The sequence below is a fragment of the uncultured Bacteroides sp. genome, from assembly GCF_910585845.1.
Classification (GTDB): domain Bacteria; phylum Bacteroidota; class Bacteroidia; order Bacteroidales; family Bacteroidaceae; genus Bacteroides.
The window spans coordinates 1-57,671 of sequence record NZ_CAJUHF010000007.1; the positions used below are offsets into that span (position 1 = coordinate 1).

The following is a 57,671-nucleotide window of genomic DNA, read 5'->3' on the forward strand; positions in this document are numbered from 1 at the left end:
ATAAGATACTTCTTTAATTTGGAAGTCTCGATCATAGCATTGTAATTAATAGTTGGCGCTACAAAATTACAATGCTATTTTTTTCTAATCATGGCGATTTAACTTTTCCGATTTTTGACGAGACAAAGTTACCGATTACAATATAGAGTGAATAATAAAAAAGTAAACATGATCCGCGACTACCCACAAGAAAATGTTCGCTGTGAGTGGAAGCTATTTAAGAATCTGAAGAACTCGTTCTAATCAATATGTAATGATAAGTGCATGAAACAACTTGATATACGCCAACTGATAGGTGAAACAACAGAATACGATAAGAAGCAGGCTCTGGAAGTGAAGAAACCGAAGAGTTGGTGTAAAAATGTAAGTGCCTTTGCTAACGCATTGGCGGAAAACTCATGTGGGGTATCGCTGATGATGATACGTTGATTGGACTTGTTGATGCAAAAGGAGATGCGGAGAAGATTAGCGAAGCCATCAAGACACATATTTCTTCTATCTATAGACCTAATGTGTCATAACAATATATCTAATACGTCATAACAATATATCTAATGTGCCATAACAATATATCTAATGTGTCGTAATCATATATCCGCCACCTTGAAAGTGCGGTTTTTTCGTAGTGGATAACCGCTCTTCTGCATAAGTATTACGAAAAGTTGCATTCTATGCCATTACTTCTGCATGAATATCTCAAGGGAATGTGCGGGCAGATTCTATTTGGGGAGTTTTGGAATAACGTGTTGTTAGAAAATTCTCCCGTATAGATAGCAAAGTGTTATCTATACGGGAGAATTGATGATTTTCTGTGTTGGCCCGATGTTTATCCTACAGGCTTGGTCTGTGTGTACCCCTCTTTTTTCAGCAGATCCACGACTTTTTGTTTGAAATCTCCTTGCACGATGATTTCCCCATCCTTGGCGCTTCCGCCTACGCCGCATTTGAACTTCAGTAGTTTGCCCAGTTCCTTCAGGTCATCTTCCGTTCCGATGAATCCCGTGACCAGTGTGACGACCTTTCCGCCGCGGTTTTTACGGTCCAACTGGACACGCAATTTCTGCTGCGAGGGCATCAGCGTGGACTCTTCTTCCTCATTTTCCGTCTCGTAGTGATAATCCGGGTTGGTGGAATACACGACATTTAGCCGCTCTTTCCAATCATTTTTCTTCATATTCGTTCTGTTTTGGGAAACAAAAGTAATATTTTGTTTGATGTTTTGCAATATTTTGCGACTTTTGTAAGCCGATAGAAAATATGAACTAACTCTAATTTTACGAAACATGAAACGACTTGTCGGGCTGTTTTTGTTGCTTTGGGTCACAGTGTTCTCCTTTGCACAATCTTTCAAAGGTACCGTTACGGACAGCAACGGAAATCCGGTTCCGTATGCCGCTCTCTATCTGAGGGAGAGGCAGTCCGGACTGACCACTGACGAACACGGACACTTCCAGACGAGACTGCCCGACGGGCAATATACCTGCGAAGTATCTTCGTTGGGGTTTGTCTCCCAAAGCTTCTCCTTCCAAATGCTCGGCAAGGACTACGAGAAGGACATCGTGCTTACCGAACGCACCTACAGCCTGCCGGAAGTAAACATCACCAAAGGGAAGGAAGACCCTGCCTACGCCGTGATGCGTCGGGCGATAGCGCGTGCTCCGTACCATCGCACCCAAGTCAAAAGCTATACGGCCGGAACCTATCTGAAAGGGACGGGCAAAGGCACATCCATTCCCGCCGTGCTGAAACTCTCTAAAGAGGTGCGCGACGAATCGAAGGAGTGGCTCGGGAAGTTGTTCGTCTTGGAGCAACAACAGCTTGTGAACTTCACCGCGCCCAACACATGGAACAATAAAATATTAGCTATGCGGAATTCATTTCCCGAAGAAATGCAGGTGGAGATGGGCATAACCACGATCAACCTCTATGCCCCCGAACTCTTCGGCAAGGTCTCCCCACTGAGCAAACATGCCTTTTCCTACTACCGTTTCCGGCTTGACGCCTGCTTTGTGGAGGAGGGGCAGATGATCAACAAGATACGCGTGATTCCCAAGAAAGATGATAACCGCCTGATGGAAGGAGACCTGTTTGTGGTGGAAGATTTGTGGTGTATATCCGCTGCCGATTTTCAGGTACGTTCCACCGGGATGAAGGCAAAGATTAAAGTCACCTGCAAGGAGGTCAAAGCCTCTGTCTTTATGCCCGTCTCCATCAATTTGTCTTCCGACATCAATATCATGGGCTTCAAGGCGGAAGCCTCCTATCTGGCGGCAATCCATTATAAAGAGGTGAGGACAGACCTTGATCAAGAGGTGAAAACGGCCCTCCCGACCGAAACAAATGCGGTCAAGCCGGCGAAGAGCGCAACCGCAAGCAACGGAGCGCAACCCAAGAAGCGCAAATATGAGCGCGTGGCAAGTGCCGGACGCAAAGATACCCAGGTCGATTCGCTTGCCAACAAGCGCGACTCACTCTATTGGACCACCGTCCGCAGTGTGCCGCTGAGGCTCGAAGAGGTGCAAAGCTATCAATATAAGGAAGAGAAACTTGCCCTGCAGGATACTCCCTCCCCCAAGAAAGTCGAGAAGGAGACAGGCGGCGGGCAGGTGATGAATGCGATTGTGTGGGGGCGGACCTTCAGGACTGCCAATAAGAAGGCTTGGCTGAACTTGCCCGGACTCTCTTCTTACATTCCCGAATACAACTTTGTAGACGGTTTCTGGCTGGGAGTCAAGCTGAAGACCGGAGTGAAACTCTCCCCGTCGTCCACGCTCCGCTTTGTTCCCTCCTTCTATTATACTACCGCGCGGAAGGAGTGGGCGGGAGAGGGACAGCTTTCCTTGAGCTATGCTCCCCGCAACAGGGGCTTTCTCTCCCTCTCCGGAGGAATCCTCTCCGCCGATTACAACTCGGAAAGCGGTGAGTCCCGCCGGATAAACGCGATATCCAGTTCTTTCTTCGGGCACAACCATCTGAAGTTCTACGAGAATACGTTCCTCACTGTGGACCATGCGATAGAACCTTTCAATGGATTGCTCTTCTCCTCCTCCCTCACTTGGCAGCGCAGGAAGATGCTGGACAATCATATCCGGCACAGCTGGTTTAAGCGTGATGCCGAACCGAACATCCCCGCAAACCGCGACTACCGTCCGATGCCGGAGAACGACATACTGAAAGCTTCTTTCGCTTTGGAATATACTCCGGCGCACTACTACCGCATGTCCCAGGGCAGGAAGATATACGAGCCTTCCCGCTATCCGACGTTTACCTTGCAGTACGACCGTGCCTTTCCGATGGAGGGAGACCGTTATCAGACCTCTTATCACCTGATGCAGTTCTCTGCCAAACAAAAGATTGAGTTCGGCATGTTTAACTGGCTGCACTGGTCCGTCAACGCTGGTATGTTCCGCGAAGCGGAGAACCTGTACTTCCCCGATTTCAAGCATATCGCTTCCACCCGTATCTGGTTCACGGAACGTTCCTTCGACAACGGATTCAGCCTGATGGATAACTACGCCTTGTCCACCCATACCCGTTGGGCACAGGCTAATCTCTCCTGGTACACTCCGTATCTGCTTCTGAAGCATCTTCCTTTCTTGTCGCGGAAAGCTTTTGATGAGGCCCTTCATCTCCGTTCCGTGGTGAGGTACGAAAGGCGTCCTTACACCGAGTTGGGCTATTCGCTCGGACTGTCCGATGCGGTTCGGATAGGCGTGTTTGCGGGTTTCGACTGCCTGAAGTTCCATTCGGCGGGAGTTTCCGTCAGTCTTCCCATGTCGTTGGCGAATTAGTAACGCTTTTGTAGAAATTATGTTAACTTTCTTTGGTATGACTGTTCTTTTTCGGAAAAAAACGTATTTTTGTCCGTCCGTAACCTAAAGATATGAAGAATATGACCACGAACCAGCCGATTCCATATAAAGACAGCATGAAAGTGCCGGAGCCTACTTTGCGCCGGTTGCCGTGGTACTTGTCCAATGTCAAGCTACTCAAACAGCGGGGTGAACGTTTTGTCTCCTCTACACAGATATCCAAAGAGATCAATATAGACGCTTCGCAGATAGCCAAAGACCTCTCCTACGTGAACATCTCCGGACGTACGCGCGTGGGCTATGAGGTGGACACGCTGATCACCGTGCTTGAGAACTTCCTGGGATTCACCAATATGCACAAGGCGTTCCTTTTCGGTGTCGGTAGCCTGGGAGGCGCCTTGCTGAGTGATTCGGGCTTGCGCCATTTCGGACTGGAGATCGTGGCGGCATTCGACGTCAACCCTAAGTTGGTAGGTACGTCGCTGAACGGCATTCCCATCTTCCACTCCGACGACTTCGGGCAGCAGATGCGCGAATATGACGTCAATATCGGCGTGTTGACCGTTCCCATCGAGATAGCCCAGCAGATTACGGACACAATGATAGCGGGAGGCATCAAGGCAGTGTGGAACTTTACCCCCTTCCGTATCCGTGTGCCCGAAAATATCGTTGTTCAGAATACATCTCTATATGCTCATTTGGCGGTGATGTTCAACCGCCTTAACTTTAACGAAATCAGATAATGAAGATCATTGCTGTCGGAATGAACTATGCGCAGCACAATAAAGAGCTGGGACATACGTTAGTAAATAAAGAGCCGGTTATCTTCATGAAACCCGACTCGGCGATATTGAAGGATGGAAAACCTTTCTTTATCCCCGATTTTTCGGATGAGGTACATTATGAAACGGAAGTGGTGGTACGCATCTGCCGATTGGGAAAGAACATTGCGCCGCGGTTTGCCAGCCGCTATTATGACGCGGTGACGGTGGGAATCGACTTTACCGCCCGCGACATGCAGCGCCGGTTCCGTGAGACGGGAAACCCGTGGGAACTCTGCAAGGGATTCGACAACTCGGCGGCTATCGGAACCTTTCTCCCTTTGGAACAGGCGGGAGGCGACGTGCGGCAACTCGATTTCCGGTTGGAAATAGACGGACGCGAAGTGCAGCACGGGAATACCGCGGACATGCTTTTCAAGGTCGATGAAATCATTGCATACGTCAGCCGCTTCATGACGCTGAAAATAGGAGACCTATTGTTTACGGGAACCCCCGTTGGAGTAGGTCCGGTACAGATAGGACAGCACTTGCAGGGATACCTCGGAGAAGATAAGTTGCTCGACTTTTATATTCGTTGAGTCAATTTGTTTGTGTATGTCTATCAGGAATTTCTGGTTGTTTTGTTGCTTTGTTGTTCTCTTTCTTCCGGTTTCGGCGCAGGAATTTGTCACGCTGGACTGGCGGGAGTTGCCTGCGGCGCAGACCCTTCCTGTGGTGACGCGTGAGTTCCCGTTGGAAGATGGTTTCCGTTCCTGCGATTATCAGGTGGAGATCGAGTTCCCGGAATACCAGAAATTGGATAACGTTGCGTCGGCAGCCTTGCAAGCCCGGCTTGACAGCTTGCGTCTTTCTCCTGATGCGGATGGCACCTTTGCGGACGGCCTGTCGGCATCTCCGCAGATTACTTCCCGTGTCAAAGTCTCCGCACATCGCGGCTTTCTCTCCATACGTCTGGTTCCTGTGGTTCGTCGCGAAGGCAGTTACCAGCGGCTGAACTCCTTTAAACTGTCGGTAAAACCCGTCCCGAAACAGGAGAGGGTGGAGGATACATCCGTCCGCAACACGGCGTTTTCTGCTGCCGAAGCATCCCGGAAGGGAGACATGGCTTCTTCCAGTAAACCTTCGCTGAAGGAATGCACCACTTCACTGTTAGCTTCCGGCCGTTGGGCGAAAGTCCGCGTACGGAACACCGGAGTTTTCAAGCTGACGAATACCGAACTGAAGAAGATGGGCTTTTCCAGACCGGAGAAAGTACGCGTCTTCGGTTATGGCGGATACCTGCTCTCCCAACGCTTCGACGAACATCCGGCAGCCGACTTGCCGGAAGTGCCTGTGCTTCGTCTGTCGGACGGGGTGCTCTTCTATGCCCGTGGCACCGTATCTTGGCACCCCGACACACGCAACTCCTATTTCGTCCGCGAACGAAACTTCTACTCCGACGAGGCGTATTACTTCCTGACCGACCGCGAAGACCTTCCTGAACTGGAAACCAAAGTGGAAACCTCTTTGCAAGACATTTCCGGCAACCGGCTGACCACCTTCAATGCCTACGCCCTGTACGAGAAAGACGCATTCAGCTGGGCAAATACAGGCAGGGAACTCTACGAGGATTATGACTATGCGGCCGGAAATTCAAGGAACTACACCCTGAACCTGCCCGGCGTTGTGCCCGGAAGTGCCGGATGGCTGACTGTCCTGTTTGCTGCGTGCTCCCTCGAAGTGCCTACTTCCTACACCGTTTCAGTGGACGGCGCACCGATAGGAAGTGCCGGACTTGCCGCTATCCCAAGCGAAAACCGATACTATACGAAAGCTACTACGGCAGCCGTCAACACCTCCTGGCAGGGAAACCCCGCTTCGGAGAGTGTCACAGTGAACGTTACCCATACCCGTCCCTCCGGTACGTCGGGACGTCTCGACTACATCGCCTTGAATTATACCCGCGAGCTGGTAATGAACGCACCCTATCTCGCCTTCCGTTCCTTGGCTTCCATTGGCAAGGAGACCACCTTCGTCCTTTCCGGTACGGCGGCTTCCACCATCGTTTGGGACGTGACCGACCCGGCAAACATCCGCAGGATAGAGGGAATCCGGGCAGACGACGGTACCTATCGGTTCACCATTCCCGCAGGAAACCTGCGCGAGTTTGTGGCAGTCACCCCCGAAACAGACGGCTTTGAGGCGGCAGAACCGGCAGGCAGCGTGCCCAACCAGAACCTGCATGCACTGGAAGCAACGGACATGATGATCATTACTCCCGATCGTACCGACCTTGCCGCACAGGCGGAGCGATTGGCACAAGCCCACCGCGAGAAAGACGGATTGTCGATTACGGTCGTTCCCGCTTCGCAAATCTACAATGAATTCTCTTCCGGTACGCCGGACGGTACAGCCTACCGACGACTGATGAAAATGCTCTACGACCGTTTCCCTACCGACGCCGACCGTCCCAAGTATCTCCTGTTTTTCGGAGATTGCAGTTTTGACAACCGCATGCTGACTTCCTCGTGGAAAAGTTTCCGGCAGGAGAACTACCTGCTCTCTTATCAGTCGGAGAACTCGGTGGAAGAGACCGCTTCATTCGTAACCGATGATTACTTCGGCTTTCTGGATGATGAAGAGGGAGACGACCTGACGTCCGCCATGCTCGACATCGGCATCGGGCGCTTCCCTGTCCGTACGGCGGATGAGGCGAAGGCGGCAGTCGACAAGACGATCGCCTACATGGAGAACAAGCAGGCTGGTCCTTGGAAACATATCGTCTGCTATGTGTCCGACGACGGAGATGACAACACGCACGTTTCCCAAGCGGAGCTATTGGCAAGCTACACCGAACAGAATTATCCCTCTCTGCTTGTCAACCGCATTTATGCCGACGCCTTCCGCCGCGAAACTTCCGCTACGGGAGAAACCTATCCGGAGGCCACGAAGCGCCTGCTCCAGATGTTCGACAAGGGAATGCTGGTGGTGAACTATACCGGACATGGAAGCACTTCGGCTTGGGCGGCAGAAAACTTGTTGACGGTGGGTGATATCGTCAAGATGTCTTCTCCACGCCTTCCGCTATGGATCACGGCGACCTGCGACTTTACCCGCTTCGACGACATACAGACTTCGGCAGGCGAATACGCCTTCCTGAATGCCAAGGGTGGAGCTATCGCTTTGTTCACCACCTCGCGCGTGGTGTATGCGGCGCGGAATTCTGAACTGAACCAGGCTTTTCTCCGTCATATTTTCGCCCGTCACGAGGGCAAGCGCCTGCGCTTGGGCGACATCATGCGTTTCTCCAAGTGCGACGAGATCTTGGCAAACGACAAGAACAAACTGAACTTTGTGTTGATCGGTGATCCGGCACTTACCCTGTCATATCCCGATTATCAGATACAGATCGATGAATTTGCAGGAGTGAATGTTGCGGGAGAGGGTGTTGCCGTTCCGCAGGTGAAGGCGGGCAGCAAGATTACCGTCAGGGGACATATCCTGACACCCGATGGCGCTCCGGCAGAAGACTTTACCGGTACGGTGCATCCTACGGTGCTCGATAGTAAAACGCAGGTCACCACTCTCGATAATCATGGTGAGGGAGCTTATACTTATACGGAACGCAGCAAGGTGCTTTACTCCGGCAGTGACTCTGTCCGCCAGGGGCGTTTCGAGTTTACTTTCCCCGTTCCGTTGGATATCAACTATTCGGACGAGGCGGGCTTGCTGAGCCTTTATGCTTTGAGTGCCGACTGCGTCAATGAGGCGGGCGGTTATTTCGATGCTTTTCTGGTGGGCGGTACGAGCGATGACCTCTCTTCGGACACTTCGGGACCGGAGATGAGGCTCTATCTGAATACACCGGATTTTGAATCCGGCGGGCAAACCAACCATACGCCTCTCTTTGTAGCGGAGTTGGAAGATCGTGACGGCATTAATACAGTGGGCAATGGCATAGGGCACGACCTTTCGCTTTGCATTGACGGCAGTGCGGTGCTGACCTATAATCTGAACGATTACTACGTTCCCACGGCAGGTGACTATACCCGTGGTCAGGTTTATTTCTCTATACCTGACCTTGACGAAGGTAAACATACACTTTCTTTCCGTGCATGGGACGTATTGAACAATTCTTCCACGAAGACGCTGGAATTTGAAGTGGTCCGCGGATTGCACCCCGAACTTCTCTCCGTGGGCTGCCTGCAAAGCCCTGCAAGGGAGAGCACAACGTTTACACTTTCTCACAATCGTCCCGGCTCTGTACTTGCCGTGCGTATGTCGGTGTATGACTTTTCGGGACGGGAACTGTGGACCCACCTCGAACAAGGCATCTCTGAGGGGCAGACCTACTATGTGGAGTGGGATTTGTGCAGCAATGGCGGTCAGCGTCTTGCTCCCGGTGTGTACCTGTATCGTGCTTCCATCGTCTCCGATGGCAGTCGCGAAAGTACGAAAGCGCGGAAAATCATCATCTTGTCACAATAAATGAGGCGGTTTGCAGTTTTATAAAAGACGGCTCTATGGAATAGGAGTGGTGATATAAACTAACATTGTATGAAGAAACTGATCTTAATATCCATCATGGCTCTCTTGTCCGCAAGCGCTTGGACGCAGGAGAAGAACCAATTTAACCCTGTCAATACCGGTGTCAACTCTTTGGGCATCGCTCCCGATTCCCGTGGAGGCGGTATGGGAGACGTAGGTGCGGCGACCGATCCGGACGTGAACTCCCAATTCTGGAATCCTGCAAAGTATCCGTTCACCATCAGTCGTGCCGGAGTAGCCGTTTCGTACACTCCCTGGTTGCGTAAACTGGTGAATGATATAGACCTTGCCTATCTGGCGGGATATTACCGCATCGGAGACTATCAGGCTGTCAGCGGTTCGTTGCGTTACTTCTCTTTGGGAGAAGTGCCGGTCAATCAGGGAGAGAATGCTCCGGGCTATACCATCAAGCCATACGAGATGGCTGTGGATGTGGCCTACTCCCGGATGCTGTCTGAACATTTTTCGGCGGCGGTAGCCTTGCGCTACATCTATTCGGACTTGGCATATCGGGAAGATGAAGATGTGTCGGCAGGTTCGGCCTTTGCAGCCGATATTGCATTCTATTATACGAATTACGTCATCCTTGCCCAGCGCGAGTGCATGCTCTCCTTCGGTTTGAATGCTTCCAACATCGGTACGAAGATTTCATACGATAGCGGAAATACCAGTCAGTTCCTGCCCACCAACTTGCGTTTGGGTGCTTCGTTGTTGTTTCCGATAGATGATTACAATACGCTTGGCTTCAGTTTGGATGCCAACAAGTATATGGTTCCTACCCGTCCCATCCGTGGCGAAGAGGAATCGCAGGAAGAGTATGAAGAGCGTTTGGATCGTGATTACAATGACATTTCTCCCATCAAAGGCATCTTCAAGTCTTTCAGCGACGCGCCAGGTGGCTTCAAGGAAGAGTTGCAGGAGATACAATGGTCTTTGGGATTGGAGTACACCTATCATGAACAGTTCTCTGTTCGTGGCGGTTACCATTGGGAACATGAAAACAAGGGGAACCGCAAGTACTTCTCGTTCGGTGCAGGCTTCAAGATGAATGTCTTCTCGCTGGATGCAGCTTATCTTGTTTCTACGGCACAGAGCAATCCGCTCGACCAGACACTCCGTTTTACATTAGGGTTCGATCTGGACGGAATAAAGGATCTGTTCGGACGCCGCAGGAGATGATTCTGACTTATTCAACTAAAAAACTAAAGAAAACGATATGAAGATACGTGTAGGTTTTGGCTTTGACGTCCATCGCTTAGTGGAGGGACGTGAACTTTGGTTGGGCGGTATCCGCTTGGAGCATGAAAAGGGATTGCTTGGGCATTCAGATGCCGATGTGCTTATTCATGCCATTTGTGATGCCCTGTTGGGAGCTGCCAATATGCGGGATATCGGTTATCATTTTCCTGATACCGCAGGGGAGTTCAAGAATATCGACAGCAAGATTTTGTTGAAGAGAACCGTAGAACTGATAGCAACGAAGGGATATTCCGTTGGGAATATTGATGCCACTGTTTGTGCGGAACGCCCTAAGTTGAAGTCGCATATTCCGGATATGCAACGAACCCTCTCTGCTGTGATGGGAGTGGATGAAGACGATGTCTCCATCAAGGCGACTACGACCGAAAAGTTAGGTTTCACGGGACGTGAAGAGGGGATTTCGGCGTATGCGACTGTATTGATCGTTAAGGAACAGTGATAAATAGAGGAGAAAAAAAGTCCATAGAAGTAGCTCGTTATTTAAAAGCATCTGGGACTTCCATAGGGTTAATAATTGGAGCGACTGGATTGACAAAAGAAGAAATAGAAAAGATGTAGTTCTAATTTTGAATATGTCATTGATTAAAGGAATATACGGTTTACTGTGTATTCCTTTTCTTATGGCTATTCAGGTAGAGATGATGGGAGTGAAAGTCGGAATTTTAATTGTTTCGCTCATTCGGTTTTCCGGTTTACACACTGGTTTACACAAACGTAGCAAAATATAGTGTATATAAAGAAAAAAGCAGCTATCTAAATTAGATAACTGCTTGATTTTTGGTGATCCGCTTGGGGCTCGAACCCAAGACCCCAACATTAAAAGTGTTGTGCTCTACCTGCTGAGCTAGCGAATCAGACCTTATTGCTGTTAAGCGAGTGCAAAGATAGGCACTTTTATTTAAATTGCAAGGGATATATGGAAAAAAGTTTGTATGATTTTTATTCAATATCTCTTGTCGGTTGATTTTCAGTAGATTCTGTCAGAGGAATCTTTTCTCTATTAATAATGTAACGTTGATAATAGGAGAGCATCAAGGTGGTAAGCGGCAAAGCTATGATCATTCCTAACATTCCCATTAACGAACCCCATACGGAGAGGGAGAGTAGAATGATGGCAGGATTCAATCCTGTTATTTTCCCCATGATACGAGGCACGAGGTAACCGTCCTGTATAATCTGAACCACAACGAATACAGCTGTTGCCGAAGCAATGATAATCCAGAAATTATCGCCGGTATCTGCCGCTTTCAGGATGGCAAGCATGACGGTGGGGATGAAACCGATGATTTGCAGGTAAGGAACCATGTTCAATGCCCCTATGAACAGGCCTAAACCGATAGCCAAAGGAAAGTCGATTATCAAGAAACCGATACTGAACAAAATACCTACACATAAGGCTACTAATGCCTGCCCACGAAAATATCTGTTCATGCCATCTTTTATGTCGTTCACGATGTTGGTCACCATGCTTCGGTGTTTGGTAGGCATCAGGTAGGTCCAGTTTTGGGATATGCTTTCGTAGTCGAGCAGGATAAACACTACATATAGTAGTATAAGAAAGAGGGTGAAGAATCCGAATAGAAGATTGATGGATTCGGAGATTAAAGTCCATAATTTGGGAACAGTGACTTTCAACACGTCCAGTATGTTTTTCTGGTTGAAAACCTCTTCTAACAGATGCGTATCAATGCTTTGTCGGATAAACTCGGAAAGAGTGACGGGAACGTTGCTTGCCGTATGGGCACTGCTGAAGTACACAGTCAGCAAGTCCTTTACCCGCAAGAACTCTTGAATCATGGGCGGAACAAGCAGATAAAACGCAGCTCCTCCTATCAGCGTGATGGTGAACAGGGCACAGAAGATGGAAATGATCCGGTTCTTTAACCGCAACTTATACTGGAAGAATGATACCAGCGGATAGATCAGGTAAGCAATCAGCCATGCCACGAAGAAAGGAAGCAACACTCCGCTCAGCCGTTTTAGAAGTATGAGTATGCCGATAAGGATGGCGCCGAGAATGACGGCACGGATAAAACTGTCGAATGTAATCTTCTTTCGTTCCATGGCCTGTATGCTTTTAAGTAGGGTTGTTGATTATTTGTCGGATGCTTCTTGTTCTTGGTCATTTTGCATGGCACGCAGGTAGCATTCGCGGCAGAGAGGTTCGTATTCGGCGGTTTCTCCTAGAAGTACTTGTTTGTCGTTTTTCACTGTACGGTGAGAAAAAGATGCCAGCTGTCCGCACTTCACACAGATGGCATGTACTTTGGACACTTCGTCGGCAATGGCACACAAACCCGGCATCGGACCGAACGGAACTCCGCGGAAGTCCATGTCGAGACCGGCAACAATGACGCGTATGCCATTGTTGGCAAGTTGATTACAGACGTCTATCAGTCCATTATCGAAGAATTGGGCTTCGTCGATACCTATCACATCCATTTCCGATGCAAACAGCAGGATGCTGGCCGAAGAGTCTATCGGAGTAGAGGCAATGGAATTGCTGTCGTGCGACACAACATTTTCTTCCGAATAGCGGGTGTCGATGGCGGGTTTGAATATTTCGACACGTTGCTTGGCGAACTTGGCGCGTTTCAGGCGGCGGATCAATTCCTCGGTCTTGCCTGAAAACATGGAGCCGCAGATTACTTCAATTCTTCCTCTACGATTGGTCTCCTGTATGTGGTCTTCTGAAAATAATACCATTTTCTTAAAGCTGATTTTTGTTGCAAAAATAACACTTTTACTGGCTTTCCGATATTATTTCATTATTTATTTCTACATTTGCGCTATTAACGTTTGGAGAGGATAAAGGAGATGCAAAAATTATTAGATGACATAGAACTGGACATTCAGGAACTGAAATGTCTAATGCAGGGTATAACGGCCGATCCCGAATCGAAGTTACGCATTGTGGCGAAGCGGAGTATCCAGCAAATGCATATGCGGCTGGATGAACTGCAAAAGATATTGGAAAGTAGCGAAACCAGAATAGAGGAACAGAAGAGAACGACGGTCGTAATCTCTGAACCGTTGAAAGAGATAAAACCTGAACTTGTTGAGGCTGAAGAGCCGGAAGCGGTGGCAATCGTCTCTTCTTCGTCTCCTATTTTGGCAGATCAGATAAAGACAGCCAAAGACTTGCGGCGTTCTATCAGCCTGAACGATTCGTTTCGTTTTGCCCGTGAAATTTTTGGCGGCAATACGGCCCGGATGAACGATGTTATACGTCAGTTGGGCGATGCGCCTTCTTTGGACAAGGCTATGGAACTGTTCTTTTCTACCGTGCATCCCGACGAAAGGAATGAGGCAGTTGCCGATTTCATCGAACTTCTCAAGAAATATTTTAGCTAAAGCACAATAACGGATATGGGAAAACTGTATATAGTGCCTACTCCGGTAGGCAATTTGGAAGACATGACTTTCCGCGCCATTCGCATCCTGAAGGAGGTGGACCTGATTCTTGCCGAGGATACCCGAACCTCCGGAATCTTGCTGAAACACTTCGAAATTAAGAATGCGATGCAATCTCATCACAAATTCAATGAACATAAAACGGTGGAAAGTGTTATTAGTAGAATAAAGGCGGGAGAAACCGTAGCGCTGATCTCGGATGCCGGTACGCCGGGCATATCCGATCCGGGTTTTCTGGTGGTGCGCGAATGTGTCCGCAACGGGATTGAGGTGCAATGCCTGCCGGGGGCCACAGCTTTTGTTCCGGCATTGGTTGCTTCGGGTCTGCCGAACGAGAAATTCTGTTTTGAGGGATTTCTGCCTCAAAAGAAGGGGCGCATGACGCGTTTGAAGGCTTTGTCGCAGGAATATCGGACGATGGTGTTTTATGAGTCTCCTCATCGCTTGGTGAAAGCTCTGACGCAATTTGCCGAATATTTCGGGGCCGAACGTCAGGCTTCCGTGTCAAGGGAAATCTCGAAAGTGCACGAAGAAACGGTGCGGGGTAGCCTTGCGGAATTGATAGAGCATTTCACGGCAAATGAACCACGCGGAGAAATCGTAATCGTAGTGGCCGGAACGGATTGATAAGTAGTAGATAATGTCATTAACCAATATAAAATAAAAGAGTATGAAAAAATTAGCAGTTTTAATCGTATGCACGGCCGTTATGGCATCGTGCGACAGCTTATCCGGTGGTAGCAAAGACCAGTTGAAAGCTGAGAATGATTCTCTTTTGATGGAACTTACCCAGCGTAATGCCGAGCTGGATGAAATGATGGGTACCTTCAATGATATTTCTGAGGGTTTCCGTCAAATCAATGCTGCAGAAAATCGAGTGGATTTGCAACGTGGAGCCGTGTCGGAAGGCTCTTTGTCTGCCAAACAGCAGATTGCAACAGACATTGAATTTATTCAGAAGCAGATGCAGGAAAATAAGGAGCAGATTGCCAAACTGGAAGCTATGTTGAAAAACAGCAAGACCAATTCGGCACAATTGAAGAAAGCTGTGGAGTCTTTGACGCAGGAGCTGGTGGCTAAAACCCAACGCATCGAAGAGTTGCAGTCCGAATTGGCTTCTAAGAATATCCGTATTCAGGAGTTGGATGCAGCTGTAACGGGGCTGACTGCCGACAAGGAGGTACTTTCTGCCGAGAATGATGCTAAAGCCAAAACCGTAGCCGAACAGGATAAGGCAATAAACACTGCCTGGTTCGTCTTCGGAACCAAGAAGGAACTGAAAGACCAGAAAATCCTGACCGATACCGGCCTTTTCAAGAAGGGAAAGGTGCTGAAGGATAGTGATGTGAACAAGGACTACTTTACGCAGATTGATATTCGTACGACGAAGGAGATTAAGTTGTATTCCAAGAATGCCGATGTGCTGACAACGCATCCGGCAGGCTCCTATGCTTTGGAGAAAGATAGCAAAGGGCAGATTATCCTGAAGATTACGAACCCGAAAGTTTTCTGGAGCGTATCTAAGTATCTGGTTATCCAAGTAAGATAAGGTGATTAAATAAAAGTGGGTGTGCCAAAACGTGCCACAGGTAGGGGACGAATTGAACGGCACACCCATTTCTTTTTGTGTATATGCGATATAAGAATCTGTTTTTCGATCTCGATGACACGCTTTGGGCTTTTTCTGACAATGCCCGTGATACTTTCGAAGAGATGTATCACAAGTATGGATATGACCGTTACTTCCGTTCCTTTCAGCACTTCTATGAACTTTACGAAAGGCGCAATACGGAATTGTGGAAAGAATATGCGGACGGAAAAGTTACGAAAGACGAGTTGAACCGACAACGTTTCCTTTATCCGCTGGAAGCGGTAGGAGAGGGGAATGCAGCTTTGGCGAAAGATTTTTCAGTCTCTTTCTTTGCAGTGATTCCTACTAAAAGCAAATTGATGCCCCATGCCCGTGAAGTGCTGGAGTATCTTGCCCCCAAATATAACCTATACATACTCTCCAATGGCTTTCAGGAACTGCAATGCCGCAAGATGCGTTCGGCAGGCATTGACGGTTATTTTAAGAAAGTGGTTCTTTCCGATGACATCGGCGTGCTGAAGCCTTGGCCTGAGATCTTCCATTTTGCCATGTCAGCCACCGGTTCCGAACTGCGTGATTCGTTGATGATTGGCGACAGTTGGGACAATGATATTGCCGGAGCCGAAGGGGTAGGCATGCATCAGGTGTACTATAACGTTGCGGGCCGCACATCGTTTCCATTTACCCCAACTTTCCATATTACAGACCTGAGGGAGTTGATGCAAATCCTGTGAGGCGTGCTGTGAGGCATGCTCTCCTATAACAAAGTCGGAAAGCGGAGCTACAAATGTCCGTCTACAGGGGCGTTAAAATCGTCTCGTGAGGCAAATAAATTTGTCTCGTGGAACGGATAATTTCATCTCGTGGGACGGTTTTTTTCGTCTCGTGAGATAAATTTATTCGTCTCATGAGACGGATTAAACAGACTATTCCTGTAGGTTAAGCAGATTATTCCTGCGGATAAAACAGATTATCCCTGCAGGATAAAACAATCACCCCTATGGCTCAGTTTTATAAAGCTAAGGTTTGGCGGCGTAGAGTTGACCTTTAGCCACACCAAGTTGACCTTTGGCCGCTCCAAGATGCCACACTATTTCTTTCTCTATATATTATTTCCGGATAAAGTTTGGGCAGTATCTGATATTAAGTTGTAAATTTGCCGATAGAAACACTTTTAAAAAAAATGCAGTTATGGAAACACTTTTGCCTTTTGCTTTGCTTTGTTTTACTTCTTTTTTCACGTTGACGAACCCTTTGGGAACAATGCCGGTCTTCCTCACCATGACGCATGGCATGACGGACAAGGAACGACGCTCTGTCGTGTCGCGTGCCACATTGGTGGCTTTTGTAACGATCATGGTCTTTACGTTTGCGGGACAATTTCTATTCAAGTTTTTCGGCATTTCTACCAATGGATTCCGTATAGCAGGTGGTGTAATCATCTTTAAGATAGGCTTCGACATGTTGCAGGCGCGTTATACTCCGATGAAACTGAAAGACGAGGAAATCAAAACATACGCCGATGACATTTCCATAACCCCGTTGGGTATTCCGATGCTTTGCGGTCCGGGTGCCATTGCAAATGCCATTGTGCTGATGCAGGATGCGCATTCCATTCAGATGAAAGGAATCCTGATCGGCATGATTGCCTTCATCTATCTGATTACTTTCTTTATATTGCGTGCTTCCACCCGTTTGGTGAACGTGTTGGGTGAGACCGGAAACAATGTGATGATGCGTCTGATGGGACTTATCCTGATGGTGATTGCAGTGGAATGTTTTGTGAGTGGAGTGAAGCCGGTATTGGTGGATATCTTGCAGACGGGGCTATAATGAACCGAAACCATTTCGGCTTCTTTGCCCTTCTCTCAGGAAAGGCAAAAAAGCCGAATCATGTTTATTTGAAATCAATACTGGCGGAAATCAATACTGGCTGATGTCAATAGTCGTTATACCGGTCAAGCTTTTCAATTCAAATCCGGTAGAATTCCAGCTCTCGATAAGAACCTCCTTTTCTTCCGGGGTGCCATACATATGGTTGCCACCTGCTCTATAGGATTCTGTCGTTCCATCTCCCCAAGTGACAATGCCAAATACATTGCCTCCTGAAAAAGTTGGCAGTTCGAAACTTTCCGTGTTGTGCACAAAACGCAAAACGCCATGTCCTTCGGGAACTTCCAGCTGGTCCGACTCCTGATTCAATGATATAGTCTGTGTCTGGTCCGGAATAAATTCAAGTCCATTCGAGGTAAGTACCAGATGGAATATGTATTGATAGCCACTTTTCATTTCCACTTCAGGCAAACGGCTTTGATACTCCTTTCCGTCAATCTGTGCTTTCAGGAAAGCAGTCTCCACTTTTGTCGAGAATGGTATGGCCCACATGCGCGGCAAATCATTGCTCCAGCCTTGCGATGTTACGGTCTGATTGACCGCTACGGTTACCGGCTTCTGACTTGTGCCGGTAATCTTTCCGTTTTCGATGTGCAGCGTTCCGGCAGTATAGACTTTATCACCATACAGGCTGATACTTTGCAGCTGTCCGGCACCTTCATAGCCTTGATTGCTGATGTTGAGGGTGAACAGCGAAAGCGCATGCTTCATGGTGAGTTTTGCCTTATAACTGGTATACGACACCGGAACGGCATTTCCGGAATAAAGCACATCCTGCTGCGCCGAGATGTCGACAGGGATTTGCGTCAAGTCCGTAATCTGTGAAGTATAAGGTGCATACGCATATATAAAAGTACGTTCGCCTTCACTAAGGGCTATCTTTGGGGTGGTTTCCCATTTACTGCCGGAGTAGGTTCCTTTTATATTGTCTATCAGGTTGGGAGCATCCACTTTGTTATAGGTTTTCGCCCAGACATTCATTTCATTCCCGTTTGTGAAGGAGGTGGTCACGTCGGCCCGTGTCAGGATGTCGGTTTCTATCTCCACATTGACTCCATTTCCCACTACAGGAATATCTTCATTGGAATCGGAACTGCATGCTTGCAAAAAGACTGCCACACCAGTCCATATAATATATGAAATCTTTCTCATCACTTTTCTATTTTACGAGTTCAACAGACTTTATTTCATCCACACATTGCAGTGTAAGCACATTCTTACCGGCAGGCAGTGAGGACGCATTGATTTGCAGTTGAGGCAATGGCTCCAGTTTTCCACTATAAAGCAGACGCCCCTGCTCGTCGGTCAGGGTGTAGCTGACATTGTGTTTGGTTTGGAAAGTGAAAGTCCGGGTCGTACGGTTGAAGGTAACAGAAGTGGTTTCTTCAAGGCTTTTCCAAGGCTCTACTACAATTTTGAATCCTTGTGTCAATAGGGTGTTGCTCTTGGAATCATTTACCGTAATTTCCACCTCCCATTGCGCTTGGTTGCTTAATCGTAATATTTCCGTGGTCTTCAGCAGATTGTTCTCTATCACAAACGGAACAGACTTTCCGTTTACTCCTTCCACGCGGACGGTGTATGAGTCTTTGGGCAGTTCGTTGTTTACAAACACTTGGCCCACTACGGCTCCTGCCGGCAGTCCTTCTTCAATATGGTTATTGCTCAGTGAAATGCTTTTCAATATCTGGTCGGCTGCTCCTATACCGACAATCACCACATGCGATGCGTCATAGTCCATCTGCATGGTGGCGTCACGCAAATTGTCTATCGAAAAGTTTCCATTTCCATAGCCGCCCCATCCCCAGTTGACATGGAAGTGACCATCTCCATCATATCCGTCAATATTGAAACTATGTCCGGCACTTTTCTTAGAGTCTATTGCATTATATACCAAAGCCCGTCCGGCACTCAGTTCGTTAATCAGAAGCTGTTCCCAGTCGTCAGTGTACCGGTCACGCCAGATATACTGCACATCTTCCGGATACGAGAAATAACTCTTCAGGGCATTACTGATACGGTTGACATCGGTACTTGGAATACCCGAACCATCTACTCCGTAATCCATCCTGACACTCATTCCTGCATGATAGAGCAACCGGGCTACTTCGTCGTATTTGTTGCTTCCGGCCATAATCTCATCCCAGTTGTACGCTCTCTCTGCGTCGAAGTCGATGCTTAATCCGCCATAATTGGAAGCTGTGTAGCTTATGCTTCCTTTGGGTCGTGAAGGATAACGGTGTACACTCATGGCTTGTCCCATGGCAACAGCCACACATCCCACTACGGCATTTTCGCCATTCCGTCCCGGACAATAAGCATTGTAGGGAGCGGGCTGGTTCCAATTCACTTTAATCAAAGGTTCTATGGTCGCTCCGGATGCCCGTGTTTGCAACCAAGTATTATGCTGCCATTGTGGGTGTACCTTCGTAATTCTGGAGGCAATCCGGTTCACTTCTGTAGCATAGCTGTCCAGCATAAACATCATGTTGTCCGGTATAAGCTTGCGTTCCAGATTTCCGGTATATGAATAGGCAATGATCGGTTTTGCCACATCATCTCCGGAAACAACCACCCATCCTTGCGGAGCAAGATTGACAATGTAACAGCCGTTCTTTTCATTTCCTACGCCTGTAACATCATGAACGCTTACTTGCAACGATGTGCGGTTCTTGATATATCGCACAGCCATCTCGCCAGCCTGTGTGGCTGTCACCTCCTTGGCTTGCAAAGAGACGGTAAAAAGCAGAATAAAAACAGAAAGCAGATATCTTCTCATAGCTTAATTTTAAAGCAAACAAGAGAGTTCCGTAAAAGGGACTCTCTTGCCTGTATTAATTATATGTATTTACTTTTTCTCCATACGGATATCAGCATATGGGTTACCCCATCGGCCTCTAAGTTCACCAATATTGCCTTGGTCATACTCATGAACGGCAATACCCATAATATGGTCTGTAGTATCGAACTCAATCGTGTCAAATGTATCGTTGTACGTTCCCGGAATAACAGCATCGGCGGCTTCACGTCCATTGGGGTCCATCGGAGTTACCCAAACGGCACCGGTAAAGCTTCCGAAGTTGTAGGCTGCATAGAAGTAGCCGGCTACAATATTCACCTGGCCGTTTCTGCTGTATTCGAGTACCCAAGGAACATCGTTTTCGTAGCCTTGCGGAGAGATATAACCTGAACAAACGAGATATTTCTCGTGATTGCTTTCCTCACCATCGTCCGTAATGGTGACATCCCATGAAACTTGATTGCCGGTTACTACGTCGGTAGCAGTCAGTGTCCAAGCGCCAAAGAGTTTGAAGTAAGGATTCTTGTCCACGTCGCACAACACAACGTTGCAGCTTCCGTTTGTGCCGACCGTTGCCCCTTCTACGCTGGCAATGGCTATGGTAAATTGACGGTCATCGTTTTCTTCGTTTCCGTCATCTATCACCAGCACTTCTACATCGAAAGTCTCGTCATCGGAATCAACCGGGATATTGATCGTTTCGCCGGTCACCATATAGTGTCCTTCGGAGATGGCTGTTCCGTCGGTCACCTTCAGTTGTACACGTATATCACCATTGCGCTCACCTTCTACCTTGATAGGTATCTTCACCATTCCGGCACTTTCGGCAAACGAGAATTCTGCCTGTGTAAACGACACGGTTGCATTGGTAGTGTTCATGTCGTCATCACTGGAGCAAGCGGTAAACAAAATGCTTACCATTGCCAACAAATATATATAGACTGATTTCATTGCTATTTTATAACTTTAAAGATGAATTAATAACCAGGATTTTGCTGTCCGTCCAACTGCGGGTTAGACTGGATTTCCGTTGCAGGGATAGGCCATACCATACGATAGTCGCCCGGTTGATAAGAGAGAGTCTTGCCGGCATTGACAAAGAATCCTTCTATGTCCGGACTGATAGGATAAGAGCTGTCGCGCGTAAAGCCTTCATTCCAACGGCGCAAGTCACTCAAACGGAATCCTTCGCCAATCAGTTCTTTCAGACGCTCGTCACGGATAGCTTGCGTCAAGGCGTTACCGCTCAGGTTCACGTTCTCATAGCCGACGATACGGTTGGCACGCAGAGTATTCAGGTATTGGTTGGCTTTCGTTGCGTTGTTGCTTGCAGCGGCAGCTTCGGCAGCCACCAGGTACATTTCGCTCAGGCGGAAAGGTTTCATCATGTTCACAAAGTTGGGTTGTGAACCGGTTTTCAGACTTTCGTTACCCGGGAACTTGTTGAATACATAAGCCGGTGCCGACACACCGTTGGAAGTCAGTTTGTTATAAAGCTTGAAGAAAACTTCGAAACGGATATCATTGTCGTCATACATGTTCAGCATAGTAAAAGAAGGAATGTACCAAGCTGATTCTTCGTTGGCCGACAGATAATATTGTCCACCTGTAGAACTGCCCAACTCCGTATTGCTCATAAAAGGACGGAAAATGATCTCAGAACCTTCATCTGTGCTCCACATAGATGCATAATTGTTGAGGCTGCACAAGCTGTAGGCAGATTTGCCTATCACCTCTTCGGCTTTGCTCAATGCTGTAGCGTTGTCACCTTTCAACAAGGCGATACGGGCTTGCAAGGCCAAGACTACATCCGATGTAAGATAGACAGAATTGGCTGTCGGGGCATTGCTGGTGGCAGAAGCCTCAAAAGTAGTCAATGCAGTATATGCGATGTTCAAATCATCTGCAATCCGCTGATAACTTTCGTCCTGTGTGCTACGTGATGGATATACGTTACGGTCTGCCGTAGGATAATACACAGTTACCAAAGGTACACCTTGTGCAGCTACTTGTGCGTTGGCCGATGAATAAGTGTTGCAGAAGTGATCTACCAACCAGTAGTAGCAGTAAGCTCTGACGAAGTGTGCTTCACCATTATAACGGTTCAACTCCAGCATTTGTGCTTCGCTCCAACCTTCGTTACCGCTCAGTTGATCCATCTTTCCGATGATATAATTGGCTGAGTTGATTATCGAATATATAGAGGACCACATCGATTCGACATCTTTGTCGGAAGAGAGAAGCAATCCGTTGGCGAAGGTTCCTACCTGATTACCGTTACCGATGATTCCCTGGAAAATATCCATCTGAATCTCTTGATTGTTAATCCAAGCACCGGATGTAATGGAACGCATGCTCGAATAGAGACCATTGCGGAAACGTTTGCAATCATTCAGTGTCTGTATGGCAGTTTGGTCGTCAAGGCTACCGTATGGCTTCTTGTCCATGTCGCACGAAGCCAGCAAACCACCGACCATTAATAATGCAATAAATATCTTTTTCATATTTTTATTCATATAAAATGTCTCTTGTTTATTTAAAATGCTAATTCTACGCCAAATACAAATTGACGGGTGTTAGGATAGTTGAAGCGAACAAGGTTAGTGTCCGGTTCCGGGTCGAATCCGCGGAATTTGGTCCAAGTCAGCAGGTTACGTCCGATGGCGAAGACATTGACGCGATTGAATCCAGTGCGCTTCAACAGTGAAGAAGGCAACGTATATTGCAAGGTGATGTTCTTCAAGCGCAGGAAAGAAGCGTTTTCTACCAAGTGAGAATCGAACTGGATAGCTTCTCCCAGTTTGGGAATGTCCGTTACATCACCCGGTTTCGTCCAGATATTCAACATGCGTACTGACTGGTTGACAGATTGTCCTTGGTCAGCATTTTCAATAAAGTAACTATCATTATTAATCATGTATTTCTTGCCCGACCAAGAGAATTCAGCATTCAGTGAGAGTCCTTTCCATGACAATTCCGTTCCGAAACCACCGGTGTAGGGGGCGAAGCGGCTCTTGCCAATCAATACGGCATCTTCTTCCTCATTGTAAACCTTAGTCAAGTTACCGTTCTTGTCATACCACATCGGCTTACCGTCACGTGAGTCTACACCTGCATAGCGAACCTGATACAATTCACCTGCGTCGTGCCCGATCTTGTACATCAAACCATAGTTGGGCATAGCAAATTCATCGCGACCGTCAAACAGTTCTACGATTTCGTTGTGGTTGTAGTTGAAGTTTGCCTTGACAGCCCAGTAGAAGTCGTTGCTGTTGATGAGGTCTAACTTGAAATCCAAATCAACACCTTGATTAACCATAGAACCTACATTACCCCAACCGGAGCTGAAACCAGTCGTATAAGAATAAGGTATTTCCATCAACATGTCTTCAGTCTTCTTGTGATAGTAGTCCACGTTCATGCTCAAACGGTCAAAGACACGGAAAGAGATACCAATATTGGCAGCTTTCACGGTTTCCCAAGTCAAGTCATAGTTGCTGGCTTGTGAGATACCCAGTGTGGCATCACTGTTATAGGTATTAGAACCGCTACCTATCAGACCGAAGTAGCCATAGTTGTCGATACCAGAGTTACCGGTAGTACCGTAGCTTGCTTTTACAGACAGCTCGTTTACCCAATCGGCAGCATCCATAAAGCGCTCTTTCTTCACATCCCACTTCGCGCCGAAAGAGTAGAACGTAGACCAGCGGTGGTCGGGAGCGAACAAGGAGCTGGCATCGCGACGGATGGTGAAGTCTGCATAATATTTTTCGTTGTAGTTGTAGTTTCCGTTGAAGAAATAAGAGTTGAATACGGTTTCACTCATTGAATCCGACAAATCAGAGATTGATACGGTTGTACCTTGGTTCAGTCTCATCTGGCGCACATCGGTATGTCCGGTTGCGTATGCACCGAAACTGCGGTCTTTAGTAATGATGGCTTCCTGTCCGGCCAGTAATGCTACATTGTGATCTTTCACATGGAACTTATATTCAGCCGTGTTCGTGTAAGTGAAAGAATAATAGCGTCGGAAACTTTGTTGGCTGCTACCGCTACGGGCTGCAATATTGTCTCCCATTCCTGTAACAATGGCATCATAGGGATATACCTGATGTTTGAGGGTATAGTCGAAGGCATCCAAAGCCTGCTGTGCGCGCACGGTCAATCCTTTGATCGGAGTCAGCTCTTCAAACAGGTTGATGTTACCGGAAACAATGTCACGGATGGTTTTTCGGTTGTCATTCACGAAAGAAGGAGTTGTCCAGCTCCCCGTATAGTGCAGTCTCTTGGCTTTGGCCCCGCGTATAAGCTGACCATTTTCTATCGTATATTCATAAGGAGTATCATATGGCAATGCCAGACGGGAGAAAGTTACCGGATTCTGTACATAAAGGTTGCTTCTGTCCTCATTCTCAGAATTCACTTCATAACGGTTGTATCCTAAATTACTTTGCATGCCGACTTTCAACCATTTGTTGACATTAGACGTGAAGTTGAAACGCAAGGCTTCACGACGCATGCCGGATTGTTCGATGATACCTTCCTGCTCGTGGTGGTTCAAAGAGAGGTAATAAGAGACGTTTTCACCACCTCCGTTTACCGAAGCATCCAGTGTATAGGTAGGAGCTGTCTTGAACATTTCGTCTTTCCAGTCGGTAGAAACGCCATATTGATTTACAAGAGTCTTGATTTCCTCTGAAACAGGCACTCCAATCATATCGCGGAACTGAACATATTGTTTGGCATCCATCATGTCCATCTTGTCGTCCACCATCTTGGATACACCATATTGGGCGCGCAGAGTTACTGTAGCTTTTTGGTTGAGCTTACCTTTCTTACTGGTAATCACAATAACGCCATTGGCAGCACGCGAACCATAGATAGAAGTGGAAGCTGCATCTTTAAGAACTGTGATGTTCTCAATGTCAGCCGGGTTCAGGGAGTTGAACAGGGTTGATGTAATAGGTGCACCATCCAAGATGAACAACGGTGTGGTAGAAGCGTTCAGTGAGTTTACACCACGCAAACGAATGGTTGCTGATTTCGAGGGGTCACCAGAAGAGGATAGTACGGACAGACCGGAAACCTGTCCGGAAAGGGCGTCCGTGAAGTTTGCAGTCACCACCTTTTCCAGTTTCTTATTATTAACGGTAGCAACAGAACCAACAACTGACCCGATTTTCTTTCCTGTACCATATCCAGTGATTACGACTTCTTCAAGTAGCTCTGAATCAGGCTTTAAAATAACATTCACACTCGGTTTGATAGCCACTTCCTGCGTCTGCATACCTATATAAGATATCTGCAAAGTCTTCGCGGAACTTGGTACGCCCGATAAAGTAAAATCACCATCCACACCGGTAATAGTACCAATCTGAGTACCTTTTACCAATACAGAGGCTCCAATAACTGGCTGCCCATCTTCTTCAGAAATCACAACACCTGTGACCGTCTGAGTTTGAGCAGTTGCTAGGCCTATTCCGACAAAAAGACAGGCCAATAACAGCATTAATTTTCTTTTCATAAATTCTCTCTTAAAGTTTAACTTTACATTAATTGTTTCTTTACTCTAACAAAATGCAAATATATTAATAAAACTGAAATAAACAATTATTTCCTTGAAAAAACCTTGTGATTCTGTCATTTTGTTAAAACATAGGCGCTTTTTATGCTCTAAAGCATATTTTCAGCTTTTAAAATATGCAATTTGAGATATAGATAGTGTCACTATGAAATGCACATTGAGGTTTCATTTCTTAATAAAAATGCCGATTGTTAATCTAAAACTGTTAAAAAGGAAGCGAAATAGGATTAAATTGAAAGGCATTTGATGCGGATTCACCTTTTTTTGCAAAGGATTTAGCATGCAGAAATTGCCTCCTCAACATCGTTTTTGCAGTTATTAAGTCTCCAAAATTTCCCCCGTTGTACATTATATCGTCTTCTTTGTTCATGGTATTAACTTAAAAGATGAAAAATGAATAAGATTATTTACAACTTGGTGTACAACCGAAAAAAATGCCTGAATAGAAAAGGAACGGCATTAGTGCAAGTGGAAGCTTACTTGAACAAAAAGAAGAAATATTTCTCGACCAAAGTTTATCTGCGTCCCGACCAATGGGACAAAAAAAGGTTGCTGATAAAGAATCATCCCAATGCCGAAGCGCTGAACCAATTGGTCTATGATTTTATGGCTATGATAGAGAGACAGGAACTTGAACTTTGGCAACAAGGGAAACCAATTTCTCTCGAAATATTAAAAGAAGCCTTGAACGATAAAAAGGAGCAAGAGGATCAGACTTTGTTTATCCCATTCCTGAAACGGGAAATCATGATCTCCAATCTAAAGGAAAGTACCAAGAGAAACCATCTGTCCACTTTGGCTCTGTTGCAAGACTTCAAAAAGGACATCACTTTTTCTGAGGCGACCTTCGAATTCATTACCGCATTCGAGTATTACCTGCAATCCAAGGGGTATCACACGAATACAATAGCCAAACACATGAAGCACCTGAAACGGCACATCAATGCTGCTATCAATAAGGAATATATGGATATGCAGAAATATGCTTTCAGGAAATACAAGATAAAGATGGTGGAAACCGGGCACACCCACCTGTCGCCGGAGGAGTTGGCGAAGTTGGAAAACCTGAAGCTTGCCGGTAAGCAGATGAAATATCAGAAGACACTGGATGCATTTCTGTTCTGCTGCTATGCCGGAATGAGATATTCCGACTTTGTGAACATGAAAGAGGAAAACATCGTCGAAATACATCAAGACACCTGGCTGATATACAAGTCGGTCAAGACCGGCACGGAAGTGCGACTACCGCTTTACCTGTTGTTTTGCGGGAAAGGCATCAGAATCTTGAATAAATATCAATCCAACCTGCAGGATTTCTTCTGCCTGAAAAGCAATTCGAATGTGAACAAAGAATTGGCGGCTATTGCCCAACTGGCAGGAGTGTCTCAAAAAATATCGTTCCACACAGCTCGCCACACGAATGCCACACTATTGATATACAACGGAGTAAACATTACGACCGTGCAAAAACTACTAGGACACAAAAGCGTGAAGACTACCCAACTGTATTCCAATGTTATGGATGTCACGATTGTCAATGATCTGATGAAAAGTCGCTCTTCCGTTCTTCTTACGAAAAAGAAGTGACGTAACAGTTCGGTCCGGAAAGCGTTATTCCAATTTCTACAATATCCGGACCGTAACCGAATCGTACCTGTTTGTATCTGTCTCGCATTTTTCATTCTATAGCTTGGAGTTGGTATGTAGTGGATATGGAGTTGGCATGAAGTCGATATGGAGCCGATATGCGGATTTTAAAAAACAATAACTATCAACTATTCACAATCTTATAAAAATGTCGTATGTTTGCACACAGATAAATGCACGAATATGGTTTCTAAAAAACAACTCTATATCATCAGTGGTTGCAATGGTGCCGGTAAGACAACTGCGTCCTATACCGTATTGCCAGACGTCCTGCAATGCAAGGAGTTTGTTAACGCCGATGAAATAGCTCGTGGATTATCTCCTTTCAATCCGGAAGGTATGGCCATTGAAGCCGGTAGGCTAATGCTGCAAAGAATTGATGGTCTGCTGAAAAACCAGGAAAACTTTTCTATAGAAACCACACTTGCCACAAGGTCTTATACGCGTCTTATTCATCGCGCACAAGAACAAGGATATAAAGTCAGTTTGATATATTTTTGGCTGAGTTCCCCCGACTTGGCTATTCAGCGTGTTGCCCAACGGGTACGTAATGGCGGGCACGACATTCCACGGGATGTCGTAATCCGTCGCTATCAGGCGGGAATAAACAATTTTTTCAATATTTATATGTCTAATGTGGATTATTGGCTATTGGCAGACAATAGCAATACGCCTCGTGTTATCGTTGCTGAAGGTGGACGAGGAGTGAAAACCAATATATCTCACGCGGATTTATTTAACAGAATACAGGGTTATGTCAGAAGATGAAAGAAAAGAACTAAGCAAAAAGTTGCATTTCGGTTTGGCACTGGCTGAACGCCGCATGCTTGAAGAAAAGGCTTTGCGCAATGAATACATCATACAAGGCTTGCCTAATGGAGAAATCAAGAGCGTGCCCGCACGCATCGTATTGTATCGGCTTTATGGTGAAAAGGGTCTGCAAAACCAATAAAAAGCCTGTCGGCATGGTGGTCTCATCCCAAAGTAGTTTAGAGCTCATCCGATAGTTGGATTATCCCGAACTTCAACAATTTGCCTTGAATTATCAATATCAAGATTGAAATTCATAAATTCCTGACTATCAATATATATGCAAACATTCAAGATTTGAATAGTTAGAAGAAAGCTAATGTAAAGATTAGCATTTGCAAAGAAAAATATATTATGCAGTTAAACGAACTCTATATACAGAACTTTCGTTGTTTCCAAGATTACCGTATTCTATTCGCTCCAGGAGTGACCGTGTTGTTTGGCAAGAACGGTTCAGGCAAGACAACACTGATTCACGCTATTCACAAGGCTCTTAGTTTTATTTTCAAACGAGAAAAAGAAAGCGATGCGCTTAACCTTGGTGCAGGTTTTCCCGATCTTAAACCACGCAACTATAGTAAGTCAGAGGACTTGGTAAGAGATCCGAAGACTGGATTCCTTACTCGATAGTGAATATTCATGCGAAAGCCACATTTGAGGGAACCGCTCTTGAGTGGCAGATGTATGCTCCCTCCTCAACCTTCAAGGTTCAGGAAAGTAAGTTTTGCCGAAGCTTTTGCCCTTCTGAAAAAACGCATTAGAGAGACCGATAAGTTACCCATGTTTGCTTACTTCTCAGACAGTTTTCCTCATGTCACCAAGACAACTAAACTCAACGAGACAGAAATGTCACTTCGTAATCTTGGCTACCTTGGTTGGGATGAAGAGACAGCCTATTCAGACCTTTGGATAAATCGTCTTTCCATGATTCGGACAATATGGGATCGTGCCAACCGTACCGTTGCCCAAGAAGAAGCAGTTCTGCAAAATAGCGAGATGTTCAAGTCGCAGGGCATAATACATGATGCAGAATATGAAGAGGACGTACGACTTCATCACATGCGTCTTAAGAATGCGCAACGTGAGAGGGCTCGCTATAACAGTGAGATTCAGGCGATCCGTAACTGCGTACGGCAACTGTGATGTCTAAGATACAAGCAATCGAAGCCTGTGTGTCCACAAAAGAACTCTCCAAAGCAAAGACTTTGCTTTCAGAACTTGAACAGGAGACTGATCCTACACAGCCTGACCTTGTGCGCCTTCGTGCAATAATAAACCGCTTGGCAATTATTGGCAGATGAGTCTCATAACAAAAGATTACACAACAGACGCTGTTCTTCGCTACAATGCAGAACTTCAAGCCCGGCAACTTGACGAGCAGAGTCTTCTCAATCCGAATGTGCATCCAGGGCTTAGCGGAAATAAGCTTTGGAAAATGGTACGAGACATAAAGGTCATTCCTCATCTGTGGGATTTGAAACATCAGATGTACGACGAACAGGGTGGATTATGCTGTTATTGTGGGCTGCGTATATTCAAAGATTCCGAGAGCCGGAAACTGTCAGTTGAGCACCTCGCTCCTAAAGGTGCTCATCGGGAACTTGTCGGTGAATACAAGAATCTGCTACTTTCATGTAGCGTTACCGAAGATGATGTAACCCTTATGGGTACTGACTCCTTGAATAATCCTTCTCTCAGACATTGTGATGGCAGTAAAGCAAACACTTCACTGCATTATACTCCGTTGATGCCAGAGTGTGAGACTGTGTTTCAATATGATTCGGTAGGAGGGATACAAGCTGAAAAACCAGAGGCCCAAGCTGACATAGAAACTTTGCGTTTGGATTGTGACTTGCTAAAAACACGCCGTAAGGCAGCTCTAAGCATCTTGTTCGATGAGAATGGAGCTTTTCTTTCTGATGACGAATTGCAGTCGATTTCAGAAAAAATCATGACTCGTGATGAAAACAATAGATTACCTGAATTCTGCTTCGTGATTAAGAATGTTTCAGATTCTGTAATATCGGGAACAAATCAATAATAAAAAAACAAACTCAATTGTATTTTAATCTATCCACAAAGATAGGAAAAGTTTCAATCATAATTGAATCTTTTTCCATATATTATATTTCTGTTCATCGTAACAGAATGTGCTATTTTAAATATTTACAACATTGAAGATGCTTGAACTACTAAAAAGGCGGATAATTCTTTTTAGATGAATTCGCTTGTGGAGAAGTTATAAATCTTGAGTAAAAGAATACCATTCAGTTCAAAAAGAACATTACAAGAGTTTAATAAGCAACAGTATTTATCAGAAATACGCTAATTATCAGCCACTAACAGTCCAATTACGGTATAAAACGGGTATCACGAAAAAGAGAATCCCCCTTGCCAGACAGCCTTCTGACGCATGGTTGGTGAAGATATATTAAGTTCCAAGCAAAATATAAGTATCTGATTGATAGTCTTATAAAAAAGGTATAGTTCCGCGAAAACTTTGCAGATATCTTATATAGGTATGCAGACGCAGGAAGTGGCTATCAAACCGAGTGTGAAAGTAACATTGAAAACGGATAGTGAACTTTTGGAAGAGGTAGTCGTGACAGGTATGCAACGTATGGACAAACGTTTATTTACCGGTGCTGCTACCAAACTGACGGCAGACAACGTGAAATTGGACGGTATTGCTGAAATTAGCCGTGCATTGGAAGGTCGTGCTGCCGGTGTTTCTGTACAGAATGTCTCTGGTACATTTGGTACCGCACCTAAAATCCGTGTGCGTGGTGCTACATCTATCTATGGTAGTTCAAAACCGTTATGGGTGGTAGATGGAGTGATCATGGAAGACGTTACGGAAGTGGATGCCGATGCACTCTCTTCCGGTGATGCAGAAACATTGATTTCTTCTGCCATTGCTGGATTGAATGCGGATGACATTGAAAGTTTCCAAATCCTGAAGGACGGTTCCGCCACATCTATTTATGGAGCACGCGCTATGGCCGGTGTGATTGTCGTTACGACTAAGAAAGGTAAGGCCGGCAGCAACAAGATCAGCTATACAGGTGAGTTCTCACTCAGACTGGTTCCCAGCTACAGAGACTACAACATCATGAACTCCCAAGAGCAAATGGGCGTGTATCGTGAAATGGAAAAAGCCGGTTATCTGAATCTGGCAGAAACCTACCGTGCTTCCGATAGTGGTGTATATGGTAAGATGTATCACCTGATCAACACATATAATCCAACCACAGGAAAATACGCACTGGCAAATACAGCAGAAAGCCGTAACGCCTATCTGCAATTGGCCGAATACCGCAATACCGACTGGTTTGATGTATTGTTCAACAACTCTGTATCCCAGAACCATGCAATCAGTATGTCATCCGGTACGGATAAGGCATCTTATTACACTTCTTTAAGCGTAATGAACGATCCGGGATGGTACAAACAGAGCGAAGTAAAACGATATACTGCCAATATCAATGCTTTATACAATATTGCACCGAACCTCTCTTTAAATCTGATAGGTAACGGATCATACCGTAAACAAAAAGCTCCGGGAACACTGAGCCAAAGTGTTGATGTGGTGTCTGGTGAAGTAAGACGTGACTTTGATATCAACCCGTACTCATATGCATTGAATACGTCACGTGCGCTCGATCCGAATGAATATTATGTTCGCAACTATGCTCCCTTCAATATCTTGAATGAATTGGACAATAACTTCATGAAACTGGATGTTGTCGACTTGAAGTTCCAAGGCGAATTGAAATGGAAACCTATCAAGAAGGTAGAACTGGCTGCACTGGGTGCATACAAGTTCTCGACAACGACCCAATCACACGAAATACGTGACTATTCTAACCAAGCATGGGCATTCCGTGCAATGGATGATGCCACTATGCGCGATGCCAATTCGTGGTTATATACCGATCCGGATAATGCCAACTCGCTGCCAATAAGCGTATTGCCGGTCGGCGGTTTCTATCGGGAGACCAAATATGCGATGAACAGTTATGACTTCCGTGCAACGGTCAGCTACAATGATGTGTTCAACGAAGATCATATCTTCAACTTCTTCGGAGGTATGGAAACGAATGCTGTAGACCGTAAGAAGACGTGGTTCAACGGTGTAGGTATGCAGTACGAAATGGGTATGTTGCCTGCTTATGACTATCACTACTTCAAGCAAGGTAATGAAGAAAACTCACAGTACTATACTGTAGACGAAACTCGTAGCCGTTCCGTTTCTTTCTTTGGTACAGCTACTTATTCATACCAAGGTAAATATACCATCAACGGTACAGTTCGTTACGAAGGAACCAACAAACTGGGAAAGAGCCGTTCGGTACGCTGGTTACCTACCTGGAACCTTTCTGCTGCTTGGAACATGCATGAAGAGAAATTCTTTGAAAGCCTACGTCCCGCTCTCTCTAATTTCACTTTAAAGGGTTCTTACTCATTGACTGCCGACCGTGGTCCTGCCAGTGTAACCAACTCTAAAGTGGTTATCCAAAGTTATAACCCGTGGCGTCCGTTTGCCAGTGTCAACGAATCCGGTCTGGAAATCTATGACCTTGAAAACAGTGAACTCACTTACGAAAAGAAACACGAGGTGAATATCGGTGCCGACTTAGGATTCCTGAACAACCGAATCAATCTTGCCTTCGACTGGTATAAGCGTAACAACTATGACCTGATCGGTATCATCAACACGATGGGTATCGGTGGACAGATCACCAAATATGCCAACGTGGCAAGCATGAGATCTCATGGCGTGGAATTTACTTTATCTACACGCAACATCGTCACTAAAGATTTTAAATGGAATACGGACTTTATCTTCTCTAAGGCAAAGAACAAAGTGACCGAACTTGAATCCCACTCCCGCGTTATCGACATGATCACCGGTACCGGATTTACAATGGCGGGCTATCCGGTACGTTCGTTGTTCTCAATGGATTTCCAAGGGCTGAACAAAGAGGGGTTGCCTACATTCATCAACGAAGATGGCAATCTGACTGTCAGCGATATCAACTTCCAAGAGCGCGACAAAAAAGATCACCTTGTGTATGAAGGTCCGACAGACCCCACAATCACTGGTAGCTTTGGTAATGTATTCAGTTATAAGAACTTCAAACTGAATGTCTTCATGACTTATTCATTCGGTAATGTCATTCGTCTGGATCCGGTGTTCAGCAACAGATATTCGGATTTGGATGCCATGCCGAAGGAATTCAAGAACAGATGGACCGTTGCCGGTGATGAAAACACGACAAACATTCCGGTTATCGCCGACCAACGTCAGAACTCAAACGACAATTACCTGCAATATGCTTACAATGCGTACAACTACTCTACTGCCCGCGTAGCCAAAGGTGATTTCATCCGTATGAAAGAGATCTCCTTATCTTACGATTTCCCGAAGAAGTGGCTTTCTCCGCTGAAGATAAGTGATTTATCGCTGAAATTGCAGGCAACCAACCTCTTCTTGATTTATGCAGATGACAAACTGAATGGACAAGATCCGGAGTTCTATAACACCGGTGGTGTAGCAGCACCTGTTCCCAGACAATTTACACTGACTGTAAGATTAGGTATTTAATGAAAAGAAAGAGAATAAGAATTATGAAGAAAAGTTTATTATACACAGTGATTGGCTCGGCCATGATCTTTACGTCATGTAGCGATTTCCTGGATACGATGCCAGACAACAGAGCCGAAATTGATACAGAGAATAAGATAACCTCCTTATTGGTATCCGCTTATCCCGGCAATACGGAAGTGGTGATGGCCGAAATGGCATCAGACAACGCCATGGACAACAGTGCCCGTTTTACGGTTGAGTCGGAAGAACATGAAGACGCCTACTTGTGGAATGACATCACAGGAACAAACAATGATTCTCCTAAATCATTCTGGAATGCTTGTTACAGTGCTATTTCTGCAGCAAACCATGCCTTGGCTGCCATTGAAGAGATGGGTAACCCTGCCAATCTGCAAGCACAGCGTGGAGAAGCACTGATATGCCGTGCATACGGTCATTTCGCACTTGCCAATATCTTCTGTCTGCCCTACAATCCGGAGACAGCCGACAAAGATCTGGGAATTCCTTATGCAGAAGTTCCTGAAACAGAAGTAGCTCCGCTGTATGAAAGAGGAACCATGAAAGAACTGTACGCGCATATCAATCAGGATATCGAAGAAGGTCTTCCTCTGATTAATGACGAGATTTACACTGTTCCCAAATATCATTTCAACAGAAAGGCAGCCCACGCCTTTGCCGCACGTTTCAACCTGTATTATCACAACTATGACAAAGTGATCGAATACGCCAACGTCGTACTGGGAAGCGTGCCTGCCAAAATGATGAAGAACTGGAACAACATCGTGATGAATACGGCTTCCAACTGGGAAGTACGTGTCGACATGTATATCTCTGCCAGCGAGGCTGCCAATCTGCTGTTGCTGCCGGTAACCTCTTCTTGGGGATATTGGGGCGGTCCTTATAACTTAGGTCGCAGATACGGACACTCTAAAGAAATCTGTACCGGCGAAACCGGACGTGCAAACGGTATGTGGGGAGCGTATAGTAATCTGTTGCCATTCAGAAACATGTGGGGATTTGATGAGAAAATGGCGACAACCAAAATCGGTGGTTACTTCTTCTATGTAGATAAAGTGAATGGTATCGGTTACCGTAAGAACGTGATTCTGGCATTCAGCGCCGACGAAACACTGCTTTGCCGCGCAGAAGCTTACGCTTTGAAAGGTGAAAGTTTCTTGGATAAAGCAACTGAAGATATCAATATCTGGTTGTCTTCACATACATTGGGAGGCTTGCAAGTGAGCACACAGGACATTGTAGATTATTATGGAGCAATCCCTTGTATGCCGCTTGACAACAGCACACGTACCGTGAAAAAGGAGTTGCATCCACGAGGATTCACCGTAAACGAAGGAGCACAGAAAGAAATAATCCAATGTCTTCTTCATCTGCGTCGCATCGAAACCATACACGAAGGATTGCGGTGGCAAGATATCAAACGTTATGGCATTGAGATTTCCCACAATCGGGATGGTCTTGCCAATGATATCCTGAAAGTAGACGATCCGCGCCGTGCCATGCAGTTGCCGCAAGATGTTATCAACGCAGGACTGGAAGCTAACCCAAGATTTTAAAACTAAAAGAATATGAATATGAAAAATATAAAGTGGTTATTTATATTATTCGCTATGACTGCATTGTGGTCTTGTAGCGAGGAGGATTTGGATTCTAACAGCATCTTCGGACCGGATGCAAGTGTCAAGAACGAATTTGATACTTGGTTGCTCCACAACTATACGGAGCCTTACAACATTGATTTCAAGTATCGTTTTGAAGATAAAGAATCGAATGACGATTACAACTTGGCACCGGCCGATTATAACAAAGCTGTAGCATTGGCAAAAATGACGAAGTATCTTTGGATCGAATCATACGAAGAACTGTTAGGCCCCGATTTCATACGTACTTACTGCCCCAAAGTGATGCACCTTGTAGGTTCTCCGGCATACAATAGCCAAGGTTCTATCGTACTGGGTACAGCAGAGGGCGGACTGAAGATTACATTATATAATGTAAATGCCATCGACCTGAACAACATAGACATCGAAACGCTGAATTACTGGTATTTCAAGACTATGCATCATGAATTTGCACACATCTTGCACCAAACCAAGAATTACTCCACTGACTTCAATCTGATTTCAGCAAGCAACTACCAGTCAAGCAGCTGGGTAAATGTTACTGATCAAGAAGCATTGAATATGGGTTTTGTCTCTCCATACGCAAGTTCTGAAACGCAGGAAGACTTTGTGGAAATCATCTCAATCTATGTGACACACAGTGCCGCATACTGGAACAGCCTGGTAGGAAGTGCAAGCGCAGATGGGCAGGAGATGATTAACCAAAAACTGGCATTGGTAAAAGATTACCTGACCACGACTTGGGGAATAGACTTGGATGCCCTGCGTGATATCGTGCAACGTCGTTCGCAAGATGTCTTGACAATGGATTTAACAACACTTAATTGAGAGAAGAAGTATGAAAAAGATATATTACAGTTTACTTTATTTGGTTGCAGCGCTGACGATTGTCGCATGTACCCACGAAGAAGAGGATTTGTTTGATAGTTCGTCAGCTGTCCGCGCCGATGAAGCTATAGTTGCCGATTTATCGGTCCTGACCGGTTCGGAGAATGGATGGTTGATGGAGTATTTCCCGGAAGCCAACCAAGCGTATGGAGGATATAACGTTTTGCTGAAATTCGGTACGGATGGCAAAGTGACTGTTGCCAGCGAACTATATGGTGCATCTCAGACAGCAACCAGCCTTTTTTCTGTAAAACAGAGTGCAGGCATTGTGCTTTCATTCAATACGTATAACACGATATTCCATCTGTTTTCAGATCCGGCAGACCCCACAGGAGCCGGTGGCAATGGTTACGGACTGGAAGGGGATTATGATTTCCTTATTTTGGAGGCAACTCCCGAAAAGGTGGTCTTGCAAGGGAAAAAGTCCGGAGGTCTGGCTGTCATGACACCGATGAACAGCAACTGGAGTGAGTATTTGACTGCTATTCAGGAAGCCGATGGAGCCATGACTTTCTCTAAATACAAATTGGAAATGGGTGGTCAGGAAATGCCTGTCTCAATTTCTTATCGTACATTGACTTTCACGTATGAAGAGGATGATAACACGGTGTCAAAGACTGGCTCTTTCATCGTAACCCAGACCGGTTATAAATTCTATGAACCGATCGTTGTCAATGGAAAGACGATTGAAGGATTTGTTTTTGACGCTGCAAATGACCTGTTCACGGAAGCCAACGACGGAAGTATCAAGCTGATACCGGTAATACCGCCTCTGAACGAGCAATTCGTAACAGGTAACTGGTATATCGCCTATAGCCAATTGGGTAGTTTTGCACAAACCTATTTTGCACACTGTAAACAGAACTTCATGGATCAAGAAGGTGAAGAACTTATTCAAGCTTATATGGGTTCGGCATCATATGGTAGCTTTGGTTTCAATTTCATTAGTCATGCCAGTGATGGTAACTATGGAGGTTTATTAGGATATGATTATGAACTGATTGGTGAAGATCAGGTCTCTTTGGTTTTCAACCTTACAGGGGAAGGAAATGGCGTTTGGTATCATAATAATATGGGATTCCATTTCCTGTTGAATCCGTTTGGATATAGTGCGCCACGAGTTTTCACACTAACAACGGATAATCCGACTTCTCCTACTTACATCACACTGACAGAGGATGATAACCCGAATAACTCAATGACGTTGTTCGCTAGTCAGATTGATTATCCGTTCAGAAACTAAACCCGTTCTGAAGATTATAACAGTATTTTTTCAGCACCTTGATAAGGTGTTTCATTAATAAAGTGTTTGATCTGGGGAGATGTCGTGAGACATTTCCCCATTATTAATTAATGACCGGCTTTCTCTCTATTCCTAATAGAGAAATACAACATCTCCACTAACTCTTTTAACTGAAGTGCCGTAGCATTGAAATCAGGCAAAAAAAGTATCTAAAGATACTCGGCAAAGTATCTTTAGATACTTTGGCATGTATGTTAACATACTTAGCCATGTATGTCAACATACCCCAAATATGGGTATTAAGACTATCAAAGTTTATTTTATTAGACTTTTTCTTGCTGCAATCTATAAATTACCGTATTTTTGCGAAAAAGTTTATTTTATCAGACTATGAAGTTGAAAGAAGTCATGAAGTTACGACGTGAAATATTGAATTTGTCCCAGCAAGACCTCGCAGAGATGGCAGGTGTCAGTTTATCTACGGTTAAGGATATTGAGCGTGGTAGGGGAAATCCTTCATTGTCCACTGTTGGTAAGATCCTCGAAGTACTGGGAATTGAGATAGAATACAAAATACGTCAAACTATATAGTCATATAACTAAGAATGAGGCAGCTGAACGTCTATGTAAATAACAACAAGGCAGGAGTACTAACGGAACAATATCTAGGGAAAGGCTATACCTTCCGCTATGATGACGCCTATCTCGCATCTGAGTATCCTGCCATATCTGTTACGTTACCCAAACAAAAAGAAGTGTATGAGTCAGAATATCTTTTTCCCCTGTTCACAAATATGTTGCCCGAGGGAGCTAATCGCAAGATAATCTGCCGTTCATTGCGAATAGATGAGAACGATTTTTTTGGTATGCTCACTGCTATGGCCGACAAGGATTTTATTGGTGCCGTACAAATAAGAAAGAAGACAGATGACAGAGATTAACCGTTGTCCTTCCACCTTAATGGAAGGTTTTGCCACATATAGCCCTAAAGGGAGCAAAAAGCTATTTAGCGGTCAAAAAGTGAATCCTATTTTAGAATTCAATATAGATGAATTTAGGAATACTTCTGATATTCTAGATGCCATTCATCGCATATCCGTTTCAGGCGTTCAGGAGAAATTTCCGGCTATCATAGATCAAGGACGGATCAGAATTTCTTTAAACGAAGAACGTTCTACCTATATTCTAAAACCTGCTCCATGGGACAAGACATTGCAGAACCGTAAACAGATACCTGCCAACGAACACATAACCATGCAAATCGCATCTCAAGTATATGGTATACAAACGGCAGCCAACGGTTTATGTTTCACCTCCAACGGTCAGCCTGTGTATATCACCAAGCGGTTTGATATACTTACCGATGGGACAAAGGCACCTATGGAAGATTTTGCAACAATTGTTGGGCGGAATGAGCAAATTGACGGAATCCAATTCAAATATAGCGGATGCTATGAAGATATTGCCATTGCTATTCGCAAAAATGTTGCAGCGTGGAAGGTTGATATGGAGCGTTTTTTTGAATTAGTACTCTTCAATTACATTTATGCCAACGGTGACGCCCATTTGAAGAACTTCTCTCTCATTCTGCAAGAATCAGACTATCGCTTGGCACCAGCTTATGACCTACTCAACACCGGTCTACATGTCAACAGTGATGATTTTGGACTTGATGGTGGTTTGTCATTCAATATTGAGAAAAGTGACATAATGGCAAAGACAGGCCATCCATGTCGTCTTGACTTTGAAAGATTTGGTAAACAAATAGGTATCGTAGAAACTCGTCTAAAAAGGATTTTAGGCAAATATATGCAAATACCAGATGAAACACTGAGACTAATCGACCATAGTTTTTTAAACGACAAAATGAAACGCACATACATCAGAATCATCAATGAAAGAATCAGCCGTTTTATCCGAATCTCCGAATAATCTCCCCTAAAGAGAAACAGGACATACTCTGATTTGATAAGATTGGGAATTTCAATCTTATATTTCTGTAACTTTGCAAACAACAATGACTCACTGTCAATACCAACAGCTTCTGATGTCATATTTGATGCCACTATTTCAATGTCTGAGAATCTAGGAACTACTCCTCTTCTTGGCACATTCTTTAATTCATTGACTAAATTTCCGGCCACTTACTTGCATATGCTCAGGATTTTTGCGAATATTGTATATAGGTTGTACATACGATATTTGTCTATTAAAAGTTTGTTCACCTTTAATTTAGTAAATATCAATAATGTGAACAACTTTTTTTATACATAAATCTTTTATCAATTTAATTCCGCCAACAGGTAATATCTATAAAAATACGGAAATTATGGTATAGGTGCATATATCACTATCCATATAATTATTTATAAATAATTATCAACAATATTTGCGTGGCTATTTTCTAACTTGAAGTCCTGAAATCCCAAATAGAATTATGTATATAACAGTTATAAATCCTGAATAATTAAGTGTGTTTTAGTTCTAAAAGAACATCGCAGAGTTCCAAAATCAGAGATTGTTCACCAACAACTTATTCATTATCAGCGTATAACCATTCATTACGGTATAAAACGGGTATCACGGAAAAGAGAATCCCCCTTGCCAGACAGCCTTCTGACGCATAGTTGGTGAAGATATATTAAGTTCCAAACAAAATATAAGTATCTGATTGATAGTCTTATAAAAAAGGTATAGTTCCGCGAAGACTTTGCAGATATCTTATATAGGTATGCAGACGCAGGAAGTGGCTATCAAACCGCATGTAAAAGTGCTGATGAAGTCTGATTCTGAGATGCTTGACGAAGTGATGGTGGTTGCTTACGGTACGGCAAAGAAATCTTCATTTACGGGTTCGGCATCAACTGTGAGAGGTGAAAAGATTGCCAAAATGCAAACCTCTAACGTTTCAAAGTCATTGGAAGGTGCTGTGGCTGGCGTACAGATCTCACAAAGTAGTGGTCAACCGGGAGCCTCTGCTTCCATCTTTGTCCGTGGTATCGGTTCTATCTCTGCAAGCCGTACGGCACTGATTGTAGTGGACGGTGTACCCTATGAAGGAAATCTGAACCAAATTGCCCCGAGTGACATTGAGTCCATGACCGTACTGAAAGATGCCGCTGCCAACTCTTTATATGGTGCACGCGGTGCTAATGGTGTGGTGCTGATTACAACCAAAAAGGGTCAAAGCGGAAAAGTAAAAGTGGTGTTCGAGAACCGTACCGGTGTCAATACACGCGGTGTACCCAGCTACGATGTGCTCGACAACCCACAAGAATACTACGAACTCTTTTGGGAAGCCATGCGTAACAACGCACTTTCCACAGGTATGTCCTATCTGGAAGCTGGACGATACGCTTCCAACGACTTGGTTAGTGAACTTGGAGGATATAACAACTACAACGTACCCGATGCAGAACTCGTTGATCCTATTAGCGGAAGACTGAATCCCAATGCCCGCCTATTGTATCATGACGACTGGCTGAAAGAGGCTTTCCGTCCGGCAATGCGTCAAGAAAACAGCATTGCATTAAGTGGTGGAACAGACAAAACCAACTATTATGCTTCGTTGAACTACTTGTATGACAATTCTTATACGGTCAACTCCAACATGGACCGTATCAATGCTCGTGTAAAAATTGACCAAACCGTAAACGATTGGTTCAAGACGGGATTCAACATTGCTTTCAGTAACGTAAAGACCAACTCGCCTAATGTAGGTGGTTCATCCTATTCGTCCATTTTCTTTTTCGGTCAACAGATTGCGCCTATCTATCCGGTATATATGTACGACCGTGAAGGCAACAAAATACTAGATGACAAAGGGAATCCACGTTATGACTATGGTACAGAGATGGGTAAGCGTCCGGTAGGTGCCAATGTACACCCCATCGACCAACAGTTGAACAACATCTATAAAAGTTCAGCTGACGTTATCAACGCCAAAGCTTACATGGAATTTAGTTTCCTGAAAGATTTCAAATTCACAGTTAATGCAAGTATCGACAATTTCAATACTCGTACCAATAGTTTCCAGACTCCTATCGGTGGTGATGCCTTGAATGTAAACGGACGAGGTATTACGAAAATGGAACGTTACTTTGTGCTCAACACCAATCAGTTGTTAAATTGGAGCCATACATATAACAATGTGCACAATGTTGAAGTATTACTGGGTCACGAAACTAAAAAAGACCGCAGTGAGAGTTTGTGGGCACAAAAGGAAAACTTCCTGGTGCCGGATAACCCAGAACTGGACAATGCTGCCAAACTTTCTGATGCAAGTTCCTCCGCTGCTGAATATGCACTGGAAGGTATGTTTGCCCAAGTGAAATATAACTATAATGAGAAATATTATATATCCGGAAGTTACCGCCGCGATGCTTCCTCACGCTTCCACCCAGACAATCGTTGGGGTAGTTTCTGGTCGGTAGGTGCTTCATGGCGTATAAATAAGGAAAACTTCATGAGTAATACTACTTGGATTAATGACCTGAAAATAAAAGCCAGCTACGGTACACAAGGTAATGACAACATTGGTAATAACCAACCTTACAAAGACCAATACCAAGTAGTGAGCAATGACGGTGCCATTGGTATCAACTATATATTCCGTGGAAACAAGAACATCACATGGGAAAAGAGTAACAACTTCAACGCTGGCGTAGAGTTCAGGTTTTGGGATAAGTTGAGCGGTAATATCGAATACTTCCGCAAAACCACTTGGGACTTATTGTATTACAAACCTCTTCCTCCTTCACAAGGTGTTCCCTCGGGTATCTACGAAAACACGATGCGTATGCGCAATGATGGTATCGAAGTTGAATTGAGCTACGATGTGTTCAACAGTAACAACTTCAAGTGGAATATTTCGCTGAATGCCACCCACTACAAGAACCAATTGCTGGAACTCCCTGCCGATCGTCCACAGGATGGTTGGGCCACCGGTAACTATTTCCGCAAAGTGGGCAAACCATTGTATAACTACTACGACTACAAATTTGCAGGAGTAGATCCGGAAACCGGAGATGCCTTGTATTGGGCAGACGAATTGGACGAGAACAAGAAGGTTATCGGACAAAAGACCGTAAACTCAACAAGTTTGGCAACACGTTATGAATTGGACAAATCGCCCATTCCCGATTTGTACGGCGGTTTCTCCACCAGCTTTGAGTTCTTTGGCGTGGACTTGGCTGCAAACTTCGCTTATCAGATTGGCGGTTGGGTATACGACAGCCTTTACAGCGGTTTTATGAGCGAAGGTAAAAATGGTACAAACTGGCACAAAGACATCCTGAACCGTTGGACACCGGAAAACAGATACACAGATGTTCCGCGCCTGCAATTGGGTAATATGGACCAAGGTTGTACAGCCGACCGTGACTTGACGAAAGCTTCCTACCTAAGTTTACGTAACTTGACTGTAGGATACTCACTGCCTAAGCGTTGGCTAAGCAAAGCCAAAATCGAGAAATTACGTTTGTATGTAGTAGGTGACAATATGTTCTTGCTCTCCAAACGCAAAGGCTTTGACCCGCGTCAGTCCATCACAGGTGAGACCGATTACAATTATTCTGCCATGCGTACCGTTTCATTCGGTATTAATTTAGAATTTTAATCACTGCATAAACTTATAATGTATATGAAAATAACAAAGATATTATTTCTTTCCGCCATAACAGGGCTGACACTTGCCGGTTGCGGTGACGGCTTCTTTGATGTGGAAAACGCAGGAATTGCCAGCAAAGAGGAAATTGACGAAATTGGAAACTCCAGTCCCGATGCGCTTATTAGAGTGGTAGAGCCTTTAATGTTGGGATTGAACAACTATACTTGCCAGTATAACACCCAAAGCAGTAGCAGCACAGTGCATAACGACTTTGGATTGATGTCCATCTACCACTTGAGCGATGTGATGAACGATGACCTTGCCTTCGACCAACGAGGCAGCGGTTGGTTCACTTACGACTATCAATTAGACTACTGGAGTGCCCAATACGTACGTCCGTTCTTCTACTGGAACTTCTTCTACTCCATCATTGCAAAAGCCAATGACATCATCTCGAAGATCAGCACAGAAGTTACAGATGAGGATTTGAAAGCATACCGTGGCGAAGCATTGGTGTATCGTGGTTTTGCGCATGCTTATTTGGCACAGATGTACCAGCAGACATACATCGGCAATGAAGATGCTCCCGGTGTGCCCATCGTATTGACACCGGACGAAGCAGAAGACGCCGTTGCCGGTCGTGCTCCGTTGCGCCAAGTATATGCACAAGTAGAGAAGGACTTCAAAGCCGGTATGGAACTGCTTGCTGGCTGGAAACGTCCCAACAAGACGATGATTGACGAGCAGGTGGCAGCCGGACTCTATTCACGCGTTTGCTTGGTAACCAATAATTGGGACGATGCCATTACGTACGCTCGCAAGGCTCGTGCCGGTTACTCGGTTTACACTCCTAACGAGCTGCTAGCAGACAATGCCTTCAACAATATTGGTGCCAAAGAGTGGATGTGGGGTGCCGACATCACAGCCGAAACCAGTACAAAATTTGCTTCCTTCTTCTCATTCGTATGTTCATACGATGCCGGTTACGGTGGTGAATCTGGTCAGTACCGCAAAATAGATGCACGCCTATACAATTCCATGAGTGCAAGCGATGTCAGAAAACTTCTGTTCAAGCATTCAAGTACGGGTGTGGACTATACGAAACAAGAAGCCGCTTTCCCTGAATACACAAACTTAAAATTCAAAAAGGTTGCCAACTGGGAAGCAGACTATGTGTACATGCGCGTTTCTGAAATGATTCTGAATGAAGCCGAAGCTTTGGCACACAAAGGCGACCTCACAGGTGCAGCAACGGTTCTGAAAGAACTGATGGAACAAAGAGACCCATCGTGGAAACTATTGCAGGTAGATGTAGACGGTGTTTATCAACAACGCCGCTTGGAATTGTGGGGTGAAGGATTCTCATTGTTCGACCACCTGCGTCTGAAGAAAGGCATCGACCGCAATTACGAAGGAACCAACCACCTGGCAGGTTCATGCTACACCATTGATGCCGGAAGCTGGTACTTCTTATACCAACTGCCTTTGCGTGAATTGGACAACAGCGACGCTATCGGTCCCGACGACCAAAATCCCGCACCTACAGAGAGTAAATTCAAATAAATACATCGAAACACTTAATTAATATAAGAGAAATGAAGAATATACGCATATTTGCATGCCTGGCATGCGCACTCATGATTTCTTCTTGTGGCACAGACGACACACTTGAAGATACCAGAGTAGCCGATGTGGAAGCTCCTGCCGTGTCACTGAATAACGTGACGGTAGAGAAGTATGATGCCACGTTCGACATCTCCCTGACCTCAGCCGGCAACCCTGCCGTCAGAGAATATGGAGTAATGGTTAGCGAACAAGCACAGCCCACGATAGATAATTCAGTAGTCTTCACCACTGATAAGAGTGAAGCATCCGGTAAGATTAGAAACACGTTCTCACCGGGAACTACTTATTATGCGTGTGCCTATGCACTGACAGCAAACAAACTTGTAACTTCTGAGGTTAAGAGTTTTACTACCGAATCGCATCCGTTAGGTGCTTTCATCGGAAAGAAAACATTAAGCGGATACAATCTGCACGAAAACATGGAAAATACCTCAATCAGCGTGACGCTCACTCCTGATGAAGAGGACGAAACCATACTTTACATGACCGGACTCAAGTCGAACGCCGGTGTGGCATTAGACTTGGGAAAAGTGAAATTGGTATTCGACTTGGAAGCAGGAACAGTAACTATTCCGCAAGGACAAGTGGTTGATGAAAAGAATTATGGTGCCTATATGTACATTGACATGGATGTAGAAACGGCTGATCCTATACTCCAACAGAACATTGTAGGAGTGATTGAGGACGGAGTAATCTATTTCGATGCATTGGGAGCAATCATCGTACAAGGAGGAAATGCAGGTCTGTACCATTGGGCATTCCTCTATCCGGAAATAAAATAAAAATGTAAGCAAAGAAGGGATACTTGATTATCATTTTCCCATAAAATGAGGGTGTGTCACTTTTGACATACCCTCATAATTTATTAATGACCTTTTTTCAACCATTTCCAAGCCGGAAGAATATGTACAATGCCATATTTACAGTCAATTTCCTCTTCATGTGTATTGGTAATGATAAACCCTTCCGACAAGTGGTAAGTATTCATCGCATCTTGAATGCCACGAAGTTCCCTTTCACGCGTATCAATATTATCCATTAAATAACATACTTGGACAGCCATTGTCACCCGGAAACCATCACGAACCACAAAATCACATTCCGCATCTCCCGAATTGTGATAAAAAATTTCTCCACCACGACGACGCAGTTCTATATAAACCAAGTTTTCCAACAACCTTCCTTCTTCACTGGAAAAGTGAAAGCCTAACCGAACAACTAAAGCATTGTCTATAGCATATATTTTTTTAGGATTACGAAGTTGTGCCTTTACAGAATAGTCTAACTTAGATAAAGTAAACAATAAATAAGTATTCTCTATAAACTCCAGATAGTTTTTTACGGTCGTTGGATTTTTCACACCAATAACTTTAGCCAGTGAAGTATAGGATAAGGGTTTTCCGATATTACTGATAGTATAATACACCAACTCTTTCACTTCACGTTCATTAACTATCTGATTACGCACCATGACATCTTTATATAAAATATTGTCATATAGAGTTTTCAAAACAACACCATCTTCTGATTTCAAAAAGAGTGGGAAACCTCCTTGTCTCAAATAGCGGTTGAAAGCCGATTGTATTTCTCCCCGCGCCACCGTACCTGAAATGTCTCCTGATAAATGTTGTAGTCCACAGAAATCCAAATATTCAGAAAAAGAAAAAGGAAAAAGTTCGATAGCAATGTAACACCCAGTCAGATAAGTACCTAACTCTTTACTCAACATGCGAGCATTGGATCCAGTTATGAAAACTTTTTTTCCTGAGTTGTACAGTCGTTTGACAAAATGCTCCCATCCAACTATATTTTGTATTTCATCAAAGAAAAAATAATCCTCTTCTCCATAAAGTTCAATAAAGACTTCATATAACTGTTGAAAGTGCTCCACTGTAAAATTTCCCAAGCGATCATCATCAAAATTGAAAAAATAATCTCGTTGAGGAAGACATTCACGTATTTGTTGCAACAATACAGATTTGCCACATCTACGTACACCGGAAATGATTATTATCTCATCGTTTTTCAGATACTTTTCCGGAAACTTACGGAGAATCGTTCTTCTGTTTACCAAAAAGTTCTTTTGGTCAATAATAATATCTTTCAATAGTTGCTTCATAGAATTTCTTCATTAAAAAGTAAGGCAAATATAGCGTTTCTCTATTTGAAATAGAAAAATATGCCATATTATTTCTATTTCAAATAGAGATAATTCAATATAATATCATCTATCTATAAACATATTTCTTATCCTCTACCAACGCAAATCTTGTATTTCTTCAGCTATCAAAGTTTATTTCATTCAGACCTGTTTCAGCGTATATTCTCTTTGTCCTCTGCCAACAAGAAATCGCGCATGGAGATTTGTTTGATTCCCTGATAATTTCCACCACTTTGCATTTCATCCATCGTAACCAGATACTTGGGATAATTGTCTGGTATTTCCAGCAGATTGCCAAACTCACGCTGGACAGTGGCCTCATCTGAAAGCATATAGGCAACCTGTATATAAATGCGGTGATTATCCCTTGAAGCGATAAAGTCAATTTCTTTATTACCGTTTTTTCCGACATGCACTTCATAACCATATCTCAGCAAATCTATGCATACGGCATTCTCTATCAATTTATTAATATCCTTTCTGAAATCGAAATGGCGTATGGCATTGTGCAGTCCTAAATCTTCAAAATAATATTTCTCGCCTATTTCGAAGATTTTCATCCCTTGAACGTCTGCACGTTGTATCTTATAAACAAAATAACTATTGCATAATGCCCTCAGGTAGTTCAATATCGTTTGTGTAGGAATGTTTATCTGTTGAGACTTCAGATACTTGCTGATGTTCTGTGCAGAGAAAAGAGAGCCTGTATTATCAACCAAATATGCAACCAAGTTTTCCAGGAAAGACACATTACGAATTGATTCACGCGCAACAACGTCTTTTAATAAGATTGTGGAATAAACGTTACGGAGGTATTCGAATATGACATTTGCATCCATAACCAAGTTATGAAGATAGGGCATTCCACCAAATGTAAGGTATCTTTTGAGACTCTCCAAAGAATCCTGCAACCCATTGAACATTAAGAATTCTGCATATTCAAGTGAATGAACCTGAAATTCAATGTATCGTCCGGCCAGATGCGTAGCAAGTTCACTGGATAGAATTTTGGCATTACTTCCGGTGCAATAAATATCGCAGACGTTTTCATTCAGCAAACTGCGCAGACATAATTGGAAATTCTCTATTTCTTGTACTTCGTCCACAAAAAGGTAATTATGCATATGCCCCTTTACTGCATTCTTTGTGTATAGATAGAGATCCATATAATTCTTAATATCAACAAAAGCAAGTTGCTCTTTATCAACAAAAATTATATTTGCCTTCGGATTGCTTTCCTTTATTATATCCGCCATTTGCAAGAGAATATAGCTTTTGCCTATTCTACGTTGACCGGTTATCACTTTTATAATGTCTTTGTCAACGAATGGTTCAATTCTCTTAGTATATAAAGGACGGGGAATATAGCTTTTCATATTCAATTGTATTTTAATCTATGCACAAAGATAGGAAAAGTTTCAATCATAATTGAATCTTTTTCCATGTATTATATTTCTGTTCATCGTAACAGAATGTGCTATTTTAAATATTTACAACATTGAAGATGCTTGAACTACTAAAAAAGCGGATAATTCTTTTTAGGTGAATTCACTTATTGAAAAGTTACAAATCTTGAGTAAAAGAATACCATTCAGTTCAAAAAGAACGCTACGGGAGTTTAACAAACAACAGTCTTTATCAGAAATACGCTATTTATCAGCCACTAACAGTCCAATTACGGTATAAAACGGGTATCACGGAAAAGAGAACGTGTTTACTGTTCCTTCTAAAGTAAGTTTTGACGATGGTAGGGTAGATACTGTCATGGTTGTGTCTTATCAGAATTTGGTGCGTGGCACGAAGTATGCCATTACTCTCTCCTTTGCCGATGGCACACCTTATGGACGTTCCGAAGTTACTTTCAATGTACTTTATCCGGAACCCATGCTCGAAGAGTGGGAAGTGATCTCTGAAGAGGCCGCATTGGTAGACAATCTGTTCTCTATGTATGAAGTGTCTGACTATTACATTTATGATATCACGGTAGAAAAAGAAAAGACTACGAACAAGTATCGTTTCAAGAGTCCCTACAATCAAGCGTATGCCAATAATGTATTGGGTATAACTTTCCCTGCCGATTTCGAGTTCCCGTACATTGTACTGGATGGTGAGACCTACAAGAATGAAGCTCCCGACAAATACTACATTGCTTCTACAGCATTGGGATTCAAGATGACGGCCGGTGCAGGTCCCTCTTTTGATGCAGAATGGAATACTTTCGGTTCTGTAGCCGGTAACCTTAAGACCGGTGATGGTCCTATTCCTCCCACTTCTGCGCAATATCCGTTAGGCGAGTATGACAAGAGCGTCAAGAAGTTCGACTTTCTTGATCCTACGCTGATGTCTCCCGACTACGACCGTGACTACACTTGGGCACCATTGGAAGATGCTACAGGCTATTTCACTTCTGAAATTGCAGGTGAAAGTTGGATGCAAGATGTAGAACAAGCTGAGGAAGACCCGACTTTCTTCCGTTTCACTTCGCTTTATGCCAAGGATGTACACATCTATTTCAACTACGATGCTGAAAAGGGCACACTGACCATGCCTTCTCTGCAACCCACCGGTATGACTACTTTCGGTAACACCGTCTATGTAGAAGCTGTTCCGGGTGAATCGACAGTAGACAAGGATAATAAGTTCACGTTTGCATTTTCATTCTACCTTGCAGACAAAGATGGCAAGAAGATTGTCGAACTGATGCAGGCTACCGAAACATTCTTGTGGGGTCGTGGTCCGCTTGACCAATTACAGAAAGGAAAGAAGATAGATGATTACGTGGGCACATGGGCTGTTCCTGTGACCGATGGCGATGGGCTATGACGCTGAAACCGGTTTCTGGAACTGGCTGGAATGGACACCTGTAGCACCGGCAACGGGTGCTTCATTCGGTTCATTGAGCAAGGTAAGCTTCTCTGCCGGCTCCAAGACGCTTGAACAGGGAGTTGCTCCTAAACGTACATATAAGAAGGATTTGGCAGATGAAAGCCAATCCGGTACAGCCGCTCAAGAAGGCTCTGAAAGCAAACAACGCTGCTCAGGGATTCTCTGTAGTTCGCTGACGTATCGTATAAATTGAATAAAAGAGAGGGGGTATGCTATTATTTTTAATAGATAATTAGCATATTCTCTCTCTTTTTTTATTATTTTTGACCACAGAATAGGGAAAGTGGAAACTCAAGAACTCAAAAAACTTATAATGCTTATGAAGAAAATACTACTTCTGTTTCTGGTGCTGTTTTATACAGTCTCCACATGGGCTGCCCGTCGTACTGCCGAGGAGGCATTCGACATAGCATGCTCGTTCTTTGCCCGTAATGCCGCGACGCGCTCTGCCGATGAAGTCAAACTGGTTGCGGTATCAGGTGAGTTGCTCAATGCAGGAGGCGTCACACGTACTGCTCCCGGTGAGTCTTCTTTCTATATATATAATAAAGGTGTAGATGCCTATGTGATTGTTTCGGGCGACGACCGCATGAAGCCCGTGTTAGGATATTCGGACAACGGGGCTTTTGTCGTTGCAGGCATACCCTCGAACATACAGGCATGGCTGGCGGAATACGATGCCCAGTATGCGTCGCTGAACGAGGGCGGGCAGAGGCGGAAGGAACCGTTCTTGATGACGCGTGCCGCAACCCTCCCGGAGAGCGTGGCTCCTTTGCTGAAAGATATCAGCTGGAATCAGGACGAACCCTATAACAATGCCTGCCCGCAGATGGGGACGGGGCGCGCCATGACCGGATGCGTTGCCACGGCAATGGCGATGGTGATGAAGTATCATAACTATCCGGAAAAGGGAATAGGTACTCATACCTACAAGGCTGCAGACGGAAAAGAATATTCCTTTGATTTCGAAAATGCTACTTTCGACTGGCAGAACATGCTGCCGCAGTACATCCAAGGAAACTACACTACCGTGCAGGCTTCCGCCGTTGCGAAACTGATGTATGCCTGCGGTGTGTCGGTGGACATGGGTTATGGCGCGAATGCTTCCGGTGCCTATTCCTATCGGGTGGGACAGGCGTTGATAGACTACTTCGGCTATGACGAAGGCATCGGCTATGTCTGTCGGGATTATTTCACGTCGAAAGAGTGGATGAACATGATCAAGACGGAACTGAGTGAAGGAAGGCCCGTATTCTATAACGGTGCGTCCAAAGACGTGGGACATGCTTTTGTCTTCGACGGCTATGACGCGCAAGAGATGGTGCACGTGAACTGGGGATGGGGAGGAGCCAACAACGGTTATTTCGAAGTCGCTACGCTTAATCCGGATACTCCGGGCATTGGTGGTGGTACCAACTTAGGAGGTGGATTCACCATGCAGCAAGGAATGGTTATCGGTGTGCAGCCCCCTACAGCTTCGCCTCTCTATACGTCGCATTTCTTTCTGACAGAGGTGACGTCAGACAAGAACAACTTTGCTAAAGGCGAAGCGTTCAATCTGTCCGTTGCCGGAATATACAACATGACTACGAAGTTCAAAGGCGGAAGTTTAGGCGTGATTGCCGAAAAGGATGGCAAGCAGACGGTGTTGTGGAATGTGGCACTTGAAGATGTAAACACAAACTATGGATACAGGTCATTCTCTTGTAATGGTATAACCGTTCCTGCCGCTTTGGCCGACGGTACCTACGCGCTGTACCTGGCTACTAAGGACAATCGCGAGAGCGCATGGAGCCGTGTGCGTGGAGGCTATGGCGCAGAGGCGCAGTTCATGCTGGCAGTTACAGGCAACAACTGTGTGCTGAACCCCTTTGCGGGCGCTTTAGACGTGGAGAACGACTTGGACGGAACAGTGAAAGTGTTGCATAATCTATACAAAGGTCATAAGGGAGACTTCCTGATGACACTCTCCAACTCAAATGTTTCCAATGAGTTCTACGGCTTGGCTGGTGTGCTGTTCCTGAAGAAGGGTACCGACGCGCAATTGCAGTTCGTAGGCTTGGCGGGCTATACCCAACTGACGCTGAATCCCAATACGGTCGGCAAGGAGTTTGCCATTTCCGGCGACTTGACCACCAACCTACAGGAAACGGAGACCGATATTGCGGCAGGCGATTACTTCATCTGTGCTGGAGTACAGTGGGGAAACTATATATTTGCCTTGGGCGAAGAACTGGTTCCGGTCACTGTGAAGCAGGCTTTCGGCAGTCCGGATCTGAATGTTATGGATATAGCTTTGGAGAAGGACAAGATTGAAGTAGGAGAGAAGTTGAAACTGACGGCTAAACTGTCGTTGAAGGGAACGGGTGTCGTGTACGACAAGACACTGATGGCAGCCATCTTCCCGGCAGCGGGAGGCAGCACGAGCAATCTGCACTACGCCAATGTGTTTGTAGAGAAAGGGGAGGCGCAGGACTTCGAAATGCAGATAGACCCGCAAGTAGGTGTGGGCAACTATTTCATCTGCCTGTACAAGCCCACTCTGCTGGGGCAATATGACGGGAGTAATCCTTTGTGTCGCATTAATTTCTCCGTAAGTCCGTACACGTCCATCGAGGAAGAACGTGCAGGGCAGGCCGGAGTGAAAATCTATCAACATCCGTCCGAAGAGGTTCTGCGAGTTTGCACGGATAGCGAGGTGTACATGATATCGCTCTATAACCTGGCGGGACAGCAAGTGATATGTAATCAAGTGTCCGAAAGCTGCAGAGAATATTCCGTTCCGGTAAACGGACTGTCATCAGGCTGTTATATCGTAGTCGTACGGTTGGCGGATGGAACTGTTCATCGGAGCAAATTTATAAAACGATGAAACGGGTGTAGTAGCCACATACTATGGACGGTAGCTATTCGGCTACGATGTGGCGAAATACCGGTTCCTGGTACTTCTGTTTTCCTCTCACGAGACGGATAAATTCCTCTCGTGAGACAAAAAAAATCGTCTCATGGGATGAAAAAAAGCATCTCGTGAGACGATTTTTTTCGTCTCGTGAGAGGAATAGGAAGGACTTCTTGACCGGACAACGGCAGGAAGTATGAGTTATTGTGTTTCTATTTATATTTTTTAAGATGCTGACACATCTATTTGTTATCAGAATATAACTATTTTTGCGCCTCGAATGAGACGGGACGTAAACGAATGGGTTTGATTATTGATATAAAGTGTTATTAATGAATACTTCAAACCTGTTATTTCAGATCTGCTCATGTCGTTTGATTTTGAAATTCATATTTAAACATTCATTAATTCTTAATTAAAAGTTATTAGTTTTTATGTTGAAACACTTTTTGCAAGTGCTGCTTTTTCTGTGGTGTGTGGGTTGTCCGTTCAACCTTCACGCTAAAGTCTTGACTCCTGAAGAGGCTGCGAAGACCGCCACTGAGTTTTTCAGTGCAGGTAACACCTCCCGTTTGGGAAATTCTGATGCTTTGGAGTTGGCGCATACCGCCAAGAAGAGTGATGGAACTCCTGTTTATTATGTATTCAATGCTAAGAACGGCCGTGGTTTTATTATCATATCGGCCGATGATAAGGCAGTTCCGGTCGTGGGATATTCGTATGAATCTTCATTTGTGCCGGAAAAAGTTTCCGATGTCACAGCAACGATGCTGGACAACGCGGTGAAACCGGTTGCAAACAGTAGCTTCGGGCTTCGTCAACGCGTGGTGACCAGAGTCTCTTCGGGAAAGGTTCTTTCTACTCCGGAATGGAGCCAGGAATCTCCGTTCAATTCACAGATACCGAACTATAGGCTTGTGGGATGCGTGGGAACGGCTTTGGCAACGGTCATGAAGTACCATAATTATCCTGCGGCTGGTCATGGCTCGCTTGATGGAACGGACTTCAACACCCAATATGATTGGAAACACATGCGGATGGATAATTACCGTAGAGGCTATACAGCCGAAGAGGCGGATGCAGTGGCTACGCTGATGGCACATTGTGCCATATCCATCAAGACAGATTTCGGAATGTCGGGATCGAGTGCTTTCGAGGTGCGTGTGCCTGCTGCGCTGATTTCATTCTTCGGATATGATTCGGGAGTATCTTACAAGAAACGTTCGGAGACCGATCGTGAAATGTGGGATGCCATTATCGTAGATGAAATAGAGGCGGGACGTCCGGTCATCTACAGCGGGCAGGATGTTTCGGCGGGACATGCTTTCGTGTGCGATGGATATGAGATGAGAGGTTCCGTTCCCTACTTCCATATCAATTGGGGATGGGGTGGTGCTGCCAACGGCTATTTCTCTTCTGATGCACTCAATCCTACGGTGAGCACATCTCATAGTTTCAATGACCAGACTACGATCATATACAACATTAAGCCTGCTGCTACAAGCACAAACTGGTCGCCGGTGCATCTCACGGCAGATGAGTACCAGATTGGTATGACGTCGGACGTGACTGACATTGAGGCTGGCACGAAGTTCAGCGTACGTGCCGGTGCTTTGAAGAACGTATCCTACGAAACCTTCTCCGGAAAGATTGCCGTGGCGCTTTTTGCTGCCGATGGTCGCATGAAGGCATTGTTGAATGAAGGCAAGGGGCTGACGCTGCAATCGATACAGTTGATGTCGCGTCTTTATGCCGATTTCGATTGTGTGGTGCCTGCCGGAACGGAGGTGGCTGCCGATGATGTGATCCGTATGGTGACTCAGAGTAATGGTTCGTCTGAATGGTTGCCCGTTACCGGAGACCTGATCACTGCCAATGAGGTGAAGGCGAAAAACTATACTATCCCTTATTGGGCAATAGACATCCCTACCAGCGTGGACGGAGCTGTCGTTTCGGATGCAGCAAGTCGTGTGATCAAAGGGCGAGACTATGCCTTCAAGGTGGTGCCGGCTTCGGCAGACAAGGTAGTGACGGTGAAGGTAAACGGCTTTATCCTCTCTCCGGACGCTAACCATATATATAAGGTGAACAATGTGGCTTCCGACCAGCAGATACGTATCATTGTACAGTCTGCCGATGAAGTCGTGGCAAAACGCAATTTGTGGGTGACTGCCGGAGGGCTTGCCAACCTGGTCGGCGAAGCCGATGCCGGTACCATCAAGGAACTGACACTCTACGGAACAATCGACGCTCGCGACTTCACTTTTATACGCGAACGCATGAAGGTGACCCTGCTCGACATTTCCGGTGTGAACATCGTGGCCAACGGCTCGAATCCTGCCAATGCCATTCCTACCAAGGCTTTCAGCGGATACGGTTCATTGCAGGGCATCAAGCTGCCCAAGTCCCTTACTACGCTGAAGAACGGGTGTTTCAACGCTACGGGCTTGCGCTCGATTGAGATTCCGGCATCGGTAGGGACATACGAATATAACATCTTCTTGAATTGCAGCAACCTGAGCGAAGTGATTGTACGTCGCCAGTCGCCGGCATGGGTCAACTGGTGTGTGTTTGTCGGAACGCCCCTGTCGAAACTTGTGGTGCCGGTAGGGGCTAAGGCTGCCTACGAGGCGAAGGAGAACTGGCAGGACTTCAAGGAGATTGTAGAAGAGAATGCCACTCCGGAGACGGCATACACGGTGGTGCTGGAAGAGATGGAAGGTGTGAAGATCACACCGGAGACAGAGCAGCTGACAGTGGCACCCGGTTCTGCTTTCTCGTTTACGGTAGAGATTGACAATCGTTTTGGAGATGCCCGTATGGAGGTGTTTGCCAATACAACGAAGCTGAATGCAGGGACAGACGGACGATATACGGTCACGATTCATGCCAACACCATGATTCATGCCGATTTTGTATATCCGCAGTCCACTTCCTACGATTCTTCGTGGAAGCTGACCGACTCAAGAGGCGGTGTAGGATTGGCTACCGATGTGATCAATGTGATTGCCGGTAAGGCGTTCTCTATACGTGCCAATGCACTGGCTATTCCTCAGGATGACGCCTCGATGTTCTACGCAGCTGTGCTTACAGATGCCAATGGAGCAATCAAGGAGTTTATCTCACCGGTCTTCACCAATTCCGGAACGAACTATGGCGATCTGCCTTGCACGTTCAATTGCCAGGTGAAGGAGTCTACGGTTCGCGAAGGCAATCTTGTGCGCATAGCCACCTCTTATAATAAGAAAACTTGGCATCTGGTGAAGGGCATCAATGGGAATGTGAAAGACTCTATCTGTGCTATAGGTAATGAAGTGGTTTATCACAGGGTGAACATGCCGTCCACCATTCAAGGGGCTACCATCCAGGGGGCTGTGAGCGAGATTGTTCATGGCATGGACTTTTCGTGCAAGGTGATGCCGGTTTCTGTGGCCGATGCGATAACGGTTCAGGTCAACGGTAAACTGGTGGCAGACCGTGTCGGTGTGGCTCAGGTAAAAGTTGAGAGCGTGCGCGAGGATCTTGATATCTCCATACAGGTTGTGGCAGCCGGCGACGAAACCTATACGGCACTCAATATCCATGCCGGCGAGCTGGCTTCCAAAGTAACGGAATCCGCTTTCCCCTCGCGCCTCAAGCTGATGGGAGAGATGAATGCTGCCGATTTCAAAGTATTGCAGGACAATGCTTCCAAACTGGTGGCGCTCGATTTGGCAGACGTGACTATAAAGAGCTATCCCAACCCGAATGCTTTGCCTTCCAATGCCTTTGCTGCATCAAATCCTACGCAGGCTACCGCACTGACAACGATCATCCTGCCTAAGAATCTGGAGAGCATAGAAGAGAATGCATTCTACCGCTGTGCAAACGTACAGGAGATCACGATACCGGCTACGGTGATCTACATCGGAAACGGCGCATTCGCTGCATGTATCAAGCTGACGAAGATCGTTGCTTTGTCGAAGACGCCGGTTCAGCTGAAAAACAATCCTTTCCCGACAAATACGGAGGGCATTACCCTCGAAGTGCCGCAAGGCGCCGAAGAGGCGTATGCAAGCAGCGAGTACTGGAAAGACCTTGCCAGCAAGACGAGCGAGGTGTTCTTTAATATTCAGATAGACCAGTCCAGATGTTTCCAATATACGCAACGCGATATATTGACTCATATTCCTCATCCCGGCAATTCTACTAAGACCGTGATGTTGGGCTTGCCGAATTTCATCCCTACAAGCAATAAGCCCAATCCGGTTTATCGTAAGGGAGTTGCATTCAAACTCTACGATAATGAGCAGGATAAGACCTCGTTGATTGATCCGCTTGATCCGAGCAACGTTTTTTATCCGGGCGGTTATTATCTGGTTAAGTTCTATGGTACGGCCAGTCCGGAGTCGTTCAACTATCCGCAGGATCATGTCATTGACATCGTGTTCCACTATGGCATCAAGTTCAATGATGCATCCGGAAAGGCGAAGATTGAGTTTAAGAATCTCGACGGGGCGAATGTGTGGAGCAACGCGGATATGTCGCTCTTCGTGGAGGGCTCTTCCGAACGCAAGACACTCTACAAGGAAGGTTGCGACTATCAGTTTACGGTCACTTCCGAAAATGCAAGTCTGGCACCCGTAGTCAAGATGGGCGGAGAAGAGATGCATGCAGACGAGAACGGGGTCTATACAATCGCAAACTTGCAGTCGGATGTCACGGTAGACGTCACGATGGCACTTGTGGAAGGCACTGACGTGGTGGTCGGCTCGGAAGAGGTGACCGAGATAGACAAAGAAGCTGCCGCTGCCGTAGAAGAACTGGGATTGTCCGGCGAAGTGTCCGACGAGACATTCGCCTATATACGTGAGAACTTCACGTCTCTCGAGACCCTCGACCTCTCCGCTACGGAAAACAGCGAGATTCCTGCCGCCGCATTTGCCGGAATGGAGAGCCTCGTGACTGTGGTGATTCCCGAAAACGTCACGGCTATCGGCGAGGGAGCTT

General features: G+C 45.3%; 43 protein-coding genes, 1 tRNA gene and 1 pseudogene (1 of these 45 running past the window's edge). 32 read left to right on the top strand and 13 right to left on the bottom strand.

Translation table 11 applies throughout. The features are described from left to right. The first annotated feature begins 264 nt into the window (after positions 1–264). Positions 265–429 carry a hypothetical protein gene (locus QZ323_RS03415; protein WP_294632784.1) on the top strand — a complete coding sequence of 55 codons (165 nt, stop codon included), beginning with the start codon at positions 265–267 and terminating at the stop codon, positions 427–429. Between the two features lie 397 nt (positions 430–826). Here QZ323_RS03415 and QZ323_RS03420 read toward each other — a convergent pair whose 3' ends face one another. Further along, on the bottom strand, positions 827–1,174 hold the full coding sequence (locus QZ323_RS03420; protein WP_294632786.1) for a translation initiation factor: 348 nt from the start codon (positions 1,172–1,174) through the stop codon (positions 827–829). A gap of 109 nt (positions 1,175–1,283) precedes the next feature. Here QZ323_RS03420 and QZ323_RS03425 point away from each other — a divergent pair, with 109 nt between their 5' ends. The 6 genes from QZ323_RS03425 (at position 1,284) to ispF (ending at position 10,820) form a co-directional block, all read left to right on the top strand. After that, the gene (locus QZ323_RS03425; RefSeq protein WP_294632787.1) at positions 1,284–3,791 is read left to right on the top strand and encodes a DUF5686 family protein; all 2,508 of its coding nucleotides are present in this window, start codon (positions 1,284–1,286) and stop codon (positions 3,789–3,791) included. A 101-nt stretch (positions 3,792–3,892) separates the two neighbouring features. Next, positions 3,893–4,555, top strand: a complete 663-nt coding sequence (locus tag QZ323_RS03430) for a redox-sensing transcriptional repressor Rex (RefSeq protein WP_294632951.1) — start codon at positions 3,893–3,895, stop codon at positions 4,553–4,555. Beyond that, the gene (locus QZ323_RS03435) at positions 4,555–5,172 is read left to right on the top strand and encodes a fumarylacetoacetate hydrolase family protein (RefSeq protein ID WP_294632788.1); all 618 of its coding nucleotides are present in this window, start codon (positions 4,555–4,557) and stop codon (positions 5,170–5,172) included. The genes QZ323_RS03430 and QZ323_RS03435 overlap by 1 nt, the downstream gene beginning before the upstream one ends. Positions 5,173–5,188: 16 nt before the next feature. Continuing rightward, a complete protein-coding gene (gene porU, locus QZ323_RS03440; protein ID WP_294632790.1) occupies positions 5,189–9,061 on the top strand; it encodes a type IX secretion system sortase PorU in 3,873 nt (1,290 codons plus the stop codon). A gap of 69 nt (positions 9,062–9,130) precedes the next feature. Further along, a complete protein-coding gene (gene porV / locus QZ323_RS03445) occupies positions 9,131–10,300 on the top strand; it encodes a type IX secretion system outer membrane channel protein PorV (protein ID WP_294632793.1) in 1,170 nt (389 codons plus the stop codon). 37 nt (positions 10,301–10,337) lie between these two features. Continuing rightward, positions 10,338–10,820 carry a 2-C-methyl-D-erythritol 2,4-cyclodiphosphate synthase gene (gene ispF / locus QZ323_RS03450; protein ID WP_294632794.1) on the top strand — a complete coding sequence of 161 codons (483 nt, stop codon included), beginning with the start codon at positions 10,338–10,340 and terminating at the stop codon, positions 10,818–10,820. A 339-nt stretch (positions 10,821–11,159) separates the two neighbouring features. On the opposite strand, the gene QZ323_RS03455 is transcribed toward ispF, so the two are convergent. The 3 genes from QZ323_RS03455 to QZ323_RS03465 all read right to left on the bottom strand — a co-directional run bounded on the left by QZ323_RS03455 (position 11,160) and on the right by QZ323_RS03465 (position 13,087). After that, positions 11,160–11,235: transfer RNA gene (locus tag QZ323_RS03455), tRNA-Lys, on the bottom strand. Between the two features lie 85 nt (positions 11,236–11,320). Further along, positions 11,321–12,445, bottom strand: a complete 1,125-nt coding sequence (locus tag QZ323_RS03460) for an AI-2E family transporter (RefSeq protein WP_294632795.1) — start codon at positions 12,443–12,445, stop codon at positions 11,321–11,323. A 30-nt stretch (positions 12,446–12,475) separates the two neighbouring features. Further along, positions 12,476–13,087: a thymidine kinase gene (locus QZ323_RS03465; RefSeq protein ID WP_294632797.1), complete on the bottom strand. Its 612-nt coding sequence runs from the start codon at positions 13,085–13,087 to the stop codon at positions 12,476–12,478. A 111-nt stretch (positions 13,088–13,198) separates the two neighbouring features. Between QZ323_RS03465 and QZ323_RS03470 the strand changes: the two genes are divergently transcribed. The 5 genes from QZ323_RS03470 to QZ323_RS03490 all read left to right on the top strand — a co-directional run bounded on the left by QZ323_RS03470 (position 13,199) and on the right by QZ323_RS03490 (position 17,219). Next, the gene (locus tag QZ323_RS03470; RefSeq protein ID WP_294632799.1) at positions 13,199–13,735 is read left to right on the top strand and encodes a hypothetical protein; all 537 of its coding nucleotides are present in this window, start codon (positions 13,199–13,201) and stop codon (positions 13,733–13,735) included. A 15-nt stretch (positions 13,736–13,750) separates the two neighbouring features. Next, complete coding sequence (gene rsmI / locus QZ323_RS03475; RefSeq protein ID WP_294632801.1) at positions 13,751–14,422, top strand: 16S rRNA (cytidine(1402)-2'-O)-methyltransferase; 672 nt, start codon at positions 13,751–13,753, stop codon at positions 14,420–14,422. A gap of 43 nt (positions 14,423–14,465) precedes the next feature. Continuing rightward, positions 14,466–15,344, top strand: a complete 879-nt coding sequence (locus QZ323_RS03480; protein WP_294632803.1) for a hypothetical protein — start codon at positions 14,466–14,468, stop codon at positions 15,342–15,344. 83 nt (positions 15,345–15,427) lie between these two features. Beyond that, a complete protein-coding gene (locus QZ323_RS03485; protein ID WP_294632805.1) occupies positions 15,428–16,120 on the top strand; it encodes a YjjG family noncanonical pyrimidine nucleotidase in 693 nt (230 codons plus the stop codon). Between the two features lie 457 nt (positions 16,121–16,577). Continuing rightward, the gene (locus QZ323_RS03490; RefSeq protein WP_294632807.1) at positions 16,578–17,219 is read left to right on the top strand and encodes a MarC family protein; all 642 of its coding nucleotides are present in this window, start codon (positions 16,578–16,580) and stop codon (positions 17,217–17,219) included. A 90-nt stretch (positions 17,220–17,309) separates the two neighbouring features. On the opposite strand, the gene QZ323_RS03495 is transcribed toward QZ323_RS03490, so the two are convergent. From QZ323_RS03495 to QZ323_RS03520, 6 genes are all read right to left on the bottom strand, one after another. Then, positions 17,310–18,431: a fimbrillin family protein gene (locus QZ323_RS03495; protein WP_294632809.1), complete on the bottom strand. Its 1,122-nt coding sequence runs from the start codon at positions 18,429–18,431 to the stop codon at positions 17,310–17,312. A gap of 7 nt (positions 18,432–18,438) precedes the next feature. Then, entirely contained in the window at positions 18,439–20,058 is a 1,620-nt protein-coding gene (locus QZ323_RS03500; protein WP_294632813.1) for a C10 family peptidase, read from the bottom strand. Positions 20,059–20,127: 69 nt separating this feature from the next. Continuing rightward, positions 20,128–21,030, bottom strand: a complete 903-nt coding sequence (locus QZ323_RS03505) for a Calx-beta domain-containing protein (RefSeq protein WP_294632815.1) — start codon at positions 21,028–21,030, stop codon at positions 20,128–20,130. 26 nt (positions 21,031–21,056) lie between these two features. After that, a complete protein-coding gene (locus QZ323_RS03510; protein ID WP_294632817.1) occupies positions 21,057–22,583 on the bottom strand; it encodes a RagB/SusD family nutrient uptake outer membrane protein in 1,527 nt (508 codons plus the stop codon). A gap of 32 nt (positions 22,584–22,615) precedes the next feature. Next, positions 22,616–25,603, bottom strand: a complete 2,988-nt coding sequence (locus tag QZ323_RS03515) for a TonB-dependent receptor (RefSeq protein ID WP_294632820.1) — start codon at positions 25,601–25,603, stop codon at positions 22,616–22,618. Positions 25,604–25,868: 265 nt separating this feature from the next. Continuing rightward, positions 25,869–26,033 (bottom strand): hypothetical protein, encoded by a 165-nt coding sequence (locus tag QZ323_RS03520; RefSeq protein WP_294632821.1) that lies wholly within the window; start codon positions 26,031–26,033, stop codon positions 25,869–25,871. Between the two features lie 23 nt (positions 26,034–26,056). Here QZ323_RS03520 and QZ323_RS03525 point away from each other — a divergent pair, with 23 nt between their 5' ends. From QZ323_RS03525 to QZ323_RS03585, 13 genes are all read left to right on the top strand, one after another. Then, positions 26,057–27,250 carry a site-specific integrase gene (locus QZ323_RS03525; protein WP_294632822.1) on the top strand — a complete coding sequence of 398 codons (1,194 nt, stop codon included), beginning with the start codon at positions 26,057–26,059 and terminating at the stop codon, positions 27,248–27,250. Positions 27,251–27,493: 243 nt separating this feature from the next. Then, a complete protein-coding gene (locus QZ323_RS03530; RefSeq protein ID WP_294632824.1) occupies positions 27,494–28,078 on the top strand; it encodes a zeta toxin family protein in 585 nt (194 codons plus the stop codon). Further along, positions 28,065–28,262, top strand: coding sequence for a hypothetical protein (locus QZ323_RS03535; RefSeq protein WP_294632826.1), 198 nt, complete (start codon positions 28,065–28,067; stop codon positions 28,260–28,262). Before QZ323_RS03530 ends, QZ323_RS03535 begins: the two co-directional genes overlap by 14 nt. 212 nt (positions 28,263–28,474) lie before the next feature. Continuing rightward, complete coding sequence (locus QZ323_RS03540; RefSeq protein WP_294632829.1) at positions 28,475–28,750, top strand: ATP-binding protein; 276 nt, start codon at positions 28,475–28,477, stop codon at positions 28,748–28,750. Positions 28,751–29,044: 294 nt separating this feature from the next. After that, a complete protein-coding gene (locus QZ323_RS03545) occupies positions 29,045–29,263 on the top strand; it encodes a hypothetical protein (RefSeq protein ID WP_294632831.1) in 219 nt (72 codons plus the stop codon). A 154-nt stretch (positions 29,264–29,417) separates the two neighbouring features. Beyond that, positions 29,418–30,161, top strand: coding sequence for a retron system putative HNH endonuclease (locus tag QZ323_RS03550; RefSeq protein ID WP_294632834.1), 744 nt, complete (start codon positions 29,418–29,420; stop codon positions 30,159–30,161). A 459-nt stretch (positions 30,162–30,620) separates the two neighbouring features. After that, positions 30,621–33,728: a SusC/RagA family TonB-linked outer membrane protein gene (locus QZ323_RS03555; protein ID WP_294632835.1), complete on the top strand. Its 3,108-nt coding sequence runs from the start codon at positions 30,621–30,623 to the stop codon at positions 33,726–33,728. Positions 33,729–33,751: 23 nt separating this feature from the next. Continuing rightward, on the top strand, positions 33,752–35,305 hold the full coding sequence (locus QZ323_RS03560) for a RagB/SusD family nutrient uptake outer membrane protein (RefSeq protein ID WP_294632837.1): 1,554 nt from the start codon (positions 33,752–33,754) through the stop codon (positions 35,303–35,305). 18 nt (positions 35,306–35,323) lie between these two features. Next, on the top strand, positions 35,324–36,199 hold the full coding sequence (locus tag QZ323_RS03565) for a putative zinc-binding metallopeptidase (protein WP_294632840.1): 876 nt from the start codon (positions 35,324–35,326) through the stop codon (positions 36,197–36,199). A 10-nt stretch (positions 36,200–36,209) separates the two neighbouring features. Next, a complete protein-coding gene (locus QZ323_RS03570) occupies positions 36,210–37,502 on the top strand; it encodes a DUF4302 domain-containing protein (protein WP_294632842.1) in 1,293 nt (430 codons plus the stop codon). Between the two features lie 390 nt (positions 37,503–37,892). Then, complete coding sequence (locus QZ323_RS03575; protein WP_294632845.1) at positions 37,893–38,093, top strand: helix-turn-helix transcriptional regulator; 201 nt, start codon at positions 37,893–37,895, stop codon at positions 38,091–38,093. Positions 38,094–38,107: 14 nt separating this feature from the next. Then, positions 38,108–38,443: a HipA N-terminal domain-containing protein gene (locus QZ323_RS03580; RefSeq protein WP_294632846.1), complete on the top strand. Its 336-nt coding sequence runs from the start codon at positions 38,108–38,110 to the stop codon at positions 38,441–38,443. Next, complete coding sequence (locus QZ323_RS03585) at positions 38,430–39,434, top strand: HipA domain-containing protein (RefSeq protein WP_294632847.1); 1,005 nt, start codon at positions 38,430–38,432, stop codon at positions 39,432–39,434. Before QZ323_RS03580 ends, QZ323_RS03585 begins: the two co-directional genes overlap by 14 nt. Before the next feature lie 35 nt (positions 39,435–39,469). Here the strand turns inward: QZ323_RS03585 and QZ323_RS03590 are convergent. Further along, positions 39,470–39,697: pseudogene (locus QZ323_RS03590) on the bottom strand (IS982 family transposase); the annotation flags it as partial. 515 nt (positions 39,698–40,212) lie between these two features. Here QZ323_RS03590 and QZ323_RS03595 point away from each other — a divergent pair. Genes QZ323_RS03595 through QZ323_RS03605 form a run of 3 tightly spaced genes read left to right on the top strand, consistent with a single transcriptional unit; the run spans position 40,213 to position 45,518 of the window. Continuing rightward, positions 40,213–43,119: a TonB-dependent receptor gene (locus QZ323_RS03595; protein WP_294632849.1), complete on the top strand. Its 2,907-nt coding sequence runs from the start codon at positions 40,213–40,215 to the stop codon at positions 43,117–43,119. A gap of 24 nt (positions 43,120–43,143) precedes the next feature. Then, positions 43,144–44,673 carry a RagB/SusD family nutrient uptake outer membrane protein gene (locus QZ323_RS03600; RefSeq protein WP_294632850.1) on the top strand — a complete coding sequence of 510 codons (1,530 nt, stop codon included), beginning with the start codon at positions 43,144–43,146 and terminating at the stop codon, positions 44,671–44,673. A 32-nt stretch (positions 44,674–44,705) separates the two neighbouring features. Continuing rightward, positions 44,706–45,518 (top strand): hypothetical protein, encoded by an 813-nt coding sequence (locus QZ323_RS03605; RefSeq protein ID WP_294632851.1) that lies wholly within the window; start codon positions 44,706–44,708, stop codon positions 45,516–45,518. 83 nt (positions 45,519–45,601) lie between these two features. Here QZ323_RS03605 and QZ323_RS03610 read toward each other — a convergent pair whose 3' ends face one another. Both QZ323_RS03610 and QZ323_RS03615 read right to left on the bottom strand, forming a co-directional pair. Beyond that, positions 45,602–46,855: an ATP-binding protein gene (locus tag QZ323_RS03610; protein ID WP_294632852.1), complete on the bottom strand. Its 1,254-nt coding sequence runs from the start codon at positions 46,853–46,855 to the stop codon at positions 45,602–45,604. Positions 46,856–47,049: 194 nt separating this feature from the next. Further along, entirely contained in the window at positions 47,050–48,273 is a 1,224-nt protein-coding gene (locus QZ323_RS03615; protein WP_294632854.1) for an ATP-binding protein, read from the bottom strand. 334 nt (positions 48,274–48,607) lie between these two features. Here QZ323_RS03615 and QZ323_RS03620 point away from each other — a divergent pair, with 334 nt between their 5' ends. The 4 genes from QZ323_RS03620 to QZ323_RS03635 form a co-directional block, all read left to right on the top strand. After that, positions 48,608–49,720 carry a hypothetical protein gene (locus QZ323_RS03620; RefSeq protein ID WP_294632856.1) on the top strand — a complete coding sequence of 371 codons (1,113 nt, stop codon included), beginning with the start codon at positions 48,608–48,610 and terminating at the stop codon, positions 49,718–49,720. Beyond that, entirely contained in the window at positions 49,710–49,976 is a 267-nt protein-coding gene (locus QZ323_RS03625) for a hypothetical protein (protein WP_294632859.1), read from the top strand. Before QZ323_RS03620 ends, QZ323_RS03625 begins: the two co-directional genes overlap by 11 nt. A gap of 126 nt (positions 49,977–50,102) precedes the next feature. After that, complete coding sequence (locus QZ323_RS03630; protein ID WP_294632862.1) at positions 50,103–52,655, top strand: thiol protease/hemagglutinin PrtT; 2,553 nt, start codon at positions 50,103–50,105, stop codon at positions 52,653–52,655. 461 nt (positions 52,656–53,116) lie between these two features. Next, positions 53,117–57,671 carry the 5' portion of a C10 family peptidase gene (locus QZ323_RS03635; RefSeq protein WP_294632864.1) on the top strand. The gene runs 1,118 nt beyond the window's last position, so only the first 4,555 of its 5,673 coding nucleotides appear in the window; the start codon lies at positions 53,117–53,119; its stop codon lies beyond the right edge, outside the window.

Excerpts from the sequence above, each read along its gene's own strand:
- QZ323_RS03490 (WP_294632807.1), top strand. The coding sequence starts at position 16,578 with ATGGAAACACTTTTGCCTTTTGCTTTGCTTTGTTTTACTTCTTTTTTC.
- QZ323_RS03565 (WP_294632840.1), top strand. The coding sequence starts at position 35,324 with ATGAAAAATATAAAGTGGTTATTTATATTATTCGCTATGACTGCATTG.
- QZ323_RS03505 (WP_294632815.1), bottom strand. The coding sequence starts at position 21,030 with ATGAAATCAGTCTATATATATTTGTTGGCAATGGTAAGCATTTTGTTT.
- QZ323_RS03520 (WP_294632821.1), bottom strand. The coding sequence starts at position 26,033 with ATGAACAAAGAAGACGATATAATGTACAACGGGGGAAATTTTGGAGAC.
- rsmI (WP_294632801.1), top strand. The coding sequence starts at position 13,751 with ATGGGAAAACTGTATATAGTGCCTACTCCGGTAGGCAATTTGGAAGAC.
- QZ323_RS03610 (WP_294632852.1), bottom strand. The coding sequence starts at position 46,855 with ATGAAGCAACTATTGAAAGATATTATTATTGACCAAAAGAACTTTTTG.
- QZ323_RS03420 (WP_294632786.1), bottom strand. The coding sequence starts at position 1,174 with ATGAAGAAAAATGATTGGAAAGAGCGGCTAAATGTCGTGTATTCCACC.
- QZ323_RS03425 (WP_294632787.1), top strand. The coding sequence starts at position 1,284 with ATGAAACGACTTGTCGGGCTGTTTTTGTTGCTTTGGGTCACAGTGTTC.
- QZ323_RS03495 (WP_294632809.1), bottom strand. The coding sequence starts at position 18,431 with ATGAGAAAGATTTCATATATTATATGGACTGGTGTGGCAGTCTTTTTG.
- QZ323_RS03540 (WP_294632829.1), top strand. The coding sequence starts at position 28,475 with ATGCAGTTAAACGAACTCTATATACAGAACTTTCGTTGTTTCCAAGAT.
- QZ323_RS03570 (WP_294632842.1), top strand. The coding sequence starts at position 36,210 with ATGAAAAAGATATATTACAGTTTACTTTATTTGGTTGCAGCGCTGACG.
- QZ323_RS03465 (WP_294632797.1), bottom strand. The coding sequence starts at position 13,087 with ATGGTATTATTTTCAGAAGACCACATACAGGAGACCAATCGTAGAGGA.
- QZ323_RS03470 (WP_294632799.1), top strand. The coding sequence starts at position 13,199 with ATGCAAAAATTATTAGATGACATAGAACTGGACATTCAGGAACTGAAA.
- QZ323_RS03625 (WP_294632859.1), top strand. The coding sequence starts at position 49,710 with ATGGGCTATGACGCTGAAACCGGTTTCTGGAACTGGCTGGAATGGACA.
- QZ323_RS03630 (WP_294632862.1), top strand. The coding sequence starts at position 50,103 with ATGAAGAAAATACTACTTCTGTTTCTGGTGCTGTTTTATACAGTCTCC.
- QZ323_RS03575 (WP_294632845.1), top strand. The coding sequence starts at position 37,893 with ATGAAGTTGAAAGAAGTCATGAAGTTACGACGTGAAATATTGAATTTG.
- QZ323_RS03605 (WP_294632851.1), top strand. The coding sequence starts at position 44,706 with ATGAAGAATATACGCATATTTGCATGCCTGGCATGCGCACTCATGATT.
- QZ323_RS03415 (WP_294632784.1), top strand. The coding sequence starts at position 265 with ATGAAACAACTTGATATACGCCAACTGATAGGTGAAACAACAGAATAC.
- QZ323_RS03485 (WP_294632805.1), top strand. The coding sequence starts at position 15,428 with ATGCGATATAAGAATCTGTTTTTCGATCTCGATGACACGCTTTGGGCT.
- QZ323_RS03460 (WP_294632795.1), bottom strand. The coding sequence starts at position 12,445 with ATGGAACGAAAGAAGATTACATTCGACAGTTTTATCCGTGCCGTCATT.
- QZ323_RS03580 (WP_294632846.1), top strand. The coding sequence starts at position 38,108 with ATGAGGCAGCTGAACGTCTATGTAAATAACAACAAGGCAGGAGTACTA.
- QZ323_RS03515 (WP_294632820.1), bottom strand. The coding sequence starts at position 25,603 with ATGAAAAGAAAATTAATGCTGTTATTGGCCTGTCTTTTTGTCGGAATA.
- porU (WP_294632790.1), top strand. The coding sequence starts at position 5,189 with ATGTCTATCAGGAATTTCTGGTTGTTTTGTTGCTTTGTTGTTCTCTTT.
- QZ323_RS03510 (WP_294632817.1), bottom strand. The coding sequence starts at position 22,583 with ATGAAAAAGATATTTATTGCATTATTAATGGTCGGTGGTTTGCTGGCT.
- porV (WP_294632793.1), top strand. The coding sequence starts at position 9,131 with ATGAAGAAACTGATCTTAATATCCATCATGGCTCTCTTGTCCGCAAGC.
- QZ323_RS03430 (WP_294632951.1), top strand. The coding sequence starts at position 3,893 with ATGACCACGAACCAGCCGATTCCATATAAAGACAGCATGAAAGTGCCG.
- QZ323_RS03535 (WP_294632826.1), top strand. The coding sequence starts at position 28,065 with ATGTCAGAAGATGAAAGAAAAGAACTAAGCAAAAAGTTGCATTTCGGT.
- QZ323_RS03545 (WP_294632831.1), top strand. The coding sequence starts at position 29,045 with ATGATTCGGACAATATGGGATCGTGCCAACCGTACCGTTGCCCAAGAA.
- QZ323_RS03600 (WP_294632850.1), top strand. The coding sequence starts at position 43,144 with ATGAAAATAACAAAGATATTATTTCTTTCCGCCATAACAGGGCTGACA.
- QZ323_RS03585 (WP_294632847.1), top strand. The coding sequence starts at position 38,430 with ATGACAGAGATTAACCGTTGTCCTTCCACCTTAATGGAAGGTTTTGCC.
- ispF (WP_294632794.1), top strand. The coding sequence starts at position 10,338 with ATGAAGATACGTGTAGGTTTTGGCTTTGACGTCCATCGCTTAGTGGAG.
- QZ323_RS03560 (WP_294632837.1), top strand. The coding sequence starts at position 33,752 with ATGAAGAAAAGTTTATTATACACAGTGATTGGCTCGGCCATGATCTTT.
- QZ323_RS03615 (WP_294632854.1), bottom strand. The coding sequence starts at position 48,273 with ATGAAAAGCTATATTCCCCGTCCTTTATATACTAAGAGAATTGAACCA.
- QZ323_RS03550 (WP_294632834.1), top strand. The coding sequence starts at position 29,418 with ATGAGTCTCATAACAAAAGATTACACAACAGACGCTGTTCTTCGCTAC.
- QZ323_RS03435 (WP_294632788.1), top strand. The coding sequence starts at position 4,555 with ATGAAGATCATTGCTGTCGGAATGAACTATGCGCAGCACAATAAAGAG.
- QZ323_RS03500 (WP_294632813.1), bottom strand. The coding sequence starts at position 20,058 with ATGAGAAGATATCTGCTTTCTGTTTTTATTCTGCTTTTTACCGTCTCT.
- QZ323_RS03480 (WP_294632803.1), top strand. The coding sequence starts at position 14,466 with ATGAAAAAATTAGCAGTTTTAATCGTATGCACGGCCGTTATGGCATCG.
- QZ323_RS03530 (WP_294632824.1), top strand. The coding sequence starts at position 27,494 with ATGGTTTCTAAAAAACAACTCTATATCATCAGTGGTTGCAATGGTGCC.
- QZ323_RS03525 (WP_294632822.1), top strand. The coding sequence starts at position 26,057 with ATGAATAAGATTATTTACAACTTGGTGTACAACCGAAAAAAATGCCTG.